Source organism: Bacteroidota bacterium (assembly GCA_037133915.1).
In the GTDB taxonomy this organism is placed as follows: Bacteria; Bacteroidota; Bacteroidia; order Bacteroidales; family CAIWKO01; genus JBAXND01.
Genome location: JBAXND010000011.1, coordinates 1 through 57671, shown reverse-complemented (window position 1 = coordinate 57671; position 57671 = coordinate 1). Strand labels below are relative to the sequence as shown.

The following is a 57671-nucleotide window of genomic DNA, read 5'->3' as shown; positions in this document are numbered from 1 at the left end:
ACAGGTTATTTTGCATCAAATAAGCTAAAAGGACCCGGCGGTTGGGATATTTATTCTTTTGAGCTTTATAAGGAAGCCAGAGCAGAAGAAGTGGCCATCATAAAAGGAGAAGTAAAAGATGAAGGTACAAATATGCCGGTGAATGCACGGATTGAAATTAAAAATGTTGAAACAAAAAAAGTCACAGAAATCCCGGTTGACACGGTTACTGGAAAATATGCGGTGGCTGTAATCATGAAAAGTGATTATATTATGACTATTAAAAAACCCGATTATGCGTACGAATCAAAGTATATTTCGCAGGGAGATCCGGTTTTTGACGAACCTGTTATCATCGATTTTGAAATTAAACCGGTTGAAGTTGGTAATTCGTATCGCCTGAATGACGTGTATTTTGAAACCAATTCGTTTGAATTATCCGTAGAAACGAAATTAATTCTTGACGGGTTTATTGAGTTTCTGGAAGAAAACCCCGCTATAAAAGTTTCCATACAGGGTCATACAGATAATGTGGGAAATGATGAAGGTAACCTGAAACTCTCCGAAAGCAGAGCAAAATCAGTTTACGAATACCTCATACAACGAAGCATTGATGCATCCAGACTGTCGTTTCAGGGATTTGGTGAAACAAAGCCATTGGTTTCTAACGATACACCTGAAGGCCGGGCTAAAAACAGACGCACAGAATTTGTTATAATGGGTAAATAACCACAAATGTGTGGGACAATTTGATACCATTGCCTATATTTGTTGCGATTCAGTGTTTATCAGTATAAACCGGGGCAACCCTTAAAAACAATTAATCATGGAGAAACTTATACTTTTTATGGTCTTTGTTATTGGCCTGGTATTCGCAGGTAGTGCGCAGAATAATGGGAATAAAAATCCGTATAATAAAAATTTTAGTGTGAATGTTACGCAGCAAGCGCACTTTCCAAAAGGTGATACTGCCTTGTACTCGTTCATGGCGCATAATATTAAATATTCTGAGACGGCATACCAGAACCGGGCTTACGGCAATGTAATGGTGAGTTTTGATGTGATGGCCGATAGCACACTCACCGGATTTTTAGTATTAAGTGGTGTCGGCTTTGGTGTCGATGAAGAAGTGGTTCGTGTGCTGTCAACCATTAAATTTGCGCCGGCAATGGCAAATGGAACAGCCTACAAATCGAATGTAATTGCCACATTTCCTGTTAAAGCTGTTAAACAATAAGTGTTTTTATTTTATTATAATCGCATGCACAGATGAGTTTTTGGGACACATTGAAACTTAGAATACCGAAGAAATATCTTGTCTTTGTTGCTGCGTTGGTATGGACATTTGCCGGAGGAATGCTACTTTGGAAAGGTCTTGGATGGCAATCTGACGATGTGCAATACCTTATTATCCTTCATATTTTTACCGGGATTACTGGCGGAATATTGTTTTACATTATTTTATTTTCAAGGGTTTCTCATAAACACCTTAAACGAATTTTTCTTCTTAATCAGGAAAAACCCTCTGCCTTTTCTTTTTTCGACCTGCGCAGTTATTTGTTAATGGCATTGATGATTTCATGCGGAATAGTGCTGAGAACAGCGCATTTTTTCAACATGGATAATCTTGGTACTTTTTATATTGCCATGGGAATTCCTCTTCTTTTCTCGGCTTTCCGCTTTTGGAATGCTGGTCTTTATTATCGAAAAACGTATAAATGCTTTTCAGGAACAGACGGCTTCAAGGTTGGGAAGAATGGTAAACTCCGCAGGTGGCTCACGATTTTGTTGCGGCTTACATTGTTATGCTATTTTTTAATTGCAGGAATTGTCTTATACTGTAATTTTAGAATTCTGTTTTATTCAGCACCTTTTCTATATGACGACACAGCCGTAATTCCTGAAAATTCCGTGGGCATTGTGCTTGGTACCAGTAAAAATACAGCCCACGGCTTCGAAAATCTGTTTTTTAAATTCAGAATTGAGGCGGCGGCAGAGTTGTATAAATCAGGTAAAATAAAGTACATTATTTTGAGTGGCGACAACGGTTCTGATTATTACAATGAACCACGCGCCATGAAAATTCAACTGATGGCGCTGGGCGTTCCTTCAGATGCTATTTATCTGGATTATGCCGGATTTCGGACGTTGGATTCAATGTTGCGATGCAAAGAAATTTTTGGGCAGCAGCAATTCACCGTTATCAGTCAGGAATTTCAGAATGAACGCGCTGTTTTTATTGCAAGGCATTATGGCATTGACGCAATAGCGCTCAATGCGCGGGATGTTAAAACTTATTCGGGATTCAAAACAAATGTACGTGAATTGTTCGCCCGTGTCAAAGTTTTCATCGATTTATATGTAACCAATGCACAGCCAAAATATCTTGGAGAAAAAATTCATATTGGCAAATAATGGAATGTTTTTTTAGAAATTCGCTTACCATTGAGCCACAAGATTTATAAATGGTGTTATCTTAATAAAGTAATAATTAAAGTATGAAGCTCTTTTTTCATAAAGATGTACTTTTTTCAACCCTTTTTGTGTTTTTGTTTATGTTTCTGTTGAAACTGTTCATTTTTAATATTCATTTTCTTAATCCGTTAAGTCAATCCCTCAAGGATTTCGAAATGACAGATCTTATTTATTCTCAGCTTCGAAAAAGCGAACATAACGGCAGTGTGCAACTTTCGGATACGAATATTGTGCTTGTAAATGTTGGAAATTTAGGACGGGCTGGTATTGCAAAACAATTGAATATTATCAATCGGTACAAACCGGCGGTTGTGGCCGTTGATATTACTTTTGAAAAACTCAAAGGAAATGCCGGTGATACACTGCTTGCCAATGCCTTTGCAAAAACAAAAAATCTTGTACTGGCAAGCTATTTTGATTATTCCAAGCTTGAATTGAACGCTGCGTTCGATTTGATGCGTACTTCGCACCCTTATTTTAGTGCGGGAAAGCAAAACGCATTTGTAAATTTTGTTTCGGCAGATCCCGAAAGCACGGTGCGCTATGTTCGCCCATCTGAAGAATTTGAAGGGAAAAAATATAATTGCTTCGCTGCAGAAATTGTTAAAAAATTCAGTGCTGACGCTTCTGAGAAGTTTGAAAAACGGGATAACGAAGTTGAAGTCATTAACTACACCGGCCGGCGCGATAACTTCATCGTTTTTGATGCCGGTGAGATAAATGATACAAACGGTAACCTCGCTGTGATACGTGGAAAGATTGTCATTTTAGGCTTTTTAGGTCCCGATACACGCACCCAGGTACTGGAAGATTCTCACTTTACTCCGATGAATGCAAAGTACAGCGGACGCTCATTTCCCGATATGTATGGACAGCTTATTCACGCCAATATTGTTTCAATGATGCTTGCCGGAAGCTACATAAACGAAATGCCATTCTGGCTATTGATAATTGTCGCCTTTGTAATCTGTTACATCCACATGTTTTTCTTCATTCATTATTATGTTCACCGCCACATTTGGTTTCATATATTTTTTAAAGTGGTTCAGTTAATCACTTCATTTATCATTGTTGGAATTTCGCTGTGGCTGTACGCTGATTTTAATTACAAAGTAGAGACCGGATTGATTCTTATTCCGGTCATACTGTCTGTTGATTTGCTTTATTTTTATGATGCTTTGGTGAAATGGCTTCATAAAAAATATGGATATAAAACCTATTATGTTTCGGCACAACATTAAAATTGGCTATTGCATGAGAACTCTATTGTTAATTGTCGTATCCATTTTTCTGGTCATTCCTGTGAAGGCGCAGGATGCTGATTTCAGGATTTTCTATTTTAAAGGAACCTCAGAAATATATACTGCTGCCAGACCAAAAACACCAGTTGTTATTTCTGCCGTTGGTGGTGCACTGAACAAAGGCGACAGGGTCAAATTGTCTGCAGGAGCAGAACTGGTTCTGATTCACAAAAGCGGAGCTTCGGTGAAGTTAAATGTTGCAAAAACGTATCTGGTTAGTGAATTGCTATCTTCAGTCAATTCCAATCCCGACAAAAGTGTTGTTTCGGCTTACCTTTCATATGTTTGGGAAGAACTCAATTCCGAACATTCCGACCTTGATGAGTACAGCCGTTCGCATATGCGCGATAAAGGTGTCGTGAACAGAGGCTGCCGTCAGCCCATTATGGTAAATCCGCCTTTTGGCTCTGCTATTGACTCGGGCGAAATACGGTTCGACTGGGAGCCGGCTTCTTCCGGACGATACGAATTCGTTCTGTACAATACCGATGACGGTGGTCCCGAATTGTTGAAAATTTATTCCGAAAAGGTTGACCTGACTATTTCCGCATCTTCATTTTTCCTGAAGCCGGGCAGTACCTATTATTGGACGGTTTATCCTGAAGGAGATCCTAACTGTGCACGGTTTTCCTTCAGAGTGATGCCTTCCGACGAACAATCCCAGATGGAACAGCAACTTACGGAACTCAAGGCAGGACTTAATTTACCGGAAGATATGAATCAGATTGTTTTGGCTTCTTTTTATGAAAAATATAATTTATATGATGAAGCCGGAGCCTGTTATCTTCGTGCAATAGCGCTTGCTCCGGATAATGCGGGATACAGTAATATGTATGCGCTTTTTCTTGCACGCACCGGCAAAACAACGGAAGCGAAAAAATATTTGAAATAGTAATTGAGAATGCGAAAAAGAATAACAATCACAGTGTTGATAATGATAGTCTGGCTGGGCGCTTGTCGTGCTCAGGATAGTGGCGTGTTCCGCGATGAAGCAGGATATGTGGCACTGGCTTATCAGATGATTAAATATGGATATGAGACAAAACAACCCGTTGTGCTGATATCGGCAGCGATGATATTGGCAGATCACCCTGCCGCCGGGCAATTCAAGCCTTCAAATGAAAACAATGACAGCATCAACACTTATACTCACGGCAGACAGAATAAATTAACAGACATCCCCGGCTTACTAAATGATGCCTTATCTATGAGTGGAAATGATACCCTGATTAAAAATCTTATTGAGCGGGTTCAGCAAAAGTTACTGGCTGTGAATTCAAAAGACCGGGGACGGAAATACAGTCCGTTTGTTCAGGAATATACCGTAAAAAAGAATGCTTCAGTCACCCTGACAACAACATTCAATGGAAATGAAATTGCTGAAGTATTTGTTATTCCTTACAAATCGGAAATGGTGGACCTTTATATTTACAACGATAAAGGTGCGTTGATTGTGTCAGATAAAGGACGCTCGGATAAATGTTACAGCACCTTCAATCCGAAGAATACAGGCGTATATAAAATTGAAATCAGAAACAAAGGCAATAGCGATAATGATTGCTTGCTCATGACAAATTAAAGCCCTACTTTTACTTTCACTATGGGCAGGTTTGCAAAAATAATATTATTCATTGCGATTTTTGTTTTTCCTTGCGTGGCATTTCCGCAGAGTAAGGCTGTAGCATGGCGCTCATCTGAACTTGATGTGCAGCAGAAGGTATTGCATCTGCAGGAGCTTGCTTCCAGTGAAAAATCGGCCGGCCGAAATCTGAATGCATTCAACTATTACCTTTCGGCAATGAAGCTGTTACCTTCTGCATCTCTTTGTTCACCCGGATTTCTGGAATTTTCGTTTGCTGCAGAAATGAATGTGATTGGATTTGTTGATACACTCTTAATGGAATTCAGGAACAGCGGGTCACGGATTACACTATCACGTTTTGTTTTTCCGGTGTATGAACATGCAATTTCAATTGCATATAGAATGTACGCTGTTAATGGCAAGAAGGATTACTTTGACCAGGCCTTCATACTTGCCGAGAAAAGTAAGAATTTGCGTGTGGTTGAAGCCTTGCGGAATTCCGGTGCGACCGCTATGGCTGGAGTTCCGAAGTGGTTATCTGATAAGTTTAACGGGCTTTCAGCCGACCTTGAAAAGTGTCAGCTGCGCTATGCGCATATGAAATCATCGGCATCGGATGCGGCCTGCCTGAAAAAAATTAACGATACTCTGGCATCTCTTCAGCAGCGCAACGACTCGCTTTCGTGTTACATTTACAATAAGTATCCTGCCTATCTTGGGATGATGAACCGCCGTGATTTTACGGCTGCCGATAATGTCCGAAAACAACTTATCGGCGATTCTTCTGCACTTATGGAATATTTTTGTGGTGACTCTACAATCTATCTATTTATAATTACAGGCAAGCAGGAAGCTATCATCAGAACTTCGCGGAAAGACTGCCCTGACAGCTTGATATTATCCTTCCAGCAGGCAATTATCGGGCATGATTTTATGAGATTCAGGAAATATTCCTCACGTTTATATGACCTTTTGTTCAAACCCGCTGAACTTATTCTCAGTGGCCTCAGCCGCGTTATTGTTGTCCCCGACGGCTTGCTGAGCTACCTTCCTTTCGGATGCCTGACGCGTGCTAAAGAAGAGAAAAAATCCGACTATAAAAGTCTCGATTATCTTGTACGGTATTTCTCATTTTCGTATTCTCCTTCTGCTACGGCTTTAATTTTGAATATGTACCGTTCCGAAAGCCGCACAAAGCCTTCCTTTCACTTTTTGGCGCCTTTGTATAATGAAAGTCTGAAAGCAAAATCAAATAGAATTAGAACAACACAACCTGATTCTGTGTATTCACAATTGTCTGAGCAACGCTGGTCAGGCGAGTTGGCAGGTGAACTTAAGAAAATGTTCAGAGGTAATTTTTATCTCGGCGAAAGCGCCAATATTAGCGCTTTTCGAAAAAGTTTTTCTGAACAGGGCATTATTCATATTGCAGCACATACGCTGTTTAATGATGATGATGCAATGAATTCAAGAATTGTTTTTGCCAAAGAAATTGTCGGAGATACGCTCAAGCGTGATGCCTATCTTTATGCGTATGATTTGGTGGGGACGAATGCAAAAGCATCGTTGGTGGTGCTTGCCAGTTGCCGGACAGGTTTTGGAACCTTTCGCCGATGCGATGGCATTTCAGGTATTTCTATGGGATTTAGCTATGCCGGTTGTCCTTCGCTTATTTTTACGTTGTGGGAAGTAGATGAAAAGGCAACGAACCAACTGATGCTGAATTTTTATACAGCATTACAGAAAGGCATTTCCATTGACAGGGCTCTGCAGCATGCACAATTGACCTACCTTGAAGCTGCCAACGAAATCGGCGCCGATCCTTATTATTGGGCAGGGCTGCTTGCTAGTGGCGATTGTCGCCCATTTACTTTTGAAAGTGAACGACGGGCCCTGCCCAAAACGCTGGTTTTAGGTTCAGCTGTTTTGTTTATCGCAATCTCTTTTTCGATATTTGTTATTTTTAGAAGGCGACAGGGTACGAAATCAAAAAGGTTTGTGTAATTTTACAATCAGAAATAAGTGAGTCTAACCTAAATAGAATGTACCATGGGAAAAGAAAAAACCGTTAAAAAAGAAGACAAGAAAAAAGCGACCAAGACCCTGAAAGAAAAAAGGGACGCCAAAAAGGCAAAGAAAAGCTAATAATACCTTGTCAGGAAAAGCCCCGTTAACTATTATGTTACGGGGCTTTTTTATAGAACTATAATTCTTTTATCAGTGCTTTGGCTTTCGAAGCAATAAAGCAATCACCACATTTCAATACTTCGGTCAGAGCGTCCTGAGCCTGAGAATAATCACGCAATTTAATGTATGCAAGACCTGTATAATACTTTGATAAGTAATAGTAAGGCGATGCCACATTCGTTATCTGTATAAACGTGCTGATAGCTTTTTCTGATTGATTAGACTGCAGGTAACATATGCCAAGATAATAATTGAGCGTATCGGTAGCCGGTGTTTGCGAAGCGATGTTTTCAAGTTTAGCCTGAGCAACGGTATAATTTTTATCCTTATACTCAATCATGGCTTCGTCAAGCAGGTGATTTTTTGAAGTGCCCATTACTACTGGCAATCCGGGGTCATCATAATAAAACTGTTTGTAAATTCTTATCGGGAATCGAATATTTTTGTAAATGACAAAACTGGGGATGAGCAACAGGAACAGCACGGCTGCAATTGCAAAAAGAATTTTTAATGAACGTGTTGGTCCCCCTTTTTTTTCGTTACTGTCCGTCTTGTTTCCGGCGAGAAATAGTTTCAGGCGCTCTCTTTCATACTGGCTTATTCCTTCGACCATACAGATATGACGGACATACTCTTTCCTGAACTGCTCGTCACCTTCCAGTCGTGCTTCAAATTCCGCATGTTGGGCTGCGTCCATTTTACCGCCGATGAAATTATCAAAAATATCGTGTAGTTCCATTTCCATAAACCGTAGTTTTATTCAAAAAAATCAGTTCTTTTGAATCGTTCAAAAACTAATGCCTGCAGTCGTTTAAAACATTTTAATTTTTTATTTTTTGCAACATCATCATTTTTAAAATCCATTTCTTTCGCAATCATATCCATTGAAAGGCTGTGAAAATAATAAAGTGTTAGTACCTTTCTGCATTTCTGATCTATCAAGTTCATCAGCTCTTTAACTTTCTCCACCATTTCGGCATTTTTGCCTGTTTCAAGATTATAAGAACTGTCGGACCGGCTGTATATTATTTTTAAGTGTGTTTCAGAGATCCTGTTTTTATTCAGAATATTCAATATTTTATTCTTACCAACCTCGTACAAATATGACTTCAGGGATGCATTACTTGACTTCTGATATCTCCCGTTTACAATGTTATGGTAGACATCGATAACTGCATCCGAATAAACATCTGCAGCTTCTTCCTCACCAATAGTGTATTTGAAAGATGCCCACTTGACAAAATCTTTACGGTACTCCTGGTAAAGAAATTTAAGCGACCCGATGTCATGCTTTCTGAAATCATCAATTAACTTTTCTTCATTCAGTTGATTCATGGGTGTATAGGTTTCGCGGTTAAAAAGTACCCGCTATTTTAAAATATTTTTTTAGAAACGGAGAGTATCAGTTTTTAATTCTACTGGATTTTCAATTTTTATTATCCACAAATATACACAAAGCCACTGAAAAAGCATTTTGAACATCTTGATTGTTCCAAGCCGAATTCGATAAATTATTTATCTGTCTGCAATAATCTGCCGGTTATTTAACCGCTTCTGGCGGTTATTGCATCACGATTTTGAATCAGATTCTTTGCCATCCGGTTTTATTTGCGGATGATGGTTCTTATTCATCCGCATCTGTAATAAGTCTACTAACAAAGCAAAAGCCATTGAAAAATAAATGTAGCCTTTCGGAATCTCGAGTCCAAATCCTTCACCAAGCAATGCAAAACCAATGAGAAAAAGAAATGACAATGCCAGCATTTTAAAGGCCGGATGCGTATTTACAAATTTGCTGATGGGTTCTGCCGCAAACAACATTATTACTACTGAAATGACTACGGCTGCAAACATAACCCATACTACCTTCGCCATTCCAATGGCAGTTACGATAGAATCAATAGAAAATACCATATCCATTATGAGAATCTGCGCAAGTACGCTCGCAAAGCTAACCGCACGACTCGACTTCATTTGTGCAACGGCATCTTTTCCTTCCATCTTGTGATAGATTTCTGTAGCGCTTTTGTACAGAAGAAATAAGCCGCCCAGAATTAATATGATATCCTTACCCGAAATGCCCTGTCCGAAAATTGTGAACAAATCTGACTTAAGCTGCATCACCAATGAAATAACAGATAGCAACCCAAGCCGCAGAAACATAGCTAAAACAAGGCCGTATCGTCTTGCTTTTTTTTGTTGGTGTGCCGGTAGCTTCCCCGACAGAATAGAAAGGAAAACAATATTGTCAATACCTAAAACTACTTCAAGTGAGACTAATGTTAATAATGAGATAAGGATTTCGTAAAACATGAAAAGGTTTTTTATTTGTCCGGCACAAAGTTAGTGTTTTACTAAGTTTTGGGAAGGCTTTGAGGTGTGAATTGATTTCTATCTCTTGTGCTTCTCATGCTCCTTTTTATCCAATATGTTTGATTTAATTAGCAAGAAGCCTTGCAGAATTTTTTAAAGATGAACTATATCATGTTTTTATGAAATGAATAGGAAAACCACATTAACAAGTCTAAAATTAACATATGCGAAACATTGCGAATTCAGCTTTGTGTTTTGTATGTAGAATGATTGTGCTATTTGTAATAAGTTTGTTAGCCTTCTGATTACCATATCATTCGCGTTTTTCGTGATGAAATAATAACGATTGTCTTTGAATTTTTGATCCGCGTTATTTCTTTTTTTAGCGAATAATATAAAAATCAGCATATAATGTAAACTGTCCGGTTCTTGTAATTAACAAATTTTTGCGTTAACAAATAATTATTATATTTGCCTCCTGAAGCATTTTTTTTAATTCGACAGCTTACCTTTGCATTGTAAATTTTATCAATCATTTTAACAATCAATAATTCAATAATAGCTATTAACCAAAACCTAAACAACATGAAAAAATTAATTTTAATTGCTCTGATCGCATTCGCAGGTTCATTGTTTGCCCCTGTTCAAGCACAGGTGAAACAGAAAAAAGAAATCAAAGAAAATGCGAAAGTTTATGAAAAATCCCGTGGCGCCGATGCAAACATTAAATCAGAAAAGCCGGTTGGTGACACCAAAGCTCCCATGAAAGAAAAAGCAAGAGGCGAACTCTGCTATATCTATGTTAACAATTACACACCATATGCAATTGATATCTACATTGACGGCGACTGGATGGGAACTATAGCTGCATATTCAACAGCTTATACCTATGCTTATCCCGGCTCTACAAAAGCTTATGGCAAATCAGTTGGCGGTACCTATACATGGGGACCCACCACCTTCGATTGTGCTTACGAATATACCTGGAATCTCTGGGAATAAACGTTGTAAAAATAATTGTAAAAACCGCCGCTTATGCGACGGTTTTTTTTTGGTCTGGTTTTTGAAAATACGCACCCGAAATATTTTTCTTGATTTTTTAGTTTAACTGAAATGACCACCAATTAGGGCATTCATAATTTATTTGATATTTTTTTAAATGTGCGGTTACCTTTTTCAGGGTTGAATTATTTACTAATAAATCAACACCTGAAAATTTAAATCGATAAATAAAACAATTATTAACCAAAAACCAAGAAGTATGAAAAAGTTAGTTTTAGTTGCACTCATTGCATTTGCCGGCTCACTGTTTGCTCCTGTTCAGGCACAGGTAAAAGTGAAAAAAGAAATCAAAGAAAACGCCAAAGTTTACGAAAAATCGCGCGGCGCCGATGCAAACATCAAAACCGAAAAGCCGGTGGGCGACAGCAAGGCCCCAATGAAAGAAAAAGCAAGAGGAGAACTCTGCTATGTTTACATTAATAATTACACACCGTATGCAGTTGATATTTACATCGACGGTGACTGGATGGGAACCATTGCTGCTTATGCCACAGCTTACACCTATGCTTATCCCGGCTCTACCAAAGCTTACGGCAAATCTGTGGGCGGAACATATACATGGGGACCTACAACTTTCGATTGCCAGTATGAATACACATGGAATTTGTGGGAATAACAGGGTTTTGTTAAACAGGAAAAAGGCACGACAGTTTTGGTCGTGCCTTTTTAACATATGCTCATAAGTGACTGTTGAAGCACGACTGATATTTAACAGTTGAAAGTCCCGACTCTGCAACAGCAAAGCAAACAACAGTATTTTCGCTGTGTTGATGAGTATTTTAATTATACTTTTCCCTTCAATACTTGATTACCCAGTCTTTTTTTTATATTTTTGTTAACTTTCACAGTGAGGTTACTTTTTACCGAACAGTTGTATTAAATATAGTTCAGGTCAAAAGAGTTTTTATTTGATTTAATAAACTAATTACTGAAATCATGACAAGAAGTAAAACATTTTCAGCGATAATAGTGCTTGCCCTTTGTTTTGCCGGGCTGCAGGTTGCCACAGCACAAACCAAAACAGCCCTGATTATTGGTATTGATATGTATAAACCGGCCGATCCTCAGTTGGCAAGTACCCGCGGGGGATGGACTAATCTGGATGGTTGTGTGAACGATGCTGAAGCTATAAAAGAAATAATAAAAGGACGCTTTGGCTTTGAAGAGAAAAATATCACAACCGTTTATAATCAGGATGCGAAACGTGAACGGCTCATTGCCGAATTTCAAAAGCTTATAGATAACGCCAAAAAAGGCGATATAATATTTATTTACTATGCCGGTCATGGTTCACAGGTTTATAATTCACTTTCGACTGAAGCATCCGGCGATAAGTACGATGAAACCATTGTTCCTGCCGATATGATTGATATTCGCGATAAAGAATTTGCTGCCATTTTCAATAAACTTATTGATAAAGGTGCCATTTTAACGCTGATATTTGATAGCTGTCACAGCGGTTCTATTGCGCGCGGCAATTCGGTTCCAGATGTTGCTAAAACACGCCACATTAACGGAAGTGAAGTAGATGCTAAAGATGCTTCAAGTCCGCAGCTTCCTGAAGATCGCGGTGCACTTGTATTATCTGCTGCACAGCCCGAACAGCTTGCCAAAGAAGCAAAAGATGATAATGGAAATCCTCACGGCGCATTTACGGTTGCGCTTATCAAGGCATTGAGTTCCTCGTCGGTTAATGAAGCGGCGGAGGTTATTTTTCTGAGGATAAAAGCAATCATGCAGGCCAACGGCAATACTCAGGAGCCCGTAATCGGCGGTAACCAGCAACGTCGTAGTCAGGGATTATTTGGCGAAGACCTTTCGGTAACCAAAGGAAAAACAATGGTGGCCGTGATGAAAACAAACAGTGATGGCACCATTGAATTGCAGGGTGGTTGGGCAGTCGGACTGAATGAAAAGTGCGAACTTAAAAAATCAGGCGCCAATAATCCGATGGAAAAAATTGTGATTACTGAGGTAAGCGGACTTTCAAAAAGTAAAGCAAAGATGGTAAGCGGCGATATTTCAAATATCAAGGCAGGCGATCTTTTTGAAGTGGTTGTCTGGAGCAGCCCCAGCACACCCAACCTGCAGGTTTGGTTTCCTTCCAGTGCGTTTACTTATGCTGACATATTGAAAACAGCTCAAAAGCTTTCGGCACTGGCCAACAATAAAGATTTTACATGGATAACCGACCCAACGGAGCAAGCGCCAACATACATCATCCAGTACTTTAATAATTCGTGGAAACTGTGCGGCCCAAATGGTAAAATTGATGAGATTGGAAAAGATCCCAACCCGGAATCCGTTTCAAAAAAAATAGCTAAAGGCGGCTTAGTATACCTTCAGTTACCCCCATCACAGGAATTGATTAAAAGCCTCCAGATAGGTGCAGGTACATCAAACACAGCAATCGAAATAACTCAGGATGCACTTGCCGCGAATTATATTCTGGTGGGACGATACGTTGACAATGTTGTGAAGTACGCGTGGATTAGGCCTAACCTTACTGTTAAAGACACAGCGTTCCAGTCCACATTACCGGTAAAAACCGATTGGCTTGCAGTTAAAGATGCGGCTTCCATTAGTGAAATCGGCAACCAGCTTTCACTCTTTGCGCTGAGACTTGGTAAAATAAATGCATGGCTTAACCTGAGCGGACCGCCCAATGACGGAAGCTTCCCGTTTTCACTCGCTCTGAAAAATATGGCAACAAATGCCTACATCACCGATGGAACCGTTATTGGCGGCGAACAGTTTAAAATGGTATTGGTTACAAACAAGGAAAAATTGAAAATGTGGGACGGCAAAAGTCGCTATATATACGTGTTTGCTATTGATGTTGACGGAAAGACACAACAAATTTTTCCTGAGCAGAATACAGGTAATGAAGGTAATAAATTACCAACCAAGGTGTATGATTATGAATCGGAAATTCCCTTGGGCAATATTAATTTCACCATCGGAAAGCCATATGGTATCGACAGCTATTTTATGATTGCAACCGATGACCCCATCAATAATTTTCAGGCATTCAACTGTGAAGGTGTGGTAACACGCGAAGGAACACGTGGAGGCGGTGCTCTCGATAATCTAATCAACGATGTTGGGACGGGCGCACGCGGAATTACTCCAAACGCAACTCCGGCTACGTGGACGCTTCAAAAGTTTTCACTCAAAAGTAAAGAGAAGAAATAATTTCTGATAAACCTTAAAATAACAATAACGATTATGAAAAAGATTTTTGTGCTAGTTGCATTGCTTTTCACAGTGGTGATTCCGGGTTACACTCAAACCCAGCTTACGTTGTCCGATATTCTTGAGAACGTACTTGCATCTGTAGTTACGGTTTCGGTAGAAAAAACGGAAGACACTAAGCAGATACTCGGATTTCGTGGGCAGGAAGCCGATATCGCATATGAAAAAATACTCGATCTCACTGGTTCAAAAAGTTCGGGTTCGGGCTTCGTGATTGAAAAGAACGGAAAAAAATATGTGATTACCAATGCGCATGTTATTGAAAATGCATCGGAAACAGCGGGCAGTGTTTTTATCTATACCATTGACCGCACGAAGTACGAAGGCAAAGTTATTGGGGGCGATTCATTTTATGATATTGCCGTCCTTGAATTTGTGAAAACTCCCGGTGCTGAGGTGAAAGCCGTTGCTTTTTCAACCAAAGAGCCCCGTATCGGAGAAAAAGTTTTTGCTATAGGCAATCCTCTGGGCGAATATCCTTACACAGTTTCCGATGGCATCGTCAGTGCTAAAAATCGTGTTCGCGATGGCATCACCGGGAAATTCGGATTCATCCAAAGTACTGCCACTGTTATCTGGGGCAACTCAGGCGGTCCGCTAATCAATGAAAAAGGCCTGGTAGTCGGCATAAATTCGCAAATTGCGTTTGCGGAAGTTGGAGGCGAATCGCTCTGGCAGCCGCAAATTAATTTTGCCCTCGAAGGAATCCTCAGCAGTCGTTTGGTAGATAATATTATTGCTAATAACGGTCGCGTAAAACGTGCTTACATCGGCATTGAGCTTTCTCAAATGTATGATTACAATGCGGTTGATGCGCTGTTTTCAAGTGACGGATGGTCGCTCACCGACAGCATTCCGGTGCTTTCAGGTGTGTTGCCTGGCTCTCCGGCTGAGGCCGTTTTGAAAAATTATGTGGGTTATAAAGTCGTGAAAATCGGGAATACTGAAATTCGTAAAATTGAAGAAGCACTTGGCGAATTTGAGAATCTGAAACCCGGCGACAAAGTGAAGCTCACTTTAAAAAATGGCGCTACTACACAAGTTGTGGAGTTTGTTACTGAAGAACTCAACCCTCAGAAATCGCAGGCAATAGCGTACTATGCGATTGAAAAAACACCCGATAATGTAAAACTTTCAGCGCAGGACGACAAAGTATATATCGAATTCGGACAAACCGATTATACTGCAAAAGACAAAATGGCGCAGGGCGAAAAAGGAACCAGACTCCGCGGTGAAAATATTTCATACGGAAAATATCAGATCGTAGCTGCCGGCTATGATTCGGAAAAATTTAAATCAATGTGGCGCATAAAATCTCTGGGAGATTTAGGTGTGGCTCTTCGGCTCACTGCATCGCTCGGCGCGCTGGATTTGTATCTTTCCAGAGAAGGACGCTACAAAGAAGATCCCGATGTTAAACGGATTTCCTTTGCCGGAAATGATGAAAATAAATGGAAAGTCGCTCTTTGGTATTAGTATTTTGGTGTGTTTGAACTCTAAATAATTATTGCCATGCTCAAAAAAATATCTGTGTTCATCGTGATGATTTTTCTGCTGCCGTTTGCAATGGTGGCGCAAGAAAAGGGTATTACTAAAATTGTGAGCAACGGTTCTTCATCAACCGGTGTTACCAGAGCAATAATTATTGGCATTTCGAACTATAAGAATGTCCAGAAGCTAACGTATGCACATACCGATGCACTTCAGTTTTATCGCTATCTGATTTCGCCCGCCGGCGGTTCTGTCGATTCAAATAATATCATGCTGCTGCTGAATGATAAAGCTACTGCCGCGCGCATTTATTCGGCACTCGATGCCCTCGTTGATATTTCTAAAGAAGGCGATGAGGTGATTTTTTACTTCTCCGGACACGGTGATCTGGAAACAAAAACAATCAGGCAAAATGGCTTTTTATTAGGATATGACGCCCCGCAGGCGGCCTACATGTCGGGCGGAACAATTGGGCTGAACTACCTGCAGGATTATTTGGTAACGCTGGCACAGAAAAACAAATGCAAGGTTATTCTTATTACCGACGCATGCCGCTCAGGTAAGCTTGCCGGTGGGATGGAAGGCGTAAAAATGACTGCTTCTGCACTGCAGGAACAATGGCAAAATATTACAAAAATTCTGTCATCACAGGCGGGTGAACTTTCTTATGAAGATAAAAAATGGGGACCCGGCGGTGGGGTGTTTACTTATTATTTATTGCGTGGTATCAAAGGACTTGCCGACATGAATAATAATGGTCAGGTTACGGTTTCCGAACTGTTCATTTACTTGTCACAGAATATTCCGCGCGAAACCAAATTTGTCCAGAATCCCTATATCGCCGGCGATTTGGCTTCAGTAATTTCCTACGTTGATACTGCTACAGTTGCACAGATGAGGCGCGAAGAAGCCTCCGGTGGCGGAACATCCGGCGCACTCGCGTTTAAAGGTTTTGATGATAAAATAACGGAAGGTCTGGATAGCACGGTGCTCAAAGCTTACAACACGTTTCAGGAATGTATAAGAAAAGATATTCTGGTGGATGCCGATTCAACTCTGGGCTGTGCCTGGGATATCTACGAGAAACTCAAAGACAATGAAAAAGCCGATCAGGTTATAAATAACATGAAACGCTCGTTACTGGCGGCGTTGCAGGATAAAGCTCAGACGTTGATTAATCTTTATGTGGAAGGAAAAGAAATACCCGACAGCCTGAATATTGATCAAGGCTACAAAGAGCTGGAATATGCTTTAAATATTATTGATTCATCGTACATCCTTTACAATCATATCAAAGCCCGGTTCCTGTTTCTGAAAGGGGGCGTTTATGAAACGGATTATAATGAACGAATTAAAATTGTGCAGGAAGGCTTAAAACTTGAACCCGATGCAGCGTTTGGATGGTTCCTGATGGGGTCAGCGTATTATAATCTTAAAGATTATGATGCCAGCTACAAAGCGTATATGAAAACGCTTGATCTGGCTCCTAGATGGGCCTACCCGATGAATAATATCGGAACGCTCTACGATGCGCAAAACTTGCCTGATTCAGCCAGTAAATATTATTACAAAGCGATTGAATACAAAATCGATATGCCTGAGCCGTATTACAATCTGGGTCTCGCATTTTATGATAAACATGACTACAAAAAAGCCGAAGAATTTCAGGATTTATGCCTGAAATACAAACCTGATTACTGCAAAGCATGGAACAACAAAGGATGGATTTATTACGATCAGGAACAATATCAAAAAGCGCTTGAATATTTTACAAAAGCGGTAGACTGCGACGATTACAACGCCGATTTTAAATCTAATCAGGGTGCGGCTTACGATAAACTGAAAGATTATGACAATGCTATAAAATCGCTTAAAGCTGCGCTGAAAATTGAAGGAAACAAGAAAAGTGCGTTGTATCATCTGGGACTTGTGTATGAAAATAAAAAAGATTTCAATTCGGCGCTGTACTACTATGATAGAGCACTTCGTGGCGATACTTCCTATAATTTTCTTCTTACCAGTATCGGCAGCATTTATGTGTATGAACTGAGCGAATATGAAAAGGGTATAGAATACTATAAACGTTATACCGAATACAAACCCGATTCACCGATTGGTCCGCTTAACGTTGGTAATGCATACTATACCATGGATAACTACACAGAAGCACTCAAGTATTACCAATCCATTGTGGCAAAAGACCCGACGTATAAAAAAGCCTGGTTGTATTCCGGACAGTGTTACTATATGCTGAATAATGAGAGTGAGGCCATGAAAATGTTTCGCAAGGCTTTATCTATCGACTCTGCCTACAGCGATGCATATATTGAAATGGCACGGGTGTACAAAAAGAACAAAGATCTGGATGGTGCCCGCGACATGTACCTGCTCGCACTTGAGAAAGACAGCACGGCTCACAAAGTAAATTATAAACTCGGCGATTTATATTGTTATGATTTGGCCTATTACCCCAATGCCATTGAATCATACCTTAAATACATGAAATATTTTCCCGACGATAAAGATGTGCTGATTGATTTGGGCAATGCGTATTATTATAATTTTCAATATGAAGATGCTATGCGTGCCTATAATAAATACAAAGAATATGACGCCGGTTATAAAGGAATCTACCTCGACATAGCCAATTGCAATGCTGCCTTATTGGACACCGTCAATGCCGTGAAAAACTACTACAAGGCAATTGATATAGACTCTTCGTACTCCAAAGCATGGAAAGCTCTTTCTGACCTGCAGGTTTCAATGGGTTTATATCAGGAAGCGATAAAAGGCTATGTGAATGCCATGAAATACGACACAAGCTACAACTACCTCAATTATACCATCGGACAGGTGTATTTGAGTAATCTCAAAGATTATGATAATTCTGAAAAATATTACAAGCAATATGTTGCGCTGTATCCCGATAAATATTTCGGTTATCAGGGACTCGGTTATACGTATCTGAAAAGCGGTAAAACCAAAAAATCGCTTGATTTATTTATGCTTGCAATGGCAAAAGATCCCGCCGAACCATGGAATTATTACAATCTTGCCTGTTATTATTCCTTGAATGGCGATAAGCAAAAAGCATTGGAAAATCTTTCAAAAGCTTTTGAAAAAGGCTACGACAATCTTGAGCATGCCAAAATAGACAGCGACCTTGAGAATATCAGGAATATGCCGGAGTTCGATGCCATCATCAAAAAGTACACAAAAGATAAGTAACGATAATTAATTAAAATTAACGATAATTAACGTGTATTTTTCATGTTTCGGATATGCACGTCCAAAATTAAATGATTATGAGGAAATGTATTATTCTTTCCATCTTTATTGTGGCAGCCTGGACTTCGCATGCCCAGAGTTTCATGATGAATAAGGATCCTGAGAAAACACGTGGCTACAGCTCAGATTTGAAATACGGCTTCTTCCCGTTCAGCGGGCGCGGCCAATTGCGCGATGTATTCAACGGCTACGGCGAAAATGCAAGCTATGCATTGAAGGAATTGCAGTACACTTCGGTTTCGCTTTCAGTCGATTCTATCAATTCCAACTCTTTTTATGTTGAGGTTTTTTCGCTTACACCCGGCGTGAGCATCGGACGATTTAGCCTGGGCTCACAGATTACACAATCAGATATTGAGTCTGACTCTTCTGCTTCATACAAAAGCCTCGCTATCCGAAAAATGATGAACGGTGGCGGAAATTTCAGCGTGAATTTTAATCGGCCGCTCATCTACGCTCCCTTTACGGATGCGAACAGAAATTATTTTTTGCTGAACAGTTCAATTACTGTCTACGCAGATGTTACACGCATGAATTCATTCATCTACAATCCGGGACTGGGCGCTCAGGTGAATCTGGATTTTGATTTAAGGTTGCTTTCCAATAAAAGTGAGATTATGATTGGAAACCTTTACAGGATGGGCATACGCGGAAGAGTTTTATACAATGCCTTTGATGCGAAATACCGCAACAGGAATGATATTGACGGAAGTCTTAATAATATGGTTATTCTCGCAGGGAGCGTGTATGCAGGGCTCGGACCTGTTTTTGTTGAACTTGGATATAACTTCAGCAACCGTAATATCATTGAAGGCAATCAGAATTTGCTTAAAGTTAGCCTGCAGCCGGTAAAATTCTAGTTATAGAGTTTTAGTCGTTGAGTCCGTCGACCGACGCATCGAAACGCCGAAACTCAATATTACTGCCTTTTCATTAATAATTTCCGTGCAATATCCGGTCTGTTGATTCGGTTCAGCAGAAAACGGAGTTTTTCCGAATTTTCTTTTTTGTACCAGAAGAAAAAACTTTTCTGATCATTTTTGTCGTCGCGCGTACGCGCCGAATACACCTTTTCTCCCGTATATGGGTCTATGCCTGTATAAAACATTACCGAGGCAAGCGTCATGGGCGTAGGTGTGAAGTCCTGCACCTGCTCCAGCCTGTAGCCCAGTTCTTTGGTTTGTGCCGCTAATTCTGCCATATCGGCAAGTGTGCTCCCGGGATGCGAAGAAATAAAATAGGGGACAATCTGTTGGCGGAGTCCGTGCTGAGAAGATATTTTTTCAAACTCAGTAGTAAACTCTTTGAATAGCTTGAACGATGGCTTACGCATAAGTTTCAGCACATGGTCCGACGAATGCTCAGGAGCAATTTTTAACCTTCCTGAAACATGATGTGCAATTACCTGTTTCGCATAAGCGGAATAATTTCCTTTTTTGTTTTCTGCCGCAGTTTTCCCAGTAATCATGTCGTAGCGGATTCCACTGCCAATAAATATTTTTCGGATGCCCTGCAGTGCCTGCACCCGTTTGTAAAGAGCTGTCAGTGGGCCGTGATCATCATTCAGGTTGGGGCAGTTGGCAGGGTATATACACGACGGGCGCTTGCATTTCATACATTGGTTGATATTCGTGCCTTTCATGCGGTACATGTTCGCGCTGGGTCCGCCAAGGTCGGTGAGGTTGCCCGTAAAGCCGGGTATTTTCTTTATTTCTTCAATTTCATGGATGATGGATGCTTCCGAACGACTGGCAATGAAGCGACCCTGGTGTGCGGAAATGGTGCAAAAGCTGCATCCGCCAAAACATCCGCGATGAATAGTAACAGAAAATTTTATCATTTCCCATGCCGGAATGCTGCCTCTTTTTTTGTAACGCGGATGAGGCAAACGTGTGTATGGCAAGCTGAATGAGGCATCCAGCGTGGATTCATTCATGGGCATAAGAGGCGGATTTACCACAATACTGAAACTGTCTGAATCCTGAATCAGCCTGGCCGAAATCATTTTATTCGACTCTGTTTCAATAATGCGAAAGCTTTCCGCGAACGCTTTTTTATCTTTTACACACTGCTCGTGCGATGGCAATTCCAGCGTTTCTTCTGCATAGTGTAAACAATGCTTTTTTGCTTTTGAAATGCGAAATGCCGTTTGCGGAAGATTGTTCAATTCCTCTATTTTGCTGCCACCGGCCAATGCATGAACCACCTGTATGATGGCTTGTTCTCCCATGCCATAAATGAGCATATCGGCTTTGCTTTCCGCCAATACCGATGGCTTTAGGGTATCAGACCAGTAATCGTAATGCGTGAATCTTCGAAGCGAAGCCTCAACGCCGCCAATAATAACAGGCGTTTCAGGAAATATTTGTTTAAGAATTCGTGTGTACTCATAGGTGGCGTAATCAGGTCTGAATCCCGATTTGTCGCCTGCAGTATATGCATCGTCGGAGCGGAGGCGCAGACCTGCCGTGTAATGATTTACCATGGAGTCCATGCAGCCCGCCGTAACACCAAAGAACAGGCGTGGGCGACCGAGTTTTTTGAAATCACGAAGGTCGTCGCGCCAGTTTGGCTGTGGCAATATCGCTACCCTGAAACCTTCGTGTTCTATGATGCGCGCTATTACAGCATGCCCAAACGACGGGTGATCCACGTAAGCATCCCCCGATACGATAATCACGTCGGCCTGTTTCCAGCCACGCCGGTCCATCTCTTCACGGGTTACCGGCAGCCAGTCTGTTATAGGACGGAGTTCTTCCAAATCTTTTAATTGAATACCAAAAGTATAACAAATGACCGAAAACCCGCTTGCTTTCTTTTTGCAATTCATCCTGCAACTCAATAATTAAGGATACTTTTTTTTATCTTTGTAATCAATGAGAATCAAAAATATGCTGCGCTGTACAAGGTTTTTCTGTATCGGATTTATTTCTGTTTTTTCGTTCCTGAATCTCAATGCACAGAAACCGGCATTCAATACGCTGTTTGCCGTTCACGCAACATCCTGTAAAAATCAAGCACACTCAAGTACCTGCTGGAGTTTTGCGACCACGAGTTTTATTGAATCCGAACTTTTTCGTATCAGTAAATCCGACGTTGACCTTTCAGAGATGTTCTTTGTTCGCCACATATATCCTGAAAAATCGGTTAATTATATCCGCTGGCACGGTAAATCGTTTTTTACACCGGGCGGTCAGCCGCATGATGTGCTGAACGTCATTAAGAATTACGGATTCGTTCCTGAAAATGCTTACCGCGGAATTCAGAAAGGGAAGTGGCTGCCCGAACATGCTGAGCTTGATACCTTGATGAAAGTCATCACCCGGAACATTGCAAACAGTGAAAACGGCGGCGTTAATGGACCGTGGAGAAATGTGATTGAAACTGTTCTGGACGACTATCTTGGGAAACTTCCTGTCACCTTTTCATCGGGAGGAAAGGAATTTACACCCTTTTCGTTCCTTCAGTCCACGGGCTTTAATCCGGATGATTATGTTGAAATAACTTCCTACATGCATCATCCATACTATTCCTCTTTTGTTCTGGAAACAAAGTATAACTGGTCGCACGACAGCTATTATAATATTCCGTTTACGGAATTTTCCGAACTGTTTAAACATGCTCTGGAAAACGGTTATTCAATAATATATAATGGCGATGTAAGCGAAGATGAATTTTCATCAGAGTTCGGAATGGCCGTGCTTCCTGTAAAGAAGTGGGAAGAGAAAAACGAATTGCAACAGCAGCAGACTTTTCTCGGTCGCGAAGAAGAATTTGTTCCAACGGCAGAATTGCGTCAGCAAATGTTTGACTCTCGTGCCACAACGGTTGACCATGTTATGCATATTACCGGTCTTGCTGAAGATGCTAACGGAAAGAAATATTATATTATCAAAAATTCGTGGGGCGACCCTGCATCTAACGGGGGAGTTATATACATGTCAGAATCATACCTGCTGCTGAAGTGTGTTTCCGTTTTAATAAATAAAGAGGCGCTTAAACCTGCGCTGAGAAAAAAACTGGGTATTAATTAAAAATACTTCAACCGAAACGCATACTATTTGTTGTCTTGTTTTATGAATGCGTTGTGAAAACTGAATAATACTATTAATGTGATGAGAAAACACAATTTTTTTGTACGGACATTACCGATGCTTATTTTCTTACTGTCAGCTACAGTTTCGGTAGCCCAGTTTGAGAATATTAAAATTATTAAAGAGGTAAAATGCGGTCCGGTTGAAAATCAAAAGATGTCAAGTACGTGCTGGAGTTTTGCCACCTGCTCTTTTATAACAAGTGAGCTTATTCGGATGGGAAAACCTGCCGTAAATCTGTCGGAAATGTATTTTGTGCGCAAAGCATATGAGCAAAAGGCCGTTTATTACCGCCGCCTGCAAGGGAATGCTAATTTCGGTCCGGGCGGTCAGGCGCACGATGTTATGAATATGATGCGTGATTACGGCGCCGTTCCGGAAAGTGTTTATACAGGATTGGATTCATCAGGGCAAATGATAGATCATGAAGTAATGGACGCCCTGCTGCTCGACATTGTTAAACTTGCAGTAAAAGATAATCTGAGCGAGAAGTCTATCAACGCTTTTATTGCCGTGCTCGATTCCTATTTAGGCAAAGTACCCGAAAATTTTACGTACGAAGGAAAATCATATACGCCTAAGACCTTTGCAGAATCCTTGACATTAAACCCCGATGATTATATTGAGTTTACTTCGTATACCCATCATCCGTTCTATAAATCATTTCGCCTTGAAGTGCCCGACAATTGGGCGTTTGGCGATTATTATAATCTCCCGATTGATGAACTTATGCAGATAATTGACAACGCCCTTGATAACGGCTATTCCGTTGACTGGGATGGCGATGTTAGTGACGACCAGAAATTCTCTGCCAACGGGGGAGTCGCAAAACTCAGCGATGAATCAATTCCTGTTACACAAAAAAAACGACAGGAAGGCTTTGATGATTATGATGTTACCGACGATCATTTGATGCACATTACAGGATATGGAAAAGATGCGTCGGATAAAAAATTCTACCTTACTAAAAATTCATGGGGAACAGCCAAGGGTCACGAAGGTTTTTGGTTTATGTCCGATGCCTTTGTGCGGTACAAAACCATCGCAATTATGGTACATAAAGATGCCGTTCCTGCTGCCATTAAAGCCAAACTCGGAATAAAGTAATATGAGATATTTTCTTTCTGTATTCCTGGTTTGTTTCGGATTCTTTTCACTGTCGGCCCAAACAGACAAAGAGAAATCTGTAGATTTTGCCCGAAAAGGAATCAAACTCGTTGACCTTAAAAAGTATGATGAAGGCATTGCCATGTTTCGGAAAGGAGCAGCGCTTGATACCGGCAATTCACTTTTTTATTATGAAATAGCAACGGCTTTTTACATGCAGGAAAAGTTCGATTCCGTAATATTAATTATGCGTAAAGTGCTTGATAAGCCTGATGCGAATGATCAGTTTTACCAGATACTGGGAAATGCGTTCGATATGAAAAAGGAATCGGAACGAGCCATGGAAACCTATCGTGCAGGACTTAAAAAATTCCCTGCATCCGGTATTCTTTATCTTGAGTGCGGCATTGTGATGCAGGCAAAAGACAGCACTCAAAAAGCCATTGAATACTGGGAAAGAGGTGTGAATGCCGACCCTGGTATTTCTTCCAATTATTATTATCTGGCGAAAGCTTATGCTGCAATGCCTGATAAAACCTGGGCGTTACTGTATGGCGAAGTGTTTATGAACATCGAACGTAATTCAAAACGCTCAGAAGAAATGAGCAAAATACTGTTTGATGCATCTGATAGTTATTTACAGAATATTGCTGAACCAAAAGCAGCTTCCGCGATGTCCGATAACTCCGCTGTCAAGAATGATAACGAGAAGAACCCTGTAAAACCCTTCAATAAAGTGTTCGGGCAAACGATGCTCGAAAGTTATGTAAAGATTCGCGCTGAAGAGGAAAATATTGCGGGCATTGCACTGCTGTACTCTGTTGATTGCGACTTTGTGAAATCCTGGTATAGTAAATTACTTGACAAAAGCTATCCGAATATTATATTCAACCTTCACAAGGAACTTATTGCCAATGGCTATTTCGAAGCCTATTTACACTGGCTTTTTATGAAAGGAAATGAAAAGGAATTTGCCTTATGGTACAATGCGCATGTTGAAAAATATAAAGCCTTTGTGGCATGGTTCACGAAGAATCCGATGAAAATAAACGCACAGAATTTTATTTCGGGAACAAAATACTGACCTTAGAATTTAGCAATCAGCTTTACGTTTATCAGACGGCGCGTAAGTTCATTGGGAACTGCGTACTGCCTGCCATACACGTCTTTTACCCAAATGTACGAAATCGTGTTAAGCCTGCCGAGAAGGTTAAATACTTCGGCACTTATCCAAATTGAGCGAAAAATATGGAAGGGGTTTTTCTTTGGCAACGGATTGCTTTCAAGCAGCAGCTCTTTTGAAAAGCCGACATCTACCCTGAAATAGGATGGCATCCGCAAGGTGTCCTGGTAGCGGTTATGGCTCGGAGGACCGAATGGCAGCGGGCTTGCGTATACAAAATTCAGGTGCATTTTGTACGTCGGGTTTTTCGGTAAATGGTCCTGAAAAAATAGATTCACGTTCAGGAACTGATCTGTAGGACGAGGAATATAACCCGGAAATTTTTTCACCGTGTCAGCAATAGGCGTGTTGTTATATCCCGGTATCACCCGCTTTCCTTCGCTGTCATAATACGCATAATAGTAATCATCCGTAATGTCCTCGCGCGTTTGCATGAGCGAAAATCCAAACCACGATTCTACGTCTTTAACAAATTCACCATTAATTTTAAAGTCAAGACCTGTGGCATAACCGTGAGCATTGTTGGTGGCAAAATACCGCAGCCGGACATTATCTATTTCGTAAGGAATAAGGTTGTCAAGATATTTATAATACACTTCCGTAACCAGCTTGAAAGGACGTTCCCATGCTTTAAAATTCCACTCTGCACCCAACAGTGCGTGTATAGATGTTTGTGCTTTCAGGTTATGATTGATGACGCCGTCAAGACCTCTCAGTTCCTTATAAAAAGGCGGTTGGTAATAATATCCGGTTGAAAAACGAAACGACCAGTTGTTCTTCCAGTGTGGTACAAAAGTTATGGAAGCTCTCGGGCTGAACAATAATTGCTTATTGAAATCCCAGTATTGGGCGCGTCCGCCAACGGTAACCAGAATCTTTGCACTGTCGGGTTCAAAGGTCCATGTGTTTTGAACGAATCCGGAGTAACGGTTTGAATTCAGATTTATCGTAGTATTCACAACATCCTGCAATACAAGTGCATTTTCAGGCTGCAAAGCAGGATTCGTGTATCCTACCGAATCTGATTGGCGGGGCTGTGTAAAGCCTGCCGAATCCAGCATACGCCATTCTTTCAGCCTGTCGTTAATAATCTCAACCTGATACTTTGCACCCCACTGAATAAAACTTTTTCCTTTGGATAAGGCTCCGCGGTGCTCGGCATTCACGACGGTAGCAATAAGATTATTGCGTGCATGATTCATATCGCTGCCTACACCAAGGCTTTGTTTCACATCACCGAATTCATCCTTGCTGAAATCCGTTTCAAGCTTTCCGATGTAGTATTGTCCCTGAATATCGTACATTTCACTCTCGTCTGTTGTGAAAGCCGATACCGTATATTTCAGTTTCAGGTTTTTGTTGGGACGGTTTGTCGCGGTGAGTGCGCCAAAATACGTTTGTATTCTGTCCACTTCCTGCCCGTCGAAATAGATTTTAAGCTGGTACGATTCCTTGATGGTGCCGAATTGCGTTTCCCGCGATTCAGGAACAACCAGATATTTGTTGCGCGCGTAATTTCCTAAAAAGCCGATCTCCCAATTTTCATTAATCTGGTAAGTCGTGTATAGCTGCACATCGGTAAACGAAGGCTTATACTGTCCTTGTGTTTCCAGCGCGTTCAAAAGATACTGGTTGGACTTCTGGCGCACGCCGAGTAAAAAAGTGAAGCGTTCGTTGTCTGAGGCGCCTTCAACGTGAGCCGTTGCGCCAAGGAGACTCAGATTCACGCTGCCGCCAAATTTCTTGGGCTTTTTGTATTGGATGTCGAGTACCGATGACATTTTATCACCGTATTTGGCTTCAAATCCACCCGAAGAAAATTGTACATTCGACGTAAGATCAGAATTTACAAAACTCAACCCTTCCTGCTGTCCGCTGCGTGTCAGAAAGGGTCGGTAAACCTCAATATCATTTACATAAACCAAATTTTCATCGAAGTTGCCGCCTCGTACCGAGTATTGCGAGCTCAATTCATTGTTGGAATACACGCCGAGACTGGCTCGTTTTACAAGTTCTTCAATGCCGCTTCCCGAAACGGACGGAATATAATCTGCATCTTTTGGATTGATGCGCGTAATACCAACCTGTTCATTTTTCTCAATAAACTCAAACGGCTTGATTTCTTTGATATCTTCATTCAGAACCATGTCGCGCTTTCTGCGTTCGCCCGGTCTGAGTGTCATCACCACTGTATCTGTTTTGTAGGCAATAAAGGAATAAATGAGCAGAATGGGTTTGCCCGCCGGAACTGAAAGCTCGTAATAACCGGATTTATCGGTTCGGCTGCCGCTGGGAAGTCCGGCAATAGAAATATTTACCAGTTCAACAGCCGTTTTTTTAGTGTCGGTAACATGCCCGTAAACAACTGCTTTTTCCTGAGCCTGGCTGACAAAAACCATCATCACCGGCAACAGGGTTGCCAGTATTGTCAGGAAACTCAAGGGTTTCAGTAATTTCATTCCCGAATCAGTCTTTGTCTTTTTTTGATTTGAATTTTCCTTCCTTCCATGCCTTAATAAACTTAGCCCATGCAAAGGGGTTCAAAAGGTTATTCGGTGGAAGCTGCCCCGCGTAATAGTATTTACTCGTTGTCTTCTCAATGAAGTTTCTGTAATTCATGGCGCCGTCCATTTTCCAGTCCTCATTAATAATGAGTCGTTCAATGACCTCAACATTTTTACGCGCTCGCTCCATATCGTCATCGGGAATGTTGAGATTAACGAATGCCTGCTTGAATTGCTCATATGTAGGCCAGGGATAAATCACGGTTTCATTCATTATAAGGGTATCGGGCCGCATTACCTGAATAAGTGAATAGCGGTCTTTTGCAAGCGTATCGGGAATGGTATAAAATACGGTCTTATATCCCATGGATGAAAAAACAACCTCGTCGCCTTTGCGTGCAACAAAACTGAAGAAACCAAAAAAATCGCTGATGGTGCCGTGGTAGTTTTGTTTAACAAGAATACTTACAAAAGGGATTGGCTTTAGACTGTCGGCTGTAACCACAACGCCCGAAAACTGCACCAGAGTGGTGTCTTTTTGCTGTGCCTTCGCTATAGGGATGCTCAGCAATGTGAGAAATAGTAAGAGTAATAATGTGTGTCGCCTCATTTTAACATTCATTTCCGATAGCTGCCTGATTAATCTTCTGAAAGCAATACCTTAAACGGCGTTAAATTAAATTTATTGCCTATGCGAAAATAGCAGTAAAATCGGTTTCCGGGATAAAAAAAATGCTGTTACCGCCAAAGTAACAGCATTCAATATTATAGAGAATAATGTCTTATTTGATGTAGCCTTTTTGAAATGCTTCTTTCAGACATACATTTAAACCCTTTTTGTCAATGTTACGAATCCCGGAAGTTGATACTTTCAGCGTAATCCATAATTTTTCCTCAGGTAGCCAGAACTTTTTTGTCTGAAGATTAGGAATAAACCTTCTTTTTGTCTTTATGTTTGAATGCGATACATTGTTTCCTACAATGACTCTTTTACCTGTTATCTGACAAATCCTTGACATTTCCGTAAGTTTTAAAGATAAATACTGTTTCCACAATCGGGGTGCAAATTTCGCAATTTTTTTTTAATATAGCAAAATAAGGTTTAAAAAATCTTAATGATGTTCTTTCTCAATAAGTTAAGTGCATATAAAGAAGCCCGACTGATGTTTCTGCCCCTGTTATCGCCAAATTGAACCCGTATTGCAATGGTTTCTTCGGGTCCGGCAACGGCAATCCAGGTGGTGCCAACCGGTTTTCCTTCTGTTGCGCCTGAAGGTCCTGCAATACCTGAGGTTGCAACTGCAAAATCCGTTTTAAACAACTGCTTCACACCTTCAGCCATTTGCATTACAACAGCTTCGCTCACAGCCCCTTGCTCAATAATGGTATCTTCCTGAACGCCCAAAATTCCGGTCTTGACAGCATTATCATAGGCAACCACTGAGCCTGTGAAATACGCTGAGCTGCCCGGAACCGAAGTGATAAGATGCGCAATGCGACCTCCGGTGCAGCTTTCGGCAGTAGCCACCGTCATATTCCTCTTCAGAAGCAACTTTCCGATGATTGACTGCAGGGTGTCGCCATCGTATCCGAATATCAGCTCCGGAATAATTTTCTGAAGTTTTTCAATGTGTTGACTGATGCCGTCTTCTAAAAATTTCTTGTCTGTTCCGCTGGCTGTGAGCCTCAGTTTAACAATGCCCGCATCGGGCAACCATGCGAGTTTAATATGCTGTGGCAGCGATGATTCCCATTCGCTCAGGCGCTCAGAAAGAAATGATTCGCCCATGCCCATCGTCAGCACGGTTCTATATATAATATGTATGCCGCCCGCGCGTTTTTTGAGTTGTGGAATAATTTGTTCTTCCAGCATTTTTTTCATTTCAAAAGGAACGCCCGGCATAAAAAAGAAGTCTTTATCTCCTTTTGAAAACCACATTCCGGGTGCTGTTCCCACTTCGTTGCGAAGTGCCGTGGAGGCAGAAGGTATATCTGCCTGCTTCCGGTTCAGTTCGGTTAACCCGAGATCGCGCCCGGCAAAAATTCTTGTGATATCGGCAAGTGCCGTCGTATCTGTTTTTATGCCACAGTTAAAATAGGTGCAGAGTGCATCCCGTGTAATATCGTCTTTGGTAGGTCCGAGTCCGCCCGTGCAAATGATTACATCTCCATGATTTGAAGCAATATCAAGTGTTTCAAGAATATCGGCTTTATTGTCGGCAATGGTATATACCTGACGAACCTGTATTCCAACGGCTGTGAGTTCGGCTGAAATATGGGAGGCGTTGGTATTCTGAACCTGCCCGATGAGCAATTCGTCGCCAATACTGATTATGATTGCTTCCATAATACGAAGAGAAATTCGGACGCGAAGATAATTAATACCTGCGTAATCGCCCGAAAGTGTAAGCAAATACTAAAATTAACGCCAGGACAGTTCCCCGGTTTCTTTTGGAACGATTGACATTACCGGCACATCTGAATTGCGGATAATTTCGGTAGCTTCCGAATTTACAAAGAAGGGCACCAAAGATGTTTCCTGCTGTGTCATAATCATGATAAGATCAACATCGCCGGCTTGATTGGCATAATTGAGAATCATCGGTATGGTGTCTGATTCTTTATGGGCTTCAACCACTTCTACGCTGCACTTGATGTTGCGGTCTTCAATGAACTTCTGAACCTGCGACATCTGAGCATTCAGTTGGGTTACAATTGCTTTGTGGTTCGCCGACCAAAGGATAGATATCACTTTAATGGTTGAACCGAAAAGTTTTGCCATTTCAACGGCCCAACTTACTTTTTGACGGCTTTCCTGGGTAAGGTCTATAGGTACAAGGATAGAACGGCAGCCATCATAATGGTGTTTGCCGTTAATGGTCATTACCGGGCATTTGGCGTTGCGGATGACGCGACTGGTGTTAGCGCCTACCGATTTTTTATCGGATTCTTTGGCGTGTGCACCACTCGAGGTTCCCATCACTATAAATTTGGCTCCGATCATCTCGGCTACTTCTACAATTTTATGATGAACGCGTCCCTTGGCAACCATAGTGCGAATGGTCAGACCTGTTTCTTTTGCCGTTTTTTCTGCAAAATCGGCCAACTCAATTTCAATTTTGTTGACCATTTCTTCGCCCTGGTCAGACGAAAATAATTTGCTGAAGATACCCGAATCCTCATGCACGTAAAGTAGTGTGATATCGAGGTTTGAGAGTCTTGCAATGTTGTATGACTGCGACAGTGCAATCACCGATTGTTCCCTGAAATCGAAGGGAATCAAAATATTTTTAAAAGATTCCATTTCATTTAATATTTTTGTGGTTCTTTGTGAGGCTCACAAATGTAGTATATTTAAATACCAAAAGCAATGAAAAAAATATTTGAAGAATCTGAACTTATTCTGAACGCGGAAGGCGCCATTTATCATCTTGGCTGTAAACCGGGCGAAATTGCTGAAAATATTATTGTTGTCGGCGACCCAAAACGTGTAAATACCGTTTCCAAATTTTTTGACACGATTGATTTTAAACAGGAAAACCGTGAACTTGTTACACATACGGGAACACTCAACGGCAAAAGGATTACTGCCCTTTCTACGGGAATGGGTCCTGATAATATTGATATCGTTATAAATGAGCTTGATGCGCTTTTCAATATTGACCTGAAAGAGCGTGTTGTAAAAGATAAATTGACGTCATTAAACATTGTTCGTCTTGGCACTTCAGGTTCGCTTCAGCCTGATATTCCTATTGATTCATTCTGTATGGCCACTCATGGCCTGGGTATAGACGGTGTGCTGAATTTTTATGCCACTCCTAAAGGTTTTATTGACGATGAACTTACCGATGCTTTCATCAAACATACTTCATGGCCGGCTGATCTTGCAAAACCATATATTGTAAAAGGTTCTGAGAAACTTGCCAAGCAGATCGGCGAAGGATTCTACAGCGGTATCACGGCTACAGCTGCCGGTTTCTTTGGTCCTCAGGGCCGCGAGCTCCGTCTGGGTCTGGCATATCCTCAATTCAACAGTCTTTTTGAATCATTCAACCATAAAGGCATAAAAATATCAAACTTTGAGATGGAAACATCTGCATTGTACGGTCTTGGCGGAATGATGGGACACAATATGCTAACCGTTTGTGTAATCATTGCGAACCGTATCAAGCGCGAATACAGCAAGGATTACAAACCACTGATGGAAAAGCTTGTTCACACAGTTCTGGAGCGCCTTACGGCATAAATAGAATTATTAATTAATAATTTGACAATTAGTAATTAATAACAGCTTGTATAAAGAGCTAACTCTTGTGGGTTAGCTCTTTGTTTAGGGAAAACGCCCACTCTGCTTCTTTGCACCTTTGCGTGAAATCAGTTAACAATACAACGCAAGGGTTGAATTTTCTCTGTGTAACTCCGTGAAAACTCTGTGTTTCTCCGTGTTCTGTCTTTAAAATTTCACAGAGGTACACAGAGTGCCACAGAGTTATATTTTCAAGTCTTGACTCGCATTAGCAATTATCAGGGACGCGTTCATCTTTTCTTTGCGTCTTTGCGCCTTTGCGTGAAATCAGTTAACAATACAACGCAAGGGTTGAATTTTCTCTGTGTAACTCCGTGAAAACTCTGTGTTTCTCCGTGTTCTGTCTTTAAAATTTCACAGAGGTACACAGAGTGCCACAGAGTTATATTTTCAATTCTTGACTCGCGTTAGCAATTATCAGGGACGCTTTCATCTTTTCTTTGCGTCTTTGCGCCTTAGCGTGAAAAAAATTTCGTTAGCTAAATCTGCAACTTTTTCGCCTAAAGGTCAGTTTTAATTTCATTAATTTAAATTAACGAACATTAACGTTAAGTATTTTGAGGAAAATACTTTTCGTATCAGTAGAAAAATGTCGTCAAAAACACGTAAAATTAACGTATATTAACACATATTAATTCAAAATAACGAATAAATATTGCGAATCGCTTAAATCGCACTTTGTTATGTGATTAATATGCATTTGTGTTAACGCATAATATTTGCAAAAATCATATAATCAAATAATAACCAATAATACAGAATAAGTGTATTAGCTGATAATTACTATGAAATAATGAAATTTCTGAAAAATATAGAGGAGCGGGGATTTGTGACCCGGGGACGATTGATTTAACTCGTTTTTTCCGGAAGGAATCGCCGGTTGACACCTGTATAAGTTCAATGCCGCGTTTAACACTTTTCGGACAAGTTCAACAATTCAACAATTCAACAATATTGCTTTAAAACCTGAATTCTGCGAATTATTAATTCTTCACTATTAGTTATTAGTTCTTCACTATCCGTTATTAACTCTTAGTTTTATATTCTTCACTATTACCGCGTCTTATAGTAATAGTCGATACGGTCGAGGGGTTTCAGTGCTTTATCGAACCATACCTCGGAAGCGAGGAGCCCAAAATCATTATAGGTGTATTTTGTGATGTTCGTTGAACCGTCCTGTGGGTTATTTTCCTGCAGTCTGATGAGACGTCCTTTGGAATTATATTCATATAAATACTCCAGATAGGTTTGTCCGAATTTGGAAACGTACTCTTCGTGTACAAGATTGCCATTTTTATCGTAGCTGTATTTTATTTCATCTCCGGCCACACCGTCTTTATCTTCTTCATTTGTCAGGATGAGGCGGTTTTGCTTGTCATATTTGTAATTTGTAGAGAAAATGGCGCTTCCGTCTGCTCTTTTTTCTTTCTGCGCCATTAGTAATCCATTATTGTTACAATCATATTCCACCTGCTTTAAAATATGATTCAGAGTATCGGTAATTGTTTCAAGCAGAAGTATCCCGACAATAGAATAGCTGTATGTGCGGTAATACACGCTGAATTTTGCACCGGGATCAGTCACTTTTTCCTTTTCAAGCTTTCCGCTCTTTGAATAATAGTACTGCGTACTGCTGATGATTTTTCCTTTATCATTGCCGAAGGATTCATAAATAATACGGTCGCTGCTGTCGTACTGATAGGTGTATACTGTGTTCATCCCGCCATCAAGGTTATGCCGTGTTTCAAGCAGGGGATTCCCGTTTTTATCGAAGGTGAGTTCGTTTGACAGGGAGCCGGGTTCCTGATATACACCATCGTTACAGCTTACACTGTACACTTCGCAGGATACAATATCTGCAGCACTGATGAGCTTTTTATGTCTGAGACGTTCGTCTTCGTCGCGTTGACGGGCACCACCCGAATACTGGCAAAATGCCGTAACGGTTGTTGTTATGAAAAAAAGTATAAAAAGAAAATTTTTATTGACCATCATCATTCGGTTATCAGTAAATAATAGATGCGCCGCAAAGTAACAAAATTATCATGGCATTGAGCAAACATAATGATTTGTGGTTTAATTTTACGCGATGAAATTTTCGCTTTTCAAAAAAAATACAAATACACCTGATTCTTTTACCAATAAATCAGGAAGCGAATTCGCGAAAGACAGTCAAAGAGCATTTTCAAGTTTTGTTCTTACCATTGTTTCGGCATTGATAACACTTCCCTTGTTTATTCTGGTTTATCGCTATGTGCCCGACATTATTATTCCCATTGGTAAAGGAATGCGGATAGACCACGTTCTTACCTTCGCTCTGATTTTTATAATCATACGACTATTGGTGCATTTTATTCAATATTTTTTGTACGCGGCGCTCGTGGTTATGATAGTTGTGATGTGTGTGGGACAGATTGCAGGCAGATTCGGGTTTACGCATATGTACTATGCCTATGTTGACCTGGTAACTTATGTAGGTGCCCATAATGTTGATCTTCCGTTTTTCGACACCACGAAAACAAATATTAAAAATGGTGCCCAAATACGGGCTGCGATTGATTATGAGAATCCTGTAGTTCGCGATTTTGCAGTGGCTGCTTCTACAAAATATTTTTCAAAAGCCGATTATGATTACCGTTTCGAAAAGATTGTGCGGTATTTTTCTGTTTTCAAGGTATTGAGTACATGGACGTATGTGGACGATCCGCGCGGTGAAGATTATTATGCCAAGGCGAGTGAATCGGTAAAGCTGATGTCGGGCGATTGCGACGATTATGCCATACTGATGGCGGCCTGCATCAAGGCAACGGGCGGTACTGTGAGGCTGGTACGCACTGCAAATCACCTGTATCCTGAAGTTAGAACCGGCACTATGAAAGACCTGCCGGAACTTGTTGGTCTGATAAAAAGAACCCTGTTTTTGAAGGAGGCACTTGGTGAAAAGATTTATTACCATAGTGATAAATGGGACAATGTGTGGATGAATTTTGATTATACGAATATTTTTCCCGGAGGAAAATTCATGAGTACCGAAATCATTGGAATCATGGAAATTTAAGTAAGCCGTTTCATTGAAGAATCAGTTACAATAGTGAGTGCATAATGTTAGAGGAAAGAATTGTATTAATTTAGCCAAAGAAATTTTACTGCAAATGAGAAAAGTCTTGTGTATCGGCGAAGCCGTTTATGATATCATTTTTAAGAATGAACAACCTGTGGAAGCCAGACCGGGCGGCGCCATGCTGAATACATCGATATCACTGGGCCGGCTTAATGTACCGGTAAGTTTTTCGGGCGATTTTGCAAACGACCATGTGGGTCGGATAATACTCAATTATCTTCGCAATAATAACGTGAATACGCGTTATGTGAGCATGTATGAGAACGCCCGCTCACGCATTGCTCTTGCATTTCTGGATAAACAAAACAATGCCGATTATGCCTTTTACAAACTGCGAACCGATCAGGCATTGGTGTTAAATGTGCCCGATATAAAGCAGGACGACATCGTTATTTTCGGCTCTTATTTCGGTATCAAACCTGAAATTCGGGAGCAGCTGAAAGCCTTTCTGGAAAAGGCGCGCAACAATAAAGCTATATTAATCTACGATCCAAACTTCAGGCCGGCGCATTTGCATTTGTTACGCACGGTTCGTCCGTTCATTGAAGAGAATATTGCGGTATCGAATATTGTAAAAGGCTCTGATGAGGATTTTATGAATATTTACGGAACTGCCGACAGCAGCGAAACATACAAATTGCTGGAGCCGATTGGCTGTAGAAATTTTATTTACACAGCCAATTCAAAAGGTGTTGATTTGCGCAGCAGCGAGCTTACAAAACATTATCCTTCCAATGAGCTGGTACCGGTAAGCACTGTAGGGGCGGGCGATTCGTTTAATGCGGGACTTGTTTATGCATTGCTTGAAAACAATATTCTGTATGCTGATATTGACAACATTCAGCCTGAAATCTGGGATAAAATTATTGCGACTTCCATAGATTTTGCATCGCATGTGTGCATGATTTACGACAATTACATTACGGAAGAATTCGCAAAAAATTATATCAATAACGATTAGGGAAATCAATACTGACTTCTGCCATGACTAACGCTACAGTCAATACCTGATATAGGTGGGATATGACGTTTGTGGATTTTACCGTCTTTCTCGTATCGCACCCAATAGCCCATTTCAAAAGTGTAACATCCGATAATAAACTTCATGTGTCCGTATTCAAATGCGAAGCAGTTATAGAAACTGTTCCATTCATAATGATCGGCAATCCAGATAGAATAAACGACCATATTTTTGAAAGGCTCAAATTTCATATTTTGCTTCTCGAAACATACTTGGGTAGTTGTTCTGTTATCGGCTGCATATAGTGCTTGGATGTCAGAATTTAAATTGCCAAAATACTTTCCGGGGGAATGGAATTTTGAAATCTGACCTTTCGGCAGTTCACTTTTGTTTACGCTGCCCAAGCCCGATTGTACTTCTTGTCGTTTAGTAACAGAAGCACGGTTGCCATAATTTTGTGAAGAAGTTCGGTAATTATGATTTGGGATTTTTACAGTTTGGTTATTGCTCAATTGTTTATTCGCGATTGTATAATTGGACTTTTGTGTTATTGCTGTATTACCATGTCCGATTTGACCGAGGGCAACGACTGAAATACATAGAATAACGATGAATAAACTGAATATTTTTTTCATTTTTTTTGGAATTTGAAGGTTGATTTATTTGTTGTAAGTGAGTCGCAACTCACCCAAAATCATGCCATTATAATTTTATTATTTTTTGTGTAAGGACTTTATTTTCTGTTGCCATTTGAATCAAGTACAGGTCGGGTGGCAGGTCGCGGATATCGATTACGTTGATCTGATTTGAACATGTTGCTTTTAACACTATTTGGCCAATTGAATTATAGAAAATAATCATGGCTTCTTTGATGTCACCCATTGCCACATTCACAATGTCTGAAGCAGGGTTAGGAAACAACTGTATCCCTTCATTCTTCTTGTTTTCATTTAAACTGCTTGCAAGGGTATCACAAAGGCAGCGGACGGAAAGGCCGGTGGGTTTAAAATAGAACCAACGTTGAGCAATTCCATTGTTATAGGCAAACTCACGTTTCCATGCGAAATCTGCATTTGTATCCGTGGATGCCCAGAATAAGCCATACCCCTTTTTTAGTTCAAAGCTGCCATTGTATGAACGATACCCCCCGGGACCGGCAGAAAAACCATAATCATCCGTGGCATTTGTATTTGGGTCAATCCAATATTCAGTACCTATCGCTTTGAGTTTACCTCCGGCAATGCTATCTCCCCCCGCAAAGCCTGTCAGTACGGTCCATTCTGCATCGGTGGGGACATGCCAACCGTCAGGGCATAGACCACGACTGTCACTTACGGCTCTCCAGTTATACAAGAAACCATAAACGTCAACATTCACTGTGTCATTGTCATAAATGCAGTATGCTCCTATTGGGGCGCCCCATTGTGCTGCAACAGTAACATTCGGAATTGAATCGCCATTGTTGTAATGCGAAACCTTGAGATTTTCTTTCGTCCAAACCTGATTACCGATTGTAACTTTGTGGTAGATGTTGCCATCAATGTCTGTTATAGTCTGTGCAATGCACGGCATTACAGTAATAAAAAATAGACAAACTGATAAAATTTTACTTTTCATAATATTTGTATAATAAACAAAAATAATAATGCGGGAGATGCATTGCAACATCCCCCGCCTAAAAGCACTATTTATTTTTTATTGTAAGCATATTTAACTCCGAACCATCTTTCTCATGATTGATTTGATTTTTGATTAATAAATAATTTTTTATTTCAAATCAAAAATAATCATGAAAAGCCTTTAAAAACAGGACTTATAACACAAAAATAAATCTATATATATTTAGAAATTGATTGGTCTTGCAATTTAGTCGTCTGAACGAAAAATTGAGTGAACCCGTCTATAATGAGAAGAAATAATATGTGTCAATAATTCGACGAAATTATTACGATAGTGAAGCGATTTTTTTTAAAATATTGAAAAATATTAGATTTCAGAAAAAGTTTTTTGCTGCTAAAAAATGTGTTTTACCGAGAACGCCATTTCCTCATCAAATGGCCTCAGTGCGTTGATGAGCATCACACTTTTGCAGGATTTCAAATCGCCGACCGTAATATTTTTACCGTGTATGAAACCCTTGTCTAACAAGTATTGACGCATAGTACCCTGTAAAAGAGGTTCGGCAGGAGTGAACCAGGTGGTATCTTTTAATAACAGCACGTTTGCAATAGAAGTGTCTGTTATCATTCCGTTGCGGATAATCAGAATATCGTCGCACAATCCGCGCCGGGCGTACAGATTTTCAATTTTACTCCGGTCGGCATATTTGTGGGTGTAATCAATATTGCCGTCGTCAACAATTTTCAAACTGCTTATTTTTCGCGGCGTATAGCGCAAAAATTCAATTTTCTCAATAGCTGTTGTGTATACAATACGGCATCTGTATATGCCCTCCGAATATTGAGCGGGAATTGAAATGGTTTCTAAAATATCTGTATTGACAGGGCTTCCGAATAGTTCACTCGAAGAATACTGCATCCTTTTCAGATGATATCCGGGATGGCACATTGTGCCATACTCAACCCTGATTGTTTCAAGCAATTGGCACATACACTTTGTTTATCATTTCTTCATATTCTGAACGCGCATCACTATAGATGGTAATGCCACCGCCACTTTTATAATAGAGCTGTCCGTTTTCATTTTCAATGAAGCGTATCATAACGCCGCTGTCGAGGCTTATGCCATCAAAGTAACCGAAAACTCCGGTATAAAAACCACGTTCATAATTTTCGGCTTCAGCAATAATTTCCAGTGTTTTTTCTTTGGGCGCGCCGGTTACAGAACCTGCAGGCAGCAAGGAATTCATAATATCACCAATATGGCAGTTCCAGTTATCATCAACTTCACCGCATATTTCAGAGCTCACCTGCAAAAGATTTTTTTGATTGGTGCTTATACGATCGATAAATCGGAAACGCGGAACATGAACGTTTTTTGACACCATACTCAGGTCATTCCTGATTAAATCAACAATAGTGTAATGCTCTGCCGTTTCTTTTTTATCATTCAGAATAATGGATGCTGCGTTTGGGATATCCGCGTCAATGGTGCCTTTCATCGGGAATGAGTGAATATGTCCATTCTCAATTTTTACAAATGATTCCGGTGAGAAGCATACAAATTGATTGGTGTGTAATAAACAGTACAGTGCCGACGAATTATAGAATATTTCTGAAATTGACAGCGATGTCTTGATGGGCGTTTTTGCCGTGAGATTCACCAGATAGCTGTTGCCGTAGCACAAATGTGACATCACTTTTTCGTAGGCTGTTTGATATTCATGAAATGAAACCGGGTATGTGCTGAAATTACTACTTTTGGAAATGGGAAGCGGCTGACGCTGGCAATTGGTATGCGTGTTGATTTTATAGAAAATACCTGCTGCCGAGGCCTCTGACGGGGTAAGAACAAATGATCTGTTTGTACGCCCGTAATCTATGGCGAACATAAAGACCTGGCGGGCTGCGCCCAACTGATTCATTTGTTGAAAAATGCTGTTCACCGGAATAATCTGTTAAGGTTGCAAAATTATGATTTAATCGGCTGTTTGATAAATATTTTTATGACGCTTCTTATTCTGGATAATCACGATTCTTTTACATATAATCTTGTTCAGTTGGTTGAACAGTGCGGATGCCATGATATTATAGTAAGCAAAACATCCGAATTTGATTACTCCACATTTTTTGATGCCGCTATTATTTCTCCGGGTCCCGGACTGCCTGAAGAAACCCCGGATTTGATGAAATTTATATCGCATTATCATAAGACGAAAAAAATGTTGGGAATTTGTCTGGGGCATCAGGCTATTGCCGGTTTTTTCGGTGCCCGGCTAAAGCGTATGGAACTTCCGGCACATGGTATTGCTACCGAAATCAAATGTGAATCCGGCGATGTGCTGTTTGACGGAGTGCCGGATTATTTTGAAGCAGGCCGCTACCATTCATGGTTGGTGGACGCTGACAATTTACCGCTGTGTTTTTCGGTAATAGCGACAAGCAATAATCATGAAATAATGGGTATTCGGCACAAAGAATACGATATTGCCGGTTTGCAGTTTCATCCGGAATCCATTATAACTGCCTGTGGGAAACGTATTATCAGTAATTTTTGTTTATCGGTATTATCGGGTAAACAGCAATGAAAGCATATATCCTGTTGGCGGCTTCTGGCAGCGTGGCGGAATAACCGGATTTCTGAGAAGCCAATCGACAGCATCAATTTATGCTATCCTCCAAGTTGCTAATGTATTAGAAATATGTTAAAAGATTTGCATCCGGAACTTTTTTTAGTATCTTTAGCCCATTATTAGGAAAAAGAATCAACCCACTTATAAATTTAATTCTGGAAAATGATGAAAAATTATCTTAGAATTTTCGGGCTTTTGGTAGCGATAACAGTTGTCTTTACCGCCTGCAAAAAGGAAAGCACAACTCCTGCGAGTACAGGAACACCCACACCTGTTTCTCCGGCTTATTCACATGTTGGTCTGGGCGATTCGAATGGTGTTCCCAGTGGGACTTTCATCAGCCTTCCTTCATACATCAGTGTTGTAGGGAATATTGTGGCTGCAGCTCCCGGTGGAAAATCAGGGTCAGTACCTTTCAAACCGTATGCCACCAATAACTATATCGCTTCTGATAAAGGTGAATACGCACCACTTGGCGCCGGTATCATAGGTATCAACATTGCGTTTAAAAACAGTTTGAATTCACCTACTTCTTTTACACTCCCTGCCGGTCTTCTCTTTATTGATGATACTATCAGTACGGATGATACCACTAGAATTCCGCAGCATTGTTTTATGCTGAAGAATGTACAGGTAAATCTTGGAGCAGGAGAAACTGTAAAAGTTCAGGTGCTGACCTATTGCTCAAATCATCACTTCAGCTCACCTTTTGGTCTGAATTATCAATTTGGTCCGGTTAGCAATTATCCGGGATTGGTTGAGTTGACAAGCATCATGAAGGATAAGCAGCATCCTGTTGGGCAGGAATGGCGCATGCAGACCTGTGTTTGGGATATTACCAACGAATCAGGACTTACAACGGATGACCGGGCATTTTTAAATTCATTGCCATAAATCATTGTTAAGAAATTATTTTATAACGGCTGCCCGAAACGGTGGCCGTTTTTTATAACGCAGTAATCAGTTTATTTGATGGTTCTATCAAAATGTAAATAGAATAATGAAAGTACTGTTTCATTTTATTGTAAAAACATTTTTGGTCGCAGCCGCGATTATTGGATGTTCTTCATTGACCTTCGCCCAATGGAGTGTGCCGATAAATCTTTCGCCCGGAGCGGTTTCAGCCATATTAAATGAGAGTATGGGCTCCTGTATCGGAGTAAGTAACGATACGCTGCATGTAATATGGGCTGACAGGTTCAATTCAAAAACCGGAGCAATCTACTATACGCGTTCAGTTGACACCGGTCTGACGTGGAGTGCGCCTGTTTCAATAACATCCTTAACAGGCAACGCATATAATCCTGCAATAGCTGTCAATGGTAAGAACATTCATGTTGTATGGCGTGTAATAGACACAATAACCCAGCACCGGACTTCATGGTACAGGCATTCACCTGACGGCGGAAATACGTGGGGAGCTGCTATTGCTCTTGATACATCCGTGGCCGATTGGCCTGCTGTTGCTGTTTCGGGAAATATTGTTTATGTTGTAAATGATATTGTAACTTCTCAAACTCCTTATAATACAGAAATATTTTTTCTTAAATCCACAGATAATGGTATTACATGGAGTACACACCAACAACTCACCTATGCCACAGGTAGGTCGGAAGATGAAGCGATTAGTGCCCGGGGTAACAAGATTCACATGTCGTGGAATGATAACAGAACCGGGCAGATGCAAATATATTACAAAGAGTCTTCTGATTACGGTGTAAGCTGGGGACCTGATGTGGCCATAGTGCCGCCTTTTGATTACGGTACCATGGTAAGTGTAGACGGCGCAAATGTTGATGTTCCCTGTGCCGGTGCGGCTTCGGGACATTATCAGATTTATCTTGTGCAGTCTGCCGATTCAGGTGTAAGCTGGGGCCCGGCCGTAAATCTTACGAACGACCCTGCCAATACATATTATTACCCTTTCCTGACAAGAGATGGTGCTGACCTGCATTTGACGTATGTAAAATCGGGCGTTGGAGGACAATACTTACATTCAGCCAATGGCGGAATCAGCTGGAGTCTTCCTTATAATTTGGGTAATAGCCAAATTACTCCTTTTGTTGCCTATACAAGTTGCGCAGTACATATAATACTTCCCGACTCCGGTCGGATAAAATATTTTCGCAATCCCACCGGAAATGAGGGCAGTCATTGCAACCTGACAGGAATATCTTCAAATTCTGAAACCAATCTTGTAAAAGTTTATCCGAATCCATTTGAAGGGCAAGCTACAATTGAAATTTTGGGTGCTGAAAATATTGAACAAGCCGTGCTAAAAATCTATAATATGTTAGGCGGGGAAATTTTATTTTCAAAATTCGGGAATCAAAGAAAACTCATCGTAAACAGTGATAAGCTAGGCAATGGTATGTATATTTATATTGTATCAGAGAAAGACAAAGTGATTGCAAGAGGAACGTTTATTGTGAAATAGGAATGGTAGTATTGATTGGCGCAATAAAATATGAGAAGTGTCAATTAATTTCGGAAGCACACCCTCGGTTCATCAATAATACTTTTTTTCTATGCTTGTTATATTAGTAATTTATGCAACAAAGAAAACTCTGCGACCTGGAATTTCACGGTAACCAATTTCTATTTTTAGATAGTAACACGTTTATTAAACCCGGAATTATTCTTGCAAAATCGGTGTATTTAACGTAGGTTTGTTCACATAAAATCCTTTCGATTATGTTCAGACTTCGAATTGTCCTCATTTTTTGCTTTTTTGCAGCAGCAAGTAGTATTCTGACTTCCTGTAAAAAAGGAGATGGAGATCCATTCTTCTCAATTTACAGTCGGTCGGCCAGACTGTGCGGTGAATGGAAAATTTCTAATTATACACAGACGGTAAAATCGGGGAATAAGGCCTGGATAACAGATATAAACGGCGATAAAAAAACATATACAACCCAGGTTGATACCACTATGATGGTTCTTGTTCCGGCTCCGCATGATACTACTTTTAAAATGGAATCTAAACACACATGGACAGGAAGCACCGAATTCACCTATGTGAAAGACGGTACCTATGATATCCTCGAAAATTATAAGGATGACAGTACTTCTATGGCATGGACTGCGGAAGAAAAGGGACGGTGGTATTTTCTTTCTGCGAATAAGGATTCCGGTTTTAAGAATAAAGAACTTCTGGGAATGCAGCCCGTATCTTATGTTTATAACCCCGACGCAGGGTCATCATCAAGCACGCATTACATGGGAAACAGTGCCTCCGGTGTTGTTGAGATATATGAGTTAAAGAATAAGGAAATCATTTTTAAGACAAATACTGAAGAAACAATTAACAGTGTTGTCGTGTCTACCACTATGGAAATGACATTACTGCCCCGCTGATTTTTTTCTTCTTACGAAAACAAATAATTATCAATAAACTTGTATAGTTCTGAAAATTTGACTATATTTGTAGTTAATCAGGTGAACCAAAACAAATTAATATAACGCTTATGAAAGCAAGAGTTCCTGTTTATATGGTCATGGTTCTTGCCGGTCTGATGATTGTCAGTGCCTGTAAGAAAGAAAAAGCACCAACAGCGATTGACGAAACCATTAATCCGGTTACTCCGGGTTATACTCATGCCGGTTTGGGCGAATATAGCGGCGTTCCCTCGGGTACGTTTATTATTCTTCCCGAAAACATTTCTATTGTAGGTCAGATCCGGGGCGGCATGCAAAAAGGCAATGGCACACTTGTCAAAGGCAAGCCTGGTGGCGCACCTTATATGATGTTTGATGAAAAAGACACTTACCTGCCAGTTGGAACCGGCACTTATGTGAATCTTTTTGTGACATTTAAAAACAATGGCGCCAGTCCCGCTCATTTCACACTTCCTGCAGGACTGATTTTCTGTGACGATACCACGGGAGTGGGCGATACAACATCAATTCCGCAACACGGTTTCCTCCTTAAAAATGAAATTATTGACATTGCCGGCGGAGCTGAAGCTTCGTTTCAATTGAAAACATACTGTTTGAATTCGCATGGTACCCCAAGCAACTACGGTATCGTATATAACTTTGGTCCGGTAACTAATTATCCCGGTCTTGTTGAAATTGTAAGCATAATGAAATCGAAACAAGAACCGGTAGGTCATGAAGGTGAGATTCAGGGCATCATTTGGAATGTCACGAATGGCAACGGCCTTACAGCGCAGGATCGTGCTACACTGAATGCGTTACCGTAAATTTTCTGGAAAGCTTTGTCAGGCTGTCGGTTTCGACAGCCTTTTTTTTTATCCGGAATTTTTTTCGGCATCTGCATTATTAACATAATTTTCTTGAAAACTGATTTGCTTCCTGACATTGCCGTGCCGAATATTTTATATTTTTGCCGTTATTCATAACAATTATAAAATTAAACTTAATTTCATGAAAACAGGAAACCCGGCAGTGATCGGATTAGGCGGATTTGGTATGACCACGCTATTGTTGCAATTTCATAATATCGGCATTTGTGGCCTCGGTCCTGTGCTGGCAATGGGATTGATATTTGGAGGCCTGGCACAGATGATTGCCGGCTTTATGGAGCAGAAATCCGGAAACAATTTTGGCTCTGCCGCATTCACAGCCTATGGATCATTCTGGATTGGATTGGGCATTATCTGGCTGCTGAACTATTATGATATCTATAAATCGAGCGGTACGGATGTTGGCTATTATCTGGTTGCCTGGACGCTGCTCACAGCTATTTTCTGGGTAGGCTCGTTATACATTCATTCTGCCATGGCGATTGTGTTTACCTCGCTGCTGTTAGGTTTTATTTTACTTGATATCGGGCATTTCGGAAACCCAACTATGAATGTAGTGGCCGGATATGAACTTATATTCTGCGCCTTCTCGGCATGGTATCTGATGGCTTCCATTATTCTGAATGATTTATCAGGAAAGACGCTTTTAAAGGTTGGCAAACCCTGGCTGAAACCTAAGACGGCATAAGGTTCATTGTTTTTTTTGAAAAGGTTCTTCAGCGTTGAGGAACCTTTTTCATTTTCGACCCTGTTAGGGTGCTGTGATAAGTATCTCTCTGAGATACCCACCTTTCAGAACTTCGCTGGCCGTGATAAATGCAAGCGTTACTATCTTCTCGAAAAGTTCGGCATTAAGAGTTTCGGGAGTATCAGTAGGCAGATGAAGATGTGTGTAACTGTATTTTGAAACGAAATATAAGGTCGGAATACCGATGTTAAAAAATGGCGTTGCATCAGCTCCACCGCCGGACCATGTTTGTGCAACCATTTTTTTTGTGTATAAAGAATCATTTTTGTGTGCGATATCCCAAAGTACGGGTGATGATTTTCCGCTTCCTACCTGAATACTGTCGCCCGATCCAATACAATCGAGGTTGAACATAGCAACAATTTTTTCCAATGGAACCGGAAGGTTTTTTGCAAAAAATTCTGAACCATTCAAACCTTGCTCTTCGCTGGTAAAAAGCACAAAAATAATGGAGCGGGCCGGGCGTACATTTCCATTCACGAAAGCGCGTGCCAGTTGCAGCACGGCTGCCGATCCCGATGCATTATCATTCGCACCGGGATAATAAAGATTGTTGCCCTGCCTGCCCACATGGTCAAGGTGTGCGCCCAATACCAGATATTCGCTGCTTTGTACTGATGAGCTTCCTTTGAGCATACCAACCACATTCCATGACGTTCTCTGCGGATAATATTTCGATTCGACGTTTACATGTGCGGATATTTTAAGAGGCAGTCCGAACGGCTGTTTTAGTGAATCAATGCGTTGTTCAAGTTGTGATAAGCTGAAGGCTGTTCCTGCAAGAAATTCATTGGCAGTGGGTATGTCAATCTGCAATTGGGGAATATTTATTTCGTAAATTCCTTTTCCGTCCATCAGGCTGCCAATGGGCTTTTGCGGGTCTTTTACGTTTGGGACGGCAACAAATAAAACAGCAAGTGCTCCATGTTCAATGGCTTTCTTAGTTTTATAACGGGTAAGAACGTCGCTGTAATCCAATCCCTCAATTTTCCATGAAGGGTTTTGTTTGAAAACCATCACAATCTTTCCCTTAACATCTATTGGTGAATAATCGTCGTATCCCAGCGATGGTTCTGAAATGCCGTAACCGCAAAACACAACCTCGGCACTTACATCGCCGGAGCCTGTATTGGCGCGGCATGTGAATTCCGTTCCGTGGACAAAACTATTTATCATCCTGCTTCCTGATAGAATTTCCAGAACTGGAGTGCCGGTAATTTCGGTATATTCAACAGGCACTTCCTGCAGGTATCCATTATTTCCAAGGGGTGTTAATCCAAGTTTCTTGAATTCAGCGGACATATAGTCAACTGCTTTTTTGTATCCATCGCTTGCCGCTTGTCTGCCATCAAGTCCGGGCTGGCATAGAAATTTGACGGTTTCCGTTAACTGCGTCTGAGTTATATATTCTGCCCCTTTAATTGCAGGCTGTGCATGAAGTATTCCTGAAAAGGATGAAATCAGGATTCCGATAATCACGAATTGCAGTATTGCTTTTTTCATCTTTTTGGATATTATCATGTGTGAAAATAGAAAAGTTCAGAATCACTGCCGCACATTCTGAACTTTTCAAAACAATAAAGAGTTGTTAAGGTATTACAACCGGAAAATTGGAATTAAATTCCAGAAAATGCGGTTCTCCCATAATGTTTGAAAGAAAATCGTGATAAGGATTGGTGAACATAAAATCGTTGGCATTGTAATAGATTTCCGGCAATGGCATATTTCCTACCTGTCCCATATCAATTGAGCAAGTGTTGTACTCTTCGAGTTCCTGATGTTTCACCATTTTAGTCATAACAGGCATTTGTCCGTACTCTTCACGTAAAAGCAAATCTGCGACTTTATCGGCCAGTGTTTGTGTGAGGCGACGGTCGTAGCTTCTGCATTCGCCGGCACGAGCATAATAACCTGATATCTGAGCACGGGCTTCTATCTTTAATTTGTTCGAAATCTCACTGGCAATAACACCACTTATACCACCAAAACGAGGGTGTCCGTATTCATCAACTTCTGAGCTGGCATACACTACATCCACTTTTCCTTTTGCCTCATCAAACCAGCGGACGCCTTCTGAGACGGCGATAACGAGTGATTTTTTTGGTGAGCTGAGATATGCTTCTTTCACTTTTTCGAAGAAAAAATCTTTGCGCTCTTGGGTAATAGGGCATTCAGGTATTAGTGCCATTTGGGCACCACCATAAACAGTGCTTCCGGTAAGCCATCCGGCATCGCGCCCCATTACTTCGAGCACAATAATACGTGAATGTGATTCGGCAGTTGTGCGGATACGGTTGGTAAATTCCATCATCCCTTTGGCTGCAGATGGGAATCCGGGACATAGCACAGCTTCAATATCTTTACCCTGATAATTATGATTTGTGCGGGTACGAAGGTCGTTATCGATTGTTTTTGGAAAGCCGATTACGGGAATACCTTCTGTTTCATAAAGTCTTTTAGCCGCACCGTTGGTGTCATCGCCACCAATGGAAACAATGACGTCAATTTTATATCTTTCGATATTTCTCAATATCTGCGGTACGCGATTTTCCGGATTTTTCTTTGATGGGAATGGGTTTGTGCGACTAGAAAGAAGCGCTGTGCCACCATAAAATCCATCATATGGCTGATGTGTTAAGTCAATAATATCGCCATCACCCAGCAGACCTTTCCAGCCTTTACGTATCCCGTAAACTTTATAACCCAGCAATGATGCTCTGTTGCGAATGCTTTCAATGCTCGAGTTCAGCGCAGGCGTATCGCCACCGCCGGTGAGAATGGCAAGGGTTTTTCCTTTAAATAGCTTATGTTCGTTTTTCATAATTTGAAGTTAAATCAGTACAAATATAAATTTTCATTTGAATTCTAAAATAATTTTCTCTGCAAGTACCGAAGATAATTTAAGCTTCGATTCCTCCGTCCATCCTGCAATGTGCGGGCTCAGCACTACATTCTCTGAAGATGTCAAATATTGAAATGATTCCGGTAATGAAGTGAAATCCATGGTCTCAAATCCGGCTCCTTCAAATTCGATAACATCAAGAGCTGCACCTTTTACTTTGCCCGATTGGAGGCCATTTACGAGATCGGCAGTGTCGACAACCTTGCCGCGAGCTGTATTGATGAGGTATATGTTTTTTCTGAATGATTGAAGCCATGCTTCGCTTACAAGATATTTGGTCTCTTCTGTGAGGGGAACATGTAAACTTACGATGTCTGCTTTTTCAAAAACATCGGCCATGCACACTTCAGTAACAAATTCATTCGAGAAATTGTTTTTGTATTTATCATAGGCGATGACCTTTGCTTCAAAACCCCGCAAACGCTGCGCAAATGCACTTCCCATATTTCCATAACCAATAATGGCAACGGTTTTATTTTTAATCTCGTGTCCGCGGTTTTCTTCTCGAATCCATTTTCCTTCACGTACTTCGCGGTCGGATATATTCAGGCGGTTCAAAAGCATGAGCAACATACCGAGTGCATGTTCGCCTACAGCGTCGCGATTTCCTTCAGGCGAATTGAAACACTTGATTCCTCTGCTTTTTGCATATTCTACATCAATAGATTCCATTCCAGCCCCAATGCGGCCTATAAAATTCAGATTGGTAGCGGCATCTATAAAATCGCGGTCAAGTGTAAATCGACTGTTGACAATAATACCACAATAGTTGTGAATTATATGCTTGACTTCTGTTATGCTCATGCATGAGTGCATATCACAGCTGAATCCGGCTTTTTCAAGTGTCTGCTGTAATACGCAATGTGGTGTGCAAACAAACAATACTTTTTTTTTCTGCTGAGACATGTTATCAGATTGTAGTGCAAATTTAGTAAAAAGACCGATAACACCGAAGTGTGTATTATTGCCTGCAGCTAGACTTCTGATGCAAGCGGTCCCAGTATTTTCAGTGCTTGCGAAATGCCGCTGATATTCTTCATCGTGAGGATTAGTTTATTGTTTTGTTCTTTAATTCTGCAATACGATGGGTGTGACTGAATGTATTTAAGAACCGTTGTGAATGTGGGCGACTGGTAATAAGGCGACGCCTGATTGTATACAAAATATCCTGAGAATTGGTTGTTTCGCAAGACAATTTTTTCCATTCCTGCACGAGACGCAATCCATCGTAAACGCAGCGTATTCAACAGTTCTTCTGTTTGCGGTGGCATCGGTCCGAAGCGGTCGTCGAGCCTTGCAGCAAATTGTTGCAGGGCGCTTTCATCGCTTACGCTGTCGAGTTCCTTGTACAAAATGAGGCGTTCAGAAATATTCGAAATATACGAATCAGGGATGAGAATCTCGAGATCTGTTTCAATCAGGCAATCTTTTACAAAACGAGTATCCGGTTTCTCGTCATTAAAAAGATCTTTAAAATCGGTTTCTTTAAGTTCTGAAATTGCCTCATCAAGAATTTTATGATACATCTCAAATCCAATTTCCGAAATAAATCCGCTTTGTTCACCACCCAGAATATTCCCTGCGCCCCGGATATCAAGGTCGCGCATGGCGATGTTGAATCCGCTCCCAAGGTCGGAGAACTCCTCAATTGCCTTAAGCCGTTTACGAGCATCTTCAGTAAGAACGCTCAATGGTGGCGTGAGCAGATAGCAAAATGCTTTACGGTTCGAACGGCCAACTCGTCCTCTTAATTGATGCAAATCACTGAGGCCGTAGTTTTGTGCTTCGTTAATAAATATGGTATTAACATTCGGAATATCAAGTCCCGATTCAATGATAGTCGTAGAAACCAACACATCGTAATATCCTTCAATAAAGGCGAGCATCGTTTCTTCCAGCTTTTTCCCGTCCATTTGTCCGTGCCCTGTAATAACCTTTAATCCGGGACATAATTTACTGATAAGATCAGCCACATCCTGAATGTTCTGAACCCTGTTGTGCACAAAGAACACCTGACCGCCCCTCGATACTTCATGCATAATGGCTTCACGAATCATTTCTTCACTGAATGTGCGCAGTTCTGTTTGAACCGGATATCGGTTGGGTGGTGGTGTCGTTATTACCGAGAGGTCGCGTGCTCCCATCAATGAAAATTGCAATGTGCGCGGAATTGGGGTTGCCGTGAGCGTGAGTGTGTCTACGTTCACTTTCATCTTCCGTAGTTTTTCTTTTACCGCTACACCGAATTTTTGTTCTTCATCAATAATGAGCAGCCCAAGTTCTTTGAATTTAACATCCTGACTCACAATACGATGTGTGCCTATCAGGATATCTATTCTGCCGCTTTCAACCTGTTTCAGAATTTCTTTTTGCTCTTTGGCGCTTCGGAAGCGGTTGATGTATTCTACATTGCATGGAAACTCTTTCAACCGGTCGCTGAAGGTTTTGAAATGCTGTAATGCAAGTATAGTTGTTGGTACCAGAACTGCGACTTGCTTACTGTCGTTAACACTTTTAAATGCCGCGCGTATCGCCACTTCTGTTTTTCCAAAACCTACATCGCCACATATTAATCGGTCCATGGGGCATTCGGCCTGCATGTCTTTTTTGACATCGGCGGTTGCTTTTATCTGGTCGGGAGTATCCTGATAAATGAAGGATGCCTCAAGCTCATGTTGCAGGTAAGTGTCGGGCGCAAAGGCAAAGCCTTCTGCTTTTTTACGCTCGGCATATAATTTAATAAGGTCGCGGGCAATATCCTTTACCTTCTGTTTGGTCTTATTTTTAAGCTTGTTCCATGCGTTTGAACCAAGACGGTTCAACGTAGGCGGCGTTCCTTCTTTGTTTACATATTTTGAGATACGGTGAAGTGAGTGAATGCTCACATAGAGCAGGTCGTTGTTGGCGTATACAATCCGAATAACTTCTTGTTCTTTTCCGTTTGCAACAACCTTTTCAAGACCCCCGTAACGACCAACGCCATGGTCGATATGCGTTACATAATCGCCCGGTTTGAGATTATAAATTTCTTTAAGGGTAACGGCTTCCTTGCTGTTAAATTTATCCATCAGCCTGAAGCGGTGGTAGCGGTCAAAAATCTGGTGATCGGTATAACAGCAAATTCTTAGATCATGATCAATGAACCCTTCATGAATGGCGGTATTCATCATGTCGAAGGTTAGAACACCCTGCGGTGCACGGGTTTTAACTATATCGTCAATGATGCGCCAGATGCGGTCTAATTGATTCTTTGAATCGGAACAAATAATATTTTTATATCCTTTGGTTGCGTGTGATTTTAAATCTTCGATGAGAAGGTCGAAGTTTTTATTGAACGAAGGCTGAGGCTTGATGTTAAACTGGATTTCAACCGGGCTTTCGAAGAAAAAACGCCGCCCTGATTCAATAACGGTGAAATCTTTGAAGCCCTGCAGCATCTCGTTTCCATTAACGAAGCGCGTAATAAAATCTTTTGGGAGTTCTTCGTCTTCGAGCGGTTGATACAATGTTGCTTTTTCAATAAATGCATCAATACGCTCGGCGCAAAACAAAATATCATTGAACCATGTTATGGTGCCTGAAGGTAAAAATGACCACAGTGGTTCGGCGTTGGAAATATATTCCGGGTTTTGAATGTCGGGCACTACTTTAATATGATCCAAAGTGTCAATAGACAACTGGCTGGCAGGGTCAAATGAACGCAGTGAACCTATGATATCGCCATCAAATTCAATCCTGTAGGGCTTATCATTTGAAAATGAATAAACATCAACAATACCGCCCCGAACCGAATATTGACCGGGTGCTACAACGAAATCCATTCGTTCAAAATGATACTCGGTGAAAATATCAGAAACAAAGTCAATTGAAAGTTTATCGCCAATTTTAATTCGAAGCGTGTTCTTATCAAAGAAGTGTTTTTTTACAACTTTTTCACTGATTGCTTCGGGCCAACTTACAACTAAAAGTCCTTTACGTCCTGATTGAATCTTGTTGAGTGCTTCAGTGCGAAGCAGGACAGAGGTATTGTCGGTCTGAGAAAAATCGCCGCTGCGGGTAAATGATGAAGGGTAAAACAACACATTTTTCCTGAAAAAATCTGCATTTTGCTCACCAAGCAGGTTTTCCAGGTCGTTAAAAAAATACGCAGCTGATTCTCTGTCGTCATGAACAATCAGATGGACACCTTTAATAGCATCAAAAACTGATGAAACAATAACCGCCTGTGCTGAAGCTGTCAGTCCATTGAGCCGGAATTTTTTGCCAGAACCTTCTTCAATCTGTGCACTTAATGCCTTGACCCGTAAATCTTCTGTGTAAATGCCGGTAAGTTCCCTGATTTCCAATTTGACATCATTTTTTGCGTATGCAAAACTACTTAATTAAATGAAGATTTATGCCTGATTTATGAAATGAGTAAGCACAAGCCTAAGTCAATGCCGGACGTTTTGCCTCATTAATGAGAAATCCCCCGGAGGTTATGATTTACAGTGGTATAATTGTGTTGCGCAAACTTTTATTATTTGTTATATTTGTTAAAGGAAGGAATATAAAAACAATTAATTTTCGGAAAATGAAAAAACTTGTACTATTCGTGCTGGCACTGTTGCCATATTTTATCTTCGCTCAAACCGGCGATCACAGTAGCTTTGTTCCAATGCCCATGCCGCGATGGTCACCACCAACAGCGCCATCCGGTAATGAACACTATTTTATCGGGTATGATGTCGTTACCGGAAAAGCAACCATTATCGATACCGTGAAGCACAACCCAAAAATAGGTGGTGAAACATCAGAACCTTTTATTCCGGCAGATGCAGAGGTTGCGGATGAGATAATTGGTGCCAAAAACTTTAACGATCTTACTGAAGTAAGTCCAACTACAACTTATCCGTGGCGGGCGGTTGTGAAGCTGTTTATGACTTTTCCGAGCTCAAATCAGTTTGTGGGCTCCGGGATATTGGTTAATTCGCGCTATGTGCTTACTGCCGGTCACTGCGTTTATTCAAGTGCCGAAGGCGGGTGGGCCACAAGTATTGAAGTGGTACCGGGCTATTACAGCGGAAACCAACCTTACGGAAATTCTTATGCCAGTAATATGTTCTCATGGACAGGATGGACAAACTCAGGCGATTTTAACTGGGATATGGGTTATATCAAGCTTAACAGCGATATAGGGACTTCAACAGGCTGGCTGGGATATGGGTATAATGATGATGCCTTTTTCCAGACCAATACATTCCATAATCCGGGTTATCCTGCAGAAACACCCTATGACGGCTCTTTGATGTATTATTGGTATGGTACATATGATCAGGTGATGACAAAACTTCTGTACTTTAATAAATACTGTTATGGTGGCCAAAGCGGCAGCGGTTCGTATTATAAAGACGGTTCAAATAACCGGTATGTATACGCCATTTTGTCTCATTACAGCTCTGTCAATGGCACGGGGCATGTTCGGATTACGGGCGACATGTTTGGTGATATTAATACTGAAATTAACAGTGTTGCAGAAAATGATGCAAAATCAGCGATTACATGCAACGTTTTCCCCAATCCGGCTGAGGAGTTCATAACCTGTAATTTTAACTTAAAGCATTTAGAATATAGCATAAAAGTTTTTGATTTGAGTGGTAAACAGCTTATTGAAACTAACGCTGAATCTCATACGCAAAATAAGAATATTGATATCAGTAGATTATGTCCCGGTTTTTATTGCCTCACCATATCAGACGGTACGAACACAACCATGAGATGTTTTATTAAAAAGTAGAAGTATTGGATAGTTTGGTTTTTGAAACCGGCCTTAGAGCCGGTTTTTTTGTTATACGTTTTATACTTATAGAGTATCGGAACATTGTGGAAAAATAAATAAGAAAACAACTATCAGTAAAACAATGAAATCTTAAATAAAAAATTATATTTGCGAAGTAAAATTCATTGGTTTTTAAGAAATTATTTATTCAAATCAATCTACCAAACCACACAAACCAACATGAGCAGAACTTTTAAAACCATCTTCGTTACAGCACTGTTGTTGTTCGGAACCTTGGGTGCCGCATTTGCGCAGGACACCGGTGTAAACAACATTTCTTCCATTCTTGACGTTCAAAAGTATGAACGCGCCATCCATATCATGGCCATGCTGCTGCTTGGCTTCGGTTTTCTGATGGTATTTGTAAAACGATACGGGCGCTCAGCACTCACAGCAACCGTTCTTGTTGTTAGTGTATCCTTACCCTTGTATTATTTGCTCAGCGGTTATAATATCATGGGTGGTGAAAAGGGTGAAATTGAAAAACTTATTCTCGCCGAATTTGCTGCGGCATCTCTTCTTATTGCTGCGGGCGCAGTACTCGGCCGTCTTAAAATGTACCAGTATATCATTCTTGCCCTCCTTTTTATCCCTGCCTATAAACTGAATGAATGGATTGTTATCAACGATTGTTTCCATATTCTGAATCATAATGTGGCTGATACCGGCGGTTCTATTGTAATTCATGCTTTTGGCGCATTATTTGGAATCGGAGCTTCTCTTTCACTCACCCGAAAAAATGAGATTGATGCACCGGTTGAATCAGATGCGACCAGCGACCGCTATTCAATGCTGGGAAGTCTGGTGCTGTGGCTGTTTTGGCCGAGTTTCTGTGCGGCACTTGTTCCTGTTGAAGCCATTCCGCATACCGTTATTAACGTATTCTTTGCGCTTTGCGGTAGTACGCTTGCAACGTATCTGCTTTCTGTTGCTATTCGCGGAAAAATAAGTATTGCTGATATTGCAAACGCGGCATTGGCCGGAGGTGTTGCTATCGGCTCCACGTGCGATAAAGCCGGTCACGGCTCCGCAATTATTATTGGTATACTGGCCGGTGCAATTTCAACTGTCGGTTTTGCACTTGTAAGTGAGCGTCAGAAAAAACTGTTAAAAGCTGTAGATACTTGCGGCGTTACCAATCTTCATGGCATGCCCGGTATTTTTGGCGGTCTCGCTGCTATTCCCATTGTGCACGGTCTGGATGCAGGTAACCAACTCGGTGGAATTCTCATTACAGTCCTCATTTCAATTATTTGTGGCGTAATCACCGGAAAGCTCATCTCATTCATGGGCAAACGTAAAGAAGTTTATGTGGATGCCGAGGAATTTGTGGAAGGCGATTAAGTAATTTCAAGAAGTAAAAAAAAAGGGGAGTGCAGCGTTTCTGCATTCCCCTTTTTTATTGTGCTGAAAATTTCTATCGGGCGATGATTATCGGCTTCGTAATTTTTTCCGTTCCTCTCCAGTATGCAAGTATATAGGTACCATTGCTCAGATTTTGCAATTTAAATTCAATGGTGTTGTCAATAAAATAATCACTTATGAAAACAATTTTGCCCATCAAATCTGTGATGATGATTTGTGACGTTCCGACCGATGCATCAGGTATTTGAACACTGAAATTTCCCTGCGATGGATTCGGGTAAACAAGTACTTTACCTTGTGCCGAAGTTATTTGAATCCCTGTTGCAGGTTCTGTAATGAACGACCAAATCTCAGACCATGGCGAGTATATCAATCCATTGCCGGCCCTTACTTTCCAGAAATATTGTGTGTTTGAAAGAAGCGTAAGTGTTGAAATGTTTAAATTTCCTGTATTTCCGTTTACCGGATTTGTAAACAGGGAATCAGTGTCGTACATGCTTTCATAGAACGTGGCTCCCGATACTCCTTGCCATTGCAGGCTTGTACCTGTTATCGGTATATTGGTTAAATTGTCTGAAGGGCTTGTCAGCAGCGGTGCTGCAAGAACAAGATTGGCGGTTGTGTATGACCATACTGTGCTCCATGGTGAATAAATAGTTCCATCGCCGGCTCTTACGCGCCAGAAGTAAACAGTGCTCGCCTGTAAGGATGCAGAGGTGGCACTGTTATTCGAAGTAGTATTTACTACAGGGGCTGTGAAGAAGGAATCAATATCGTATTGATATTCGTAGAATGTTGCTCCCGAAACAGAAGACCACTGATAGGATGCTCCGGATGTAGGAATACCTGTCGCACTATCGGCCGGGCTGATAAGCACTGGCGCTGCCAGACTCGGTGTAAGTGTTGTAAATGACCACACCACCGACCATGGCGAATAATTTGTGCCATTGCTTGCACGAACTCTCCAGAAATATGTTGTTGTTGCACTCAGTGCTGCAGTCGACGTCGTTAATGCAGACGTATTTCCTGAGATAGCCGTTGCGAATAATGAGTCCGTTGAATATTGGTAGTTGTATGTTGTAGCGCCTGCAACAGACGACCATTGCAGCCCCGTTCCTGCTAATGGAATATTAGTGGAATTATCCGGAGGACTTATTAGGCTTGGTGCTGTCGGCATGGGATTGATAGTTGAAAAGTGCCATACTACTGACCATGGGCTCCAGGTATTGCCGTTGCCCGCTTTTACCTTCCAGTAATACGTTGCGGCAGTTTGCAAACCGCCTGTCAAAGCTGATTGAAGCGATGTTGTCCCTGTCTGTGGTCCTGTAAACAGCGAATCAAGAGCAAGCTGGTATTCATAAACAGTAGCTCCGTTTATTGATGACCATTGCAGCGTGGTGCCTGAAATCGCAATATTTACCGTGTTGTTCGGCGGGCTTATCAGCGTTGGCGCTACATTGTATTGTATTACCGTAGTAAACGACCATACCGTTGACCATGGCGAATATCCGAAACCATTTGATGCCCTCACTTTCCAGTAGTAGGTTGTGCTTCCCTGCAATGCGCCGCTGTTGCCGGTCAGCACTGATGTACTTGTTGTGATGGCATTGTTAAATTGTGAATTGTCGGCATACGCATATTCATATAATGTTGCTCCGCTGACAGAGCTCCATTGGAATCCGGTGCCGGTAAGCGCAATATTTGTGCTGCCGTTAGCCGGGCTTATAAGTGTTGGTGCAGTGGGCATCTGAAAAGTCGTTGTGAAATTCCAGCTTGCGGTCCACTGAGTCGAATCCTGAGTATGGAACGCCCTTGCCTGCCAATAATAAGTCGTACCATAAGCAAGTCCGGAAAGATAAACATAACTGTAGCTGCTTGATGTTGTCCCGTATATTGCTGCACTCATATTATTATTGGTGCTGTACCGATATTGATATCCTGTTATACCACTTAAGGACGACCAGTCAAGCATGGGAGCAATGGCAATACCGGTTGCCCCGTTACTTGGGCTAACCAGGGTAAGCTGATCGGTTGTTGTAAAATACCAAATTGAAGTCCATTGCGTTGTATCAACCGAATGACGGGCTCTTGCGCGCCAGTAATATTTTG

46 protein-coding genes (1 of these 46 running past the window's edge) are annotated in these 57671 nt (G+C 41.1%); 27 read left to right on the top strand and 19 right to left on the bottom strand.

The features are described from left to right. The 7 genes from WCM76_05655 to WCM76_05625 form a co-directional block, all read left to right on the top strand. A protein-coding gene (locus WCM76_05655) for an OmpA family protein (protein MEI6765107.1) crosses the window boundary here: on the top strand, positions 1-708 show its 3' portion. It extends 1269 nt beyond the left edge of the window; only the last 708 of its 1977 coding nucleotides appear in the window; its start codon lies off the left edge, out of view; it ends in the stop codon at positions 706-708. 97 nt (positions 709-805) lie between these two features. After that, positions 806-1216, top strand: coding sequence for an energy transducer TonB (locus WCM76_05650; protein ID MEI6765106.1), 411 nt, complete (start codon positions 806-808; stop codon positions 1214-1216). Positions 1217-1248: 32 nt separating this feature from the next. Beyond that, complete coding sequence (locus tag WCM76_05645; GenBank protein ID MEI6765105.1) at positions 1249-2394, top strand: ElyC/SanA/YdcF family protein; 1146 nt, start codon at positions 1249-1251, stop codon at positions 2392-2394. Positions 2395-2609: 215 nt separating this feature from the next. Next, positions 2610-3695, top strand: coding sequence for a CHASE2 domain-containing protein (locus WCM76_05640; GenBank protein ID MEI6765104.1), 1086 nt, complete (start codon positions 2610-2612; stop codon positions 3693-3695). A 13-nt stretch (positions 3696-3708) separates the two neighbouring features. Further along, positions 3709-4647 carry a tetratricopeptide repeat protein gene (locus WCM76_05635; protein MEI6765103.1) on the top strand — a complete coding sequence of 313 codons (939 nt, stop codon included), beginning with the start codon at positions 3709-3711 and terminating at the stop codon, positions 4645-4647. Between the two features lie 9 nt (positions 4648-4656). Beyond that, a complete protein-coding gene (locus WCM76_05630) occupies positions 4657-5334 on the top strand; it encodes a hypothetical protein (GenBank protein MEI6765102.1) in 678 nt (225 codons plus the stop codon). Positions 5335-5355: 21 nt separating this feature from the next. Continuing rightward, a complete protein-coding gene (locus WCM76_05625; protein ID MEI6765101.1) occupies positions 5356-7341 on the top strand; it encodes a CHAT domain-containing protein in 1986 nt (661 codons plus the stop codon). Positions 7342-7540: 199 nt separating this feature from the next. Here WCM76_05625 and WCM76_05620 read toward each other — a convergent pair whose 3' ends face one another. The 3 genes from WCM76_05620 to WCM76_05610 form a co-directional block, all read right to left on the bottom strand. Then, positions 7541-8269, bottom strand: coding sequence for a tetratricopeptide repeat protein (locus tag WCM76_05620; GenBank protein ID MEI6765100.1), 729 nt, complete (start codon positions 8267-8269; stop codon positions 7541-7543). An 11-nt stretch (positions 8270-8280) separates the two neighbouring features. Next, the gene (locus WCM76_05615; protein MEI6765099.1) at positions 8281-8859 is read right to left on the bottom strand and encodes a sigma-70 family RNA polymerase sigma factor; all 579 of its coding nucleotides are present in this window, start codon (positions 8857-8859) and stop codon (positions 8281-8283) included. Positions 8860-9093: 234 nt separating this feature from the next. Further along, positions 9094-9837, bottom strand: coding sequence for a TerC family protein (locus WCM76_05610; protein MEI6765098.1), 744 nt, complete (start codon positions 9835-9837; stop codon positions 9094-9096). 585 nt (positions 9838-10422) lie between these two features. Here WCM76_05610 and WCM76_05605 point away from each other — a divergent pair. The 6 genes from WCM76_05605 to WCM76_05580 all read left to right on the top strand — a co-directional run bounded on the left by WCM76_05605 (position 10423) and on the right by WCM76_05580 (position 19793). Then, entirely contained in the window at positions 10423-10839 is a 417-nt protein-coding gene (locus WCM76_05605) for a hypothetical protein (GenBank protein MEI6765097.1), read from the top strand. 259 nt (positions 10840-11098) lie between these two features. After that, positions 11099-11515, top strand: coding sequence for a hypothetical protein (locus WCM76_05600; GenBank protein MEI6765096.1), 417 nt, complete (start codon positions 11099-11101; stop codon positions 11513-11515). Positions 11516-11835: 320 nt separating this feature from the next. After that, positions 11836-14094: a caspase family protein gene (locus WCM76_05595; GenBank protein MEI6765095.1), complete on the top strand. Its 2259-nt coding sequence runs from the start codon at positions 11836-11838 to the stop codon at positions 14092-14094. A gap of 33 nt (positions 14095-14127) precedes the next feature. After that, a complete protein-coding gene (locus WCM76_05590; GenBank protein MEI6765094.1) occupies positions 14128-15630 on the top strand; it encodes a trypsin-like peptidase domain-containing protein in 1503 nt (500 codons plus the stop codon). Between the two features lie 36 nt (positions 15631-15666). Beyond that, complete coding sequence (locus WCM76_05585; protein ID MEI6765093.1) at positions 15667-18873, top strand: tetratricopeptide repeat protein; 3207 nt, start codon at positions 15667-15669, stop codon at positions 18871-18873. Positions 18874-18950: 77 nt separating this feature from the next. Next, positions 18951-19793 (top strand): hypothetical protein, encoded by an 843-nt coding sequence (locus WCM76_05580; protein ID MEI6765092.1) that lies wholly within the window; start codon positions 18951-18953, stop codon positions 19791-19793. A 59-nt stretch (positions 19794-19852) separates the two neighbouring features. On the opposite strand, the gene WCM76_05575 is transcribed toward WCM76_05580, so the two are convergent. Next, complete coding sequence (locus tag WCM76_05575) at positions 19853-21763, bottom strand: YgiQ family radical SAM protein (protein ID MEI6765091.1); 1911 nt, start codon at positions 21761-21763, stop codon at positions 19853-19855. A 46-nt stretch (positions 21764-21809) separates the two neighbouring features. Between WCM76_05575 and WCM76_05570 the strand changes: the two genes are divergently transcribed. From WCM76_05570 to WCM76_05560, 3 genes are all read left to right on the top strand, one after another. Further along, positions 21810-22967, top strand: coding sequence for a C1 family peptidase (locus tag WCM76_05570; GenBank protein ID MEI6765090.1), 1158 nt, complete (start codon positions 21810-21812; stop codon positions 22965-22967). Between the two features lie 81 nt (positions 22968-23048). Continuing rightward, positions 23049-24134 (top strand): C1 family peptidase, encoded by a 1086-nt coding sequence (locus WCM76_05565; GenBank protein ID MEI6765089.1) that lies wholly within the window; start codon positions 23049-23051, stop codon positions 24132-24134. 1 nt (position 24135) lies between these two features. Then, entirely contained in the window at positions 24136-25218 is a 1083-nt protein-coding gene (locus WCM76_05560) for a hypothetical protein (GenBank protein ID MEI6765088.1), read from the top strand. A gap of 2 nt (positions 25219-25220) precedes the next feature. On the opposite strand, the gene WCM76_05555 is transcribed toward WCM76_05560, so the two are convergent. The 5 genes from WCM76_05555 to WCM76_05535 all read right to left on the bottom strand — a co-directional run bounded on the left by WCM76_05555 (position 25221) and on the right by WCM76_05535 (position 31125). Beyond that, positions 25221-27776 carry a carboxypeptidase-like regulatory domain-containing protein gene (locus WCM76_05555; GenBank protein MEI6765087.1) on the bottom strand — a complete coding sequence of 852 codons (2556 nt, stop codon included), beginning with the start codon at positions 27774-27776 and terminating at the stop codon, positions 25221-25223. A 7-nt stretch (positions 27777-27783) separates the two neighbouring features. After that, positions 27784-28431, bottom strand: a complete 648-nt coding sequence (locus tag WCM76_05550; protein ID MEI6765086.1) for a carboxypeptidase-like regulatory domain-containing protein — start codon at positions 28429-28431, stop codon at positions 27784-27786. Between the two features lie 172 nt (positions 28432-28603). Then, on the bottom strand, positions 28604-28840 hold the full coding sequence (gene rpmB / locus WCM76_05545; protein MEI6765085.1) for a 50S ribosomal protein L28: 237 nt from the start codon (positions 28838-28840) through the stop codon (positions 28604-28606). 83 nt (positions 28841-28923) lie between these two features. Next, a complete protein-coding gene (locus WCM76_05540) occupies positions 28924-30168 on the bottom strand; it encodes a competence/damage-inducible protein A (protein ID MEI6765084.1) in 1245 nt (414 codons plus the stop codon). A gap of 75 nt (positions 30169-30243) precedes the next feature. Then, positions 30244-31125: a universal stress protein gene (locus WCM76_05535; protein MEI6765083.1), complete on the bottom strand. Its 882-nt coding sequence runs from the start codon at positions 31123-31125 to the stop codon at positions 30244-30246. Positions 31126-31191: 66 nt separating this feature from the next. On the opposite strand from WCM76_05535, the gene WCM76_05530 reads away from it, so the two are divergent. Next, the gene (locus WCM76_05530; protein ID MEI6765082.1) at positions 31192-32067 is read left to right on the top strand and encodes a nucleoside phosphorylase; all 876 of its coding nucleotides are present in this window, start codon (positions 31192-31194) and stop codon (positions 32065-32067) included. 1113 nt (positions 32068-33180) lie between these two features. Here WCM76_05530 and WCM76_05525 read toward each other — a convergent pair. Further along, positions 33181-34119: a hypothetical protein gene (locus tag WCM76_05525; protein MEI6765081.1), complete on the bottom strand. Its 939-nt coding sequence runs from the start codon at positions 34117-34119 to the stop codon at positions 33181-33183. A 97-nt stretch (positions 34120-34216) separates the two neighbouring features. Here WCM76_05525 and WCM76_05520 point away from each other — a divergent pair, with 97 nt between their 5' ends. Both WCM76_05520 and WCM76_05515 read left to right on the top strand, forming a co-directional pair. Further along, positions 34217-35185 carry a hypothetical protein gene (locus WCM76_05520; GenBank protein MEI6765080.1) on the top strand — a complete coding sequence of 323 codons (969 nt, stop codon included), beginning with the start codon at positions 34217-34219 and terminating at the stop codon, positions 35183-35185. Positions 35186-35279: 94 nt separating this feature from the next. After that, complete coding sequence (locus WCM76_05515) at positions 35280-36209, top strand: carbohydrate kinase (protein MEI6765079.1); 930 nt, start codon at positions 35280-35282, stop codon at positions 36207-36209. Positions 36210-36214: 5 nt separating this feature from the next. On the opposite strand, the gene WCM76_05510 is transcribed toward WCM76_05515, so the two are convergent. From WCM76_05510 to WCM76_05495, 4 genes are all read right to left on the bottom strand, one after another. Further along, the gene (locus tag WCM76_05510) at positions 36215-36844 is read right to left on the bottom strand and encodes a hypothetical protein (GenBank protein MEI6765078.1); all 630 of its coding nucleotides are present in this window, start codon (positions 36842-36844) and stop codon (positions 36215-36217) included. Positions 36845-36911: 67 nt separating this feature from the next. Further along, a complete protein-coding gene (locus tag WCM76_05505; protein ID MEI6765077.1) occupies positions 36912-37826 on the bottom strand; it encodes an FISUMP domain-containing protein in 915 nt (304 codons plus the stop codon). A 396-nt stretch (positions 37827-38222) separates the two neighbouring features. After that, positions 38223-38819 (bottom strand): aminotransferase class IV, encoded by a 597-nt coding sequence (locus tag WCM76_05500; GenBank protein ID MEI6765076.1) that lies wholly within the window; start codon positions 38817-38819, stop codon positions 38223-38225. Next, positions 38803-39753 carry an aminodeoxychorismate synthase component I gene (locus WCM76_05495; GenBank protein ID MEI6765075.1) on the bottom strand — a complete coding sequence of 317 codons (951 nt, stop codon included), beginning with the start codon at positions 39751-39753 and terminating at the stop codon, positions 38803-38805. Before WCM76_05495 ends, WCM76_05500 begins: the two co-directional genes overlap by 17 nt. 81 nt (positions 39754-39834) lie before the next feature. Here WCM76_05495 and WCM76_05490 point away from each other — a divergent pair, with 81 nt between their 5' ends. The 6 genes from WCM76_05490 (at position 39835) to WCM76_05465 (ending at position 45417) form a co-directional block, all read left to right on the top strand. Further along, on the top strand, positions 39835-40416 hold the full coding sequence (locus WCM76_05490; protein MEI6765074.1) for an aminodeoxychorismate/anthranilate synthase component II: 582 nt from the start codon (positions 39835-39837) through the stop codon (positions 40414-40416). Positions 40417-40623: 207 nt separating this feature from the next. Then, on the top strand, positions 40624-41355 hold the full coding sequence (locus WCM76_05485) for a hypothetical protein (GenBank protein MEI6765073.1): 732 nt from the start codon (positions 40624-40626) through the stop codon (positions 41353-41355). A gap of 106 nt (positions 41356-41461) precedes the next feature. Next, complete coding sequence (locus WCM76_05480; GenBank protein ID MEI6765072.1) at positions 41462-42898, top strand: exo-alpha-sialidase; 1437 nt, start codon at positions 41462-41464, stop codon at positions 42896-42898. Positions 42899-43155: 257 nt separating this feature from the next. Then, positions 43156-43818 (top strand): hypothetical protein, encoded by a 663-nt coding sequence (locus WCM76_05475; GenBank protein MEI6765071.1) that lies wholly within the window; start codon positions 43156-43158, stop codon positions 43816-43818. 110 nt (positions 43819-43928) lie between these two features. Continuing rightward, the gene (locus WCM76_05470; GenBank protein ID MEI6765070.1) at positions 43929-44666 is read left to right on the top strand and encodes a hypothetical protein; all 738 of its coding nucleotides are present in this window, start codon (positions 43929-43931) and stop codon (positions 44664-44666) included. A gap of 184 nt (positions 44667-44850) precedes the next feature. Beyond that, a complete protein-coding gene (locus WCM76_05465; protein MEI6765069.1) occupies positions 44851-45417 on the top strand; it encodes an acetate uptake transporter in 567 nt (188 codons plus the stop codon). Between the two features lie 63 nt (positions 45418-45480). Here WCM76_05465 and WCM76_05460 read toward each other — a convergent pair whose 3' ends face one another. From WCM76_05460 to mfd, 4 genes are all read right to left on the bottom strand, one after another. Beyond that, the gene (locus WCM76_05460; protein ID MEI6765068.1) at positions 45481-46980 is read right to left on the bottom strand and encodes a M20/M25/M40 family metallo-hydrolase; all 1500 of its coding nucleotides are present in this window, start codon (positions 46978-46980) and stop codon (positions 45481-45483) included. A gap of 85 nt (positions 46981-47065) precedes the next feature. After that, positions 47066-48298, bottom strand: a complete 1233-nt coding sequence (locus tag WCM76_05455) for a 6-phosphofructokinase (protein ID MEI6765067.1) — start codon at positions 48296-48298, stop codon at positions 47066-47068. Positions 48299-48331: 33 nt separating this feature from the next. Further along, entirely contained in the window at positions 48332-49285 is a 954-nt protein-coding gene (locus WCM76_05450; GenBank protein ID MEI6765066.1) for an NAD(P)-dependent oxidoreductase, read from the bottom strand. A 68-nt stretch (positions 49286-49353) separates the two neighbouring features. Beyond that, positions 49354-52725, bottom strand: a complete 3372-nt coding sequence (gene mfd / locus WCM76_05445) for a transcription-repair coupling factor (protein ID MEI6765065.1) — start codon at positions 52723-52725, stop codon at positions 49354-49356. 227 nt (positions 52726-52952) lie between these two features. Here mfd and WCM76_05440 point away from each other — a divergent pair, with 227 nt between their 5' ends. Further along, positions 52953-54155, top strand: a complete 1203-nt coding sequence (locus WCM76_05440) for a T9SS type A sorting domain-containing protein (GenBank protein MEI6765064.1) — start codon at positions 52953-52955, stop codon at positions 54153-54155. A gap of 222 nt (positions 54156-54377) precedes the next feature. Beyond that, on the top strand, positions 54378-55541 hold the full coding sequence (locus WCM76_05435; GenBank protein ID MEI6765063.1) for an ammonium transporter: 1164 nt from the start codon (positions 54378-54380) through the stop codon (positions 55539-55541). 73 nt (positions 55542-55614) lie between these two features. On the opposite strand, the gene WCM76_05430 is transcribed toward WCM76_05435, so the two are convergent. Then, the coding region (locus WCM76_05430; GenBank protein MEI6765062.1) for a T9SS type A sorting domain-containing protein at positions 55615-57671 on the bottom strand (2057 nt) is incomplete at its 5' end.

Coding starts and splice junctions, on each gene's coding strand:
- WCM76_05650 (MEI6765106.1), top strand. CDS start 806: ATGGAGAAACTTATACTTTTTATGGTCTTTGTTATTGGCCTGGTATTC.
- WCM76_05645 (MEI6765105.1), top strand. CDS start 1,249: ATGAGTTTTTGGGACACATTGAAACTTAGAATACCGAAGAAATATCTT.
- WCM76_05640 (MEI6765104.1), top strand. CDS start 2,610: ATGACAGATCTTATTTATTCTCAGCTTCGAAAAAGCGAACATAACGGC.
- WCM76_05635 (MEI6765103.1), top strand. CDS start 3,709: ATGAGAACTCTATTGTTAATTGTCGTATCCATTTTTCTGGTCATTCCT.
- WCM76_05630 (MEI6765102.1), top strand. CDS start 4,657: ATGCGAAAAAGAATAACAATCACAGTGTTGATAATGATAGTCTGGCTG.
- WCM76_05625 (MEI6765101.1), top strand. CDS start 5,356: ATGGGCAGGTTTGCAAAAATAATATTATTCATTGCGATTTTTGTTTTT.
- WCM76_05620 (MEI6765100.1), bottom strand. CDS start 8,269: ATGGAAATGGAACTACACGATATTTTTGATAATTTCATCGGCGGTAAA.
- WCM76_05615 (MEI6765099.1), bottom strand. CDS start 8,859: ATGAATCAACTGAATGAAGAAAAGTTAATTGATGATTTCAGAAAGCAT.
- WCM76_05610 (MEI6765098.1), bottom strand. CDS start 9,837: ATGTTTTACGAAATCCTTATCTCATTATTAACATTAGTCTCACTTGAA.
- WCM76_05605 (MEI6765097.1), top strand. CDS start 10,423: ATGAAAAAATTAATTTTAATTGCTCTGATCGCATTCGCAGGTTCATTG.
- WCM76_05600 (MEI6765096.1), top strand. CDS start 11,099: ATGAAAAAGTTAGTTTTAGTTGCACTCATTGCATTTGCCGGCTCACTG.
- WCM76_05595 (MEI6765095.1), top strand. CDS start 11,836: ATGACAAGAAGTAAAACATTTTCAGCGATAATAGTGCTTGCCCTTTGT.
- WCM76_05590 (MEI6765094.1), top strand. CDS start 14,128: ATGAAAAAGATTTTTGTGCTAGTTGCATTGCTTTTCACAGTGGTGATT.
- WCM76_05585 (MEI6765093.1), top strand. CDS start 15,667: ATGCTCAAAAAAATATCTGTGTTCATCGTGATGATTTTTCTGCTGCCG.
- WCM76_05580 (MEI6765092.1), top strand. CDS start 18,951: ATGAGGAAATGTATTATTCTTTCCATCTTTATTGTGGCAGCCTGGACT.
- WCM76_05575 (MEI6765091.1), bottom strand. CDS start 21,763: ATGAATTGCAAAAAGAAAGCAAGCGGGTTTTCGGTCATTTGTTATACT.
- WCM76_05570 (MEI6765090.1), top strand. CDS start 21,810: ATGAGAATCAAAAATATGCTGCGCTGTACAAGGTTTTTCTGTATCGGA.
- WCM76_05565 (MEI6765089.1), top strand. CDS start 23,049: ATGAGAAAACACAATTTTTTTGTACGGACATTACCGATGCTTATTTTC.
- WCM76_05560 (MEI6765088.1), top strand. CDS start 24,136: ATGAGATATTTTCTTTCTGTATTCCTGGTTTGTTTCGGATTCTTTTCA.
- WCM76_05555 (MEI6765087.1), bottom strand. CDS start 27,776: ATGAAATTACTGAAACCCTTGAGTTTCCTGACAATACTGGCAACCCTG.
- WCM76_05550 (MEI6765086.1), bottom strand. CDS start 28,431: ATGAGGCGACACACATTATTACTCTTACTATTTCTCACATTGCTGAGC.
- rpmB (MEI6765085.1), bottom strand. CDS start 28,840: ATGTCAAGGATTTGTCAGATAACAGGTAAAAGAGTCATTGTAGGAAAC.
- WCM76_05540 (MEI6765084.1), bottom strand. CDS start 30,168: ATGGAAGCAATCATAATCAGTATTGGCGACGAATTGCTCATCGGGCAG.
- WCM76_05535 (MEI6765083.1), bottom strand. CDS start 31,125: ATGGAATCTTTTAAAAATATTTTGATTCCCTTCGATTTCAGGGAACAA.
- WCM76_05530 (MEI6765082.1), top strand. CDS start 31,192: ATGAAAAAAATATTTGAAGAATCTGAACTTATTCTGAACGCGGAAGGC.
- WCM76_05525 (MEI6765081.1), bottom strand. CDS start 34,119: ATGGTCAATAAAAATTTTCTTTTTATACTTTTTTTCATAACAACAACC.
- WCM76_05520 (MEI6765080.1), top strand. CDS start 34,217: ATGAAATTTTCGCTTTTCAAAAAAAATACAAATACACCTGATTCTTTT.
- WCM76_05515 (MEI6765079.1), top strand. CDS start 35,280: ATGAGAAAAGTCTTGTGTATCGGCGAAGCCGTTTATGATATCATTTTT.
- WCM76_05510 (MEI6765078.1), bottom strand. CDS start 36,844: ATGAAAAAAATATTCAGTTTATTCATCGTTATTCTATGTATTTCAGTC.
- WCM76_05505 (MEI6765077.1), bottom strand. CDS start 37,826: ATGAAAAGTAAAATTTTATCAGTTTGTCTATTTTTTATTACTGTAATG.
- WCM76_05500 (MEI6765076.1), bottom strand. CDS start 38,819: ATGTGCCAATTGCTTGAAACAATCAGGGTTGAGTATGGCACAATGTGC.
- WCM76_05495 (MEI6765075.1), bottom strand. CDS start 39,753: ATGAATCAGTTGGGCGCAGCCCGCCAGGTCTTTATGTTCGCCATAGAT.
- WCM76_05490 (MEI6765074.1), top strand. CDS start 39,835: ATGACGCTTCTTATTCTGGATAATCACGATTCTTTTACATATAATCTT.
- WCM76_05485 (MEI6765073.1), top strand. CDS start 40,624: ATGATGAAAAATTATCTTAGAATTTTCGGGCTTTTGGTAGCGATAACA.
- WCM76_05480 (MEI6765072.1), top strand. CDS start 41,462: ATGAAAGTACTGTTTCATTTTATTGTAAAAACATTTTTGGTCGCAGCC.
- WCM76_05475 (MEI6765071.1), top strand. CDS start 43,156: ATGTTCAGACTTCGAATTGTCCTCATTTTTTGCTTTTTTGCAGCAGCA.
- WCM76_05470 (MEI6765070.1), top strand. CDS start 43,929: ATGAAAGCAAGAGTTCCTGTTTATATGGTCATGGTTCTTGCCGGTCTG.
- WCM76_05465 (MEI6765069.1), top strand. CDS start 44,851: ATGAAAACAGGAAACCCGGCAGTGATCGGATTAGGCGGATTTGGTATG.
- WCM76_05460 (MEI6765068.1), bottom strand. CDS start 46,980: ATGAAAAAAGCAATACTGCAATTCGTGATTATCGGAATCCTGATTTCA.
- WCM76_05455 (MEI6765067.1), bottom strand. CDS start 48,298: ATGAAAAACGAACATAAGCTATTTAAAGGAAAAACCCTTGCCATTCTC.
- WCM76_05450 (MEI6765066.1), bottom strand. CDS start 49,285: ATGTCTCAGCAGAAAAAAAAAGTATTGTTTGTTTGCACACCACATTGC.
- WCM76_05440 (MEI6765064.1), top strand. CDS start 52,953: ATGAAAAAACTTGTACTATTCGTGCTGGCACTGTTGCCATATTTTATC.
- WCM76_05435 (MEI6765063.1), top strand. CDS start 54,378: ATGAGCAGAACTTTTAAAACCATCTTCGTTACAGCACTGTTGTTGTTC.